The organism is Gordonia aquimaris (genome assembly GCF_026262595.1).
Taxonomy (GTDB): domain Bacteria; phylum Actinomycetota; class Actinomycetes; order Mycobacteriales; family Mycobacteriaceae; genus Gordonia; species Gordonia tangerina.
On sequence record NZ_JAPKFM010000021.1, the window covers coordinates 1 to 57,671 of the forward strand.

The window sequence follows — 57,671 nt, forward strand, 5'->3', positions numbered from 1 at the left end:
ACGCGAGGCTCATGCTTGATGGCCTGGTGCAATTACTTTCGGTTACAACTCGATGACCTGCGGGGTTGGTGTCGATGATGCATCGCATGAATCATTGATGCATCAGATGAGACGCTCAAGACGCGTTTCGCGTTGCCCGTAGCGCGCACCGGCGACCTGAGAGACTCGGTCACGTGGACGAGATCAGCGATGTTGGTGAGAAAGCGGCGGTCATCCTTCGGACTGCGGGAGTCAAACTCGCCCCTGGCCTCACCGACGCCGAGTTCGATGCAGTCACAGAGCAGCATGGGTTCAGATTCAACCCCGACCACCGAAGTCTGCTTGCGACCGCTTTGCCCGTCGGAGACCGTTGGCCCGACTGGCGGAATGGCAATGAAGCACATCTGCGTCCAGATGCTCGACTGGCCTGCCCGCGGGATGGTCTTCGACGCACTTCGCCAGGACCCGCCATTCTGGGGCGCTTCATGGGGCCGTCGGCCGGCAGCAGAAAGTGACGTCGAGGCGGTTACGCGGCGTGAGTTGGCAAAGTGGCCACAGCTCATACCGATCTACGGCCATCGGATGACACCTGCAGCTCCCTCGCCGTCTGGGTCGCCGGTGTTCTCTGTCTGGCAGACCGATGTCATCTTTTACGGGGCCAATCTCCTCGAGTATCTCGCGAACGAGATGGCTAGGGACGGAAGTCTTCGCCTCTCCCCCAGAAGCGTCGACGTTCCTTACTGGACCAAGTTCGTCGAGGCAGCTAACAGCGCCGACGTGATTTGATCCCTCCGAGATGGGAGGACGGCCGCGAGTGCGTCGTCCCGGCCGCCCACCTCGCCTGAGGTGTTAGCGCGCTCTTCGGCCTTGATCTCGACGGCGTTCTGCCTAAGGACACGCAGTGAACGAATATGCAGTGTTACTAGTAATCCTGACAATACCGAAACATTGTCTGGTTACCCTGACGTCATACGCACACGACCGCCAGCGGCTCGTGGTGGGGCCATGGGACCATCTCAACTTCAGCGGAATCTATCCCGACCGCGATTTCGGACCTCTTGGAAACGCTGACGCGCTTGACCTCACCAGCAATTACGTACGCTTCTTCGATCGGTGGCTGCGCAACGACACCCAGGCGCTGGTGCAAACTGCCCCCGTGCGAATCTTCGTGATGGGGATCGATCAATGGCGTGATGAAGAAGACTGGCCACTTCCAGACACGGATTACACGGACTACTACCTCGACAGCGATGGACAGCGGGCAGAGCGCGCCGGGCGGCTCGCGCCCGAGCACACCACTGCACGCAGCATCCTCGACCGGACGCTCTGTCTTGCCCTGGTGGCAAAGGAGATTAGGCCCGGCATGAGGGGGGTGGAGTGCAAGGGACCGAGCGTGCGAGTTTCGCAGCGAGCAGCAGACGAGCACTTTCGGCGAAAAGTCGTACGAGCCCGCAGGGCCAAGCGCAGCGCAGTCGCGCCCTTGCACGCAGCGCTGGTTCCGCGCTCTCACGGCACGTCTTCCTCGACCCGTATCCTCATGTCCTCCACAATCGTGGCCGCCGCTTCCTGCAGCAGCGCAGCTCCGTGGGTCATGCAGCGGGCGAGGTCCGGCTCGATGTCGGTCAGGGCGTACACGCGATCGAATCCCGCAGCGCGAGTCTGCTGCCTGGTCAGCGTGCAACGACCAGCGACCGCGACAACCGGAACACCGCGTGCGGCAGCTGCCTTCGTGACCCCGGTCGGCGCCTTTCCGAAGAGCGTCTGGTTATCGAGATTGCCTTCTCCGGTCACGATGAGATCTGCCTGCTCGACGTGATCGTCGAAGGCGATGATGTCGAGAAGCCAGTCGACGCCTCGGCATGTCTCGGCTCCGAGTGCGGCGATCGCCGCGTATCCCACTCCCCCGCCGGCGCCGGCGCCGGGGGCGTTCGCTGCCTCTGCGGCACTCGGTCTGCGCTCTTCGAGGACGCGACTCCATTGCTGCAGGCCCGCCTCCAGTACCTGCTGTTGCGCCAGATCGGCGCCCTTCTGATGGGCGAATACCCGCACGGCGCCATCCGGACCGAGCAGAGGGTTGTCGACGTCACGTGCGACGAGAAACCTTGTGTCGCCGATCAATTGGTCCATGGGTTCGAGATCGATGCGATGAAGCGTCGCGAGTGCGGCACCGCCCTGCGTCAGCTCGTAGCCATGGCGATCCAATACCCTGGCTCCGAGGGCTTGCAGGAGGCCCGCTCCGCCGTCGGTGGAGGCACTTCCCCCCAGGGCCAGGATCACTGTGGATACCCGGGCCGTCGACAAGGCGTGTGCGATCAACTCGCCCATACCGAATGACGACGCACCCATGGGGTCTCGGCCAGTCGCCGGGAGTTGCTCCAAGCCGACTGTGGCGGCCTGCTCGATCACCACGGTGTCGTCCAGACGCGCATAGCCCACCGCCCGGGGACGTCCAAGGGCATCTTGGGCGGTGGCGCGGACCTGCTGCCAGCCATGGGCGACGAGCGTAGCGACGGTGCCGTCTCCGCCGTCGGCAATCGGGCAGATCGATGTTGTCCAGTCGGGGGCCTGACTTGCGATTCCGGATCGAAGCGCGTGGGCCACTTGCTCTGCGGTCAGCGATCCTTTGAACTTGTCAGGGGCAATGAGTACGCGTGTCACGCGGTTGTCCCGGAGACCCACACTGTGCGGGTATTGGTGAACTCCCGCATCCCGAGGTCGCCGAGCTCCCGACCGAAGCCGCTGCGTTTGACGCCGCCGAACGGGACACGCGGGTCTGATGCCACAAGTGAGTTCACATAGAAAGCACCGCAGTCGATTCGGCGACCGACCCTGACAGCTCTGTCGATGTCACGGCTCCAGATACTGGCCGCGAGGCCGTACTCGGTGTCATTCGCCGTCTTGACTGCCGAATCATCGTCGGACGCCGAGACTAGCGCGGCGACAGGACCAAAGGTCTCCTCGTTGTACACCGGCATCTCAGGGGTCACGTCTGCGAGGACGGTAGGTGCGTAGAAGTTGCCCGTCCGAGCAAGTCGATGTCCACCGGCAAGCACGGTCGCACCCATCGCTACCGACGTGTCGACCTGGCGTTCGATCTGGTCGACGAGATCGGGGCGAGCTAGCGGGCCCATGTCGGTCGCCGGCTCGGTCGGATCTCCCACGGTGATCCGATCCACTCGGTTAAGGAACTCGTGGGTGAAGTCGGCGATGACGCTCTCGGCGACAATGAGCCGTTTGGCCGCGATGCACGTCTGGCCTGCGCACATGAATCGCGACCGCACGGCGTGGATTGCCGCGGTGCCGAGGTCAGCGTCGTCGAGAACGATGAAGGGATCGGATCCGCCGAGTTCGAGCACTGACTTCTTCAGCGCACTTCCGGCCGAACTCGCGACCGCGGCCCCGGCTCTGGTCGAGCCGGTCACCGTCACCGCAGCTACGCGGGCGTCGGCGATGACGCGATCGGATACGGCACCCACGATCGACTCCTCGACCAGAATGGTGCTCAAGAGCCGGAGGTCACCGAAGCCTTCGGCGAAGATGGATTCGATCGCAAGTGCGCAGCCGGTGACATTCGGGGAGTGCTTGAGGATGACGGTATTCCCGGCCATGATCGCGGGCGCGGCGAATCGGAAGAGCTGCCAGAGCGGAAAATTCCACGGCATGATCGCCAGAATCACTCCGAGTGGTTCGTACTCGATTCGCACATTGGCATCGTCGGGACCGGACAGAGGCGTCGCGGCAAGTGCGATCGGACCGTGGTCGGCCACATAGCGGCAGTTCCATGCGCACTTCGCCACCTCCGCGGCCGCCTCCGCCAGGGGCTTACCCATCTCGGCGGTAATCAGTGCGGCCAGTTCGGCGCTGCGGTCATCAATGAGATCGGCAATACGATGTAGAACCGCGGTCCGAGCGGCGAACGGCTCATACCTCCATGTCGCAGCGGCATCTGCGGCCTGTTCCAGAATCTCGTCGATCTGCGCAGCCGTGTGCGTGGGATAGCTACCGATCGGTTCGAGGGTCGTGGGGTCGACCGTGGTGAAAGTTGAAGTGGTCACGAGTATCCTTGTGTCATTACGGTTTCCATGTTAGGTGCCACTACGGTTCGATGTCCGACGGTCACGCATCTCGGTATATCGGACCGCGCTCGACGACTCGCATCAACATGTCTTCGTCGATTCCCTCGGCGATGGTGATCGTGCGTGGTTGTTGCCCGGTGTAACCGAGCAGGTGCCGTACGTCGGGATGCATGTAGTAGCCTCCGGCGACTGCGAGCGTGATGGCGTCGAGAGCATCAGGGTCCGACTCCGCCAGGAGATCGACGGTGTCAGCGGCGGCCATGGTCATGGTCGCCCCGAATGCCCGCAGGAGGTGGGACGCCAGATCGGGACGAACGTTCAGCACTCGACCCAGCTGATCGGCGGTCACTGCGACGTCGGAGGCCGCTGGCATACCATCTCCGGCGGGAATTAAATGGTCGGCGATCGAGGTTAGCCAGGCTCGGAGCTCTGCAGACCGGAGCAGGTCTGTTTCGCTCAGGTCGGTGGATGCCGTCGTCGACTGTGATGCTGCCGGTGCCGATTGCGTCAGGAATTCACTCATACCGGCACCTTCTCATCCATCCGCTTGCTGATCATGTGTTCCACTGAACGCAGCGCGAGCGCGACGATCGTGCTGGTGGGGTTAACGCCGCCGGAGGTGACGAACACGCTGCCATCGATGATGTGGAGATTCGGCACGTCATGGCAACGGCCGTACTCATCGACCACCGAGGTCGCGGGGTCGTTTCCCATACGCGCAGTTCCGAGTAGGTGCCATCCTGAGTAGCGCATCAGCGACTCCGTGGCGATATCCGTGGCGCCGGCCGCTCGCAGGGACTCGCTCGCCCGTGCGATGTGGAAATCGAGTAGGCGTCGCGAGTTCTCGCTCACCGCATACGTCAGCTTCGGGGCGGGGATACCCGACGAGTCGCAGAGCCGGGAATCGATGGTGACGCGGTTGGTCTCGTCGGGTAGGTCCTCACCGAAGATCCCCCAACTGATGGACCGTCCCAGATGGCGACGGACATGCTGGTGATGTCCTGGGCCCCAGCTGTTCTCACCGGCACGTGTGGGCATGGCGGCGTTGAGCGGTCCTCCAGTAGGTGCCAGACTCCATTTGGCCCCCCGTACGAAGTCCCGATCACTCGAGGTCTCGTAGAACTGATAGCTGGTGATTTTGGCTCCGACGTGGCCTTGCCACGATTCGAGATCGGTGGCGAAATAGCCGGTGACGTTGGCAAAGGGATGAACCATCAACCGCTTCCCGACGAGCCCGCTCGAGTTGGCCAGTCCGTCGGGATGGTGCGCCGAACTCGAGTTGAGCAGAATTCGCGCGGTGCCGATGGCATTGGCGGCCAGGATCACGGCGTCGGCTCCGATGCAGTGCCACCTACCATCGGGATCGACGTATTCCACTCCGGTCGCAAGCCCCGACGGGTTGGTCAGGATGCGGGAGACCCGGGCACCTGTCACGAGGCGCACGCCGCGGGCGATGGCGTTCGGCCAGTGAGTCAGGTCGGTGGATGCTTTGGCCCCTTCTGGGCAACCTTGCATACAAGTGCCGAACTGAACGCAAGGGGTTCGCCCTTTGTAGGGTGCGGACAGCACGGCCTGCGTCGCCGGCCACCAGTGCCAACCGAGTTCGTCATGAGCCCGGGCCATCTTGTGCCCGATTTTGCTTATCGGCAGTGGCGGCAATGGGGGTTCGGCACCGCCGGGGTATGCAGGATCCCCGCCGACACCGGATGCCCCGAAGGCGATATCAGTGCGCTCGTAGAAGGGAAGCAGGTCGCGATAGCTGATCGGCCAGTCATCGGCCACGCCGTCGAGACTCCTTACGCGAAAGTCCGATGGCACCAGACGAGGCCAGTCGCCGGCGTAGAGCACTGTGCTGCCTCCCACGCCAGCGAACATCAACGGCGCGATCGCGGACTCTGTGTCATCGATCGGGTAATCCTCTACGCGATCACGCACATTCGGGCTCGCCGACCATTGCTTACGCGCCTCGAGTTCGTAGGTGATGCGCTGCCCCGGATAGTCGGCACGGTCAGGCCAGTGGCCCTGCTCCAGACACACCACACCGAATCCTCGAGACGCCAGCGCGGCTGCTGCGACACCGCCCGACGCACCGGCGCCGACGATGACGACATCCACGTGTTCCATTTGGCTCCTCTCCGCACCTGCGCCCCGATCGTGAGCTCGACTGTCAGATCAGCGACGGTAAGCGCTTGCCGCTAGCGTACGGGTAGTGCCGTTCTGTGGCAAGGGCCACTCTGTCGCTGTCCTATGACCGGGCCGCCACGTCTGCGGGCACCGGTGACGAGTTCGGGCGACCGGTCAGGAAGACATCGGCGCCGGGCCAGTACTCGCGCGCACGATGAGATCGGCGGGCATCCGCGACTGTTGCGGACCGACCGTGGCGTCGGCACCGACCAGCATCTCCATGGCTCGAGTGCCCATGGCCTCCAACGGCAGCCGCACCGTGGTCAGCGGAACCCGGAGATCCACCGTCATCCACAGATCGTCGAAGCCCACCACGGACACATCGCCGGGAACGTCGCGACCGAGGTCATCATGCAGCGCGGCCAGCGCTCCGACGGCCATCAGGTCGTTGAGCGCAAACACCGCCGACGCCTCCGGAGCCCGCTCGGCCAGCTGGATCATCGCGGAGTACCCGCCATCACGACTGAAGTCGGCGTCGACCACCGCGATGTCGCCGGGCGTGCCGCCGAGTTCGGCCCATGCGTCTGCGAAGCCGGTCAACCGTTCATGCACCGTGGTCAGGTGTGGCGGACCGGAGATGATGCCGACACGGCGGTGCCGGAGGTCGAAGAGGTGGCGCGCCACCTGCGCGGCACCCCGTCGGTTGGCGGGCAGTACAGCGGAATACGGCCCACGATGATCGCCAACGGTAGCGACTCGCCCCCCGCCACGGATGAAACGCTCGAGAGCACTGTTCAAGCGTTCCTGCTGGTCGTCAGCTTGTCGTGGGCTACCGGCCAGTAGCAGCGCGCGCACCCGCTGGGCCTGTAGGCGCTGCACGTAGTCGATCTCGAGGTCATGATCGCCGAAAGTGTTTGCCAGCGTGGTCAGGAGGCCGTGTGTCGACGCAACTCGCATCGCTCCCTTGGCGATCGTCGCGAAGTAGGGGTCATCGACCTCGTGAACGATCAATCCCACCACCGCCGTGGTCGACCGGGCCAGCGCTTGCGCGGGTCCGTTCGACACATAGCCCAACTCTTCGGCCGCTTGCAGGATCCGGGCGGTGCTTGCCGCTGCAACGACACGTTTGCCGCCGTTGAGAACCCGCGAGGCTGTGGCAAGCGACAGCCCAGCTCGCTCGGCAACGTCCTGCAGGGTGATCTCGGATGATCCCATCCTGGCGCTCCTCTCGTCCACGGCCACGATAGCCGCTCACCTGCGTCTCCCGTCTCATCCGGACATCCGCCTGTATGCGATGGAGTCTCCCCTATCGGGGTCGGGGGATGAGTCTTTCATCGCGTGAGTGATCCTTGCCCCAAACGGTTCAGCATGCTTCTATGGAAAGCGCTTGCCATTAGGTTGGAGATACCACAGAGGAGATCGAGCATGACCCTTCCCACCACCATCGGAATCATCATGAACGGCGTATCCGGACGAATGGGATACCGCCAGCACCTGACGCGTTCAATACTGCCGATCCGCGAGCAGGGCGGCGTCCTGCTGTCCGACGGATCCACCAGGGTTCAGGTCGACCCCATTCTGGTCGGCCGGGATGAACGCAAGCTCGCCGACATCGCCGAGCGACATGGACTCACGGAGTACTCGACGGATCTCGATGCCTGCCTTGCCGACTCGCGCTGGGACATCTATTCCGACTTCCTGGTGACCCGGGCGCGCGTATCGGGACTCCGCAAGGCCATCGACGCCGGAAAGGCGATCTACACCGAGAAGCCCACCGCCGAGAGCTTCGACGACGCGCTCGATCTGGCACGACGCGCTGCACGGGCCGGTGTCAAGAACGGTGTGGTCCACGACAAGCTCTACCTCCCTGGACTGGTCAAGCTCAAGCGCTTGATCGACTCGGGATTCTTCGGCGAGATTCTGTCTGTACGTGGAGAATTCGGTTATTGGGTGTTCGAGGGAGATTGGCAGGAAGCCCAGCGGCCGAGTTGGAACTACCGCAGCGAGGACGGCGGGGGCATCGTCAGCGACATGTTCCCCCATTGGAGCTACGTACTGGAGTATCTGTTCGGCAGTGTCACATCCGTCTACACGACGACCGCCACCCACGTTCCCACCAGAATCGATGAGAACGGCATCCCGTACACGGCCACCGCCGATGACGCCGCATACGCCATCTTCGAACTCGACAACAACATCGTCGCCCAACTCAACTCCAGCTGGACCGTACGCGTCGATCGCAACGAACTGGTCGAGTTCCAGGTCGACGGCCGGCTTGGTAGTGCCGTCGCCGGGTTGTTCGACTGCCGCGTCCAGCATCGCTCGGTCACCCCACGTCCGACGTGGAATCCCGATCTGCGCGAGACGCGCGACTACCGCGCCGACTGGACCCTTGTTCCCGACAACGCAACAATCGACAACGGCTTCAAAGCACAGTGGGAACAGTTCATCCGCCATGTTGTCGAAGGAGCACCCCATCCGTTCGACTTCGCGTCCGGCGCCCGCGGCGTGCAGCTCGCAGAAGCAGCACTCCGCAGCGCCGAATCCGGTCGGCGTCTTCCCGTTCCGGACATCTCGGTCGATGCGCCGCAGCGTGAGACGGTGGCCCTCTGATGCCGGCGATCCACCTCATCGACGAAGCCGGTACCACACGTCCGCATGAATTGTCGGAGCCCGAGATCGGTGTCACGACCGTGCTTCGGCGGCCCACCTCACGTCGGGTGTATGCCGCGGCACACGTCGTGCCACGGGTCGCCGGGAACAACGTCCCCGACTCCGCCGCCGACATCGACTGGGATTCCACTCTCGCCTTTCGCCACCACCTGTGGTCGTGCGGGTTGGGGGTCGCCGACGCCATGGATACGGCCCAGCGCAACATGGGACTTGATCCGACCGCCATCCGTGCACTGATCACACGCTCGACAGTCGAGGCGAAAGCCGTAGGCGGATCGATCGTGGTGGGAGTCAACACCGATCACCTCACGGATAACGTCGTGTCCCTGCAGGGTGTGGTCGATGCCTACATCGAGCAGCTGGAGTTCGCCGAGGAACAGGGCGCGGAAGTGGTGCTGATGGCGAGCCGGCATCTGGCCCGGATCGCCGAGGGCCCAGACCACTACCGCCAGGTGTATGGGCAGGTGCTGTCGCGGTGTTCCACCCCGGTGATCCTGCACTGGCTCGGACCGATGTTCGACCCTGCGCTGGCCGGGTACTTCGGTTCGGCCGACACCTCTGTGGCGCGCGACACCGTCGAGCAGATCATCATCGAGAATCAGGAATCGGTGGCCGGGATCAAGGTCAGCCTGCTCGACGGGGCCACCGAAATCGCCCTACGCCGAACGTTGCCCGCAGATGTGTCGGTCTTCACCGGTGACGACTTCAACTATGTGGACATGATCGCCGGCGATGGGGAGTCGCACTCGGATGCACTCCTTGGTGCCTTCGCCACGTGCGCACCGGTTGCTGTCGCCGCCCTCCACGCGCTCGACCGAGGTGACGAGGTGACCTTCCGCCAACTGCTCGAGCCGACCCAGGATCTGGCTCGTGAGGTCTTTGCTCCTCCGACGGCCTTCTACAAGACCGGAGTGGCGTTCCTCGCCTGGCTCAACGGCCATCAACCCGCATTCGTTATGGTCGGCGGCCTGCAGTCGGCACGCAGCCTCCCCCACCTGTCCCGACTGATTCGGTTGGCAGACAACGCAGGTGCCCTGGAGAATCCCGATCTGGCGGCGTCGCGGTGGAACTCTCTGTTGGCTCTTCACGGCGTCGACGTCGCTGCACGGCCTGACGGTATCGGAATGGCGGTCGCGCATGACCATGCATGATCGACTCTCGCTCAACCAGGCGACCATCAAACGCGCCGATCTCTCGCAGGCGCTGACCGCGACCGCGGCCGCAGGTATTCCCTCCATCGGACTGTGGCGCGAACCCGTTCACGACGTCGGCCTGTCGACCGCATGCGCGATGGTCGCCGATTCGGGCCTTCGGGTCTCGAGCCTGTGTCGCGGTGGCTTCTTCACCTCCGACGATCGTGAGGAACAGCAGCGGGCCCGCGACGACAATCTTCGTGCGATCGACGAGATCGCCCAGCTGGCAGCCGCAGGTGCCGCAGGATCGGCGCCAGTTCTGGTCCTCGTTGCCGGAGGCCTCCCGGAGGCGTCTACGGACCTTCAGGGAGCACGAGAACGTGCCACCACTGCTATCGCCGACCTCGTCGACGCCGCCGCAGCCGCTCAGGTCACCCTCGCCGTCGAGCCAATGCATCCGATGTATGCAGCCGACCGGGGCGTCATCTCCTCGCTGCGATCCGCGCTGGACATCGCCGAGCACTTCGATCCGACCACGGTAGGCGTGGTCGTCGACGCCTTCCACATCTGGTGGGACCCCGACGTCTACACGCAGATAGCCAGAGCCGGTGCACAGCAAAGGATCTCCTCCTATCAGATCAACGACTGGATCACTCCGCTCCCAGCCGATGCCCTCCTCTCCCGAGGACTACCCGGCCAGGGACACATCGACCTCCGGGCTCTGACACGTGCAGTGGTCGACGCGGGCTACGGCGGCGACATCGAGGTCGAGATCTTCAACGCCGACATCTGGGCTCGCCCGTTCGACGACGTCCTCCGAGACATACTCGAGGCCACCTCGCCGATGACCGTCTGAGGTCAGGCGAGAACACGACTTCCTGTATGTGTGGCAGGAGCCGGGCCGCCTCTGCACCTCCCACTGACGAGGAAGCGACTCGTCCATGGCTTTCACCATGATTGGGGCCGAGTTCTGTCCTGGACGGAACTCGGCCTCTCGCATTCCGAAGCAGCGGATCGTTGGTGCGAACTCGCCGATTCGGCCCGCGCCATGATCAAAGATGGCCGTCTGTAGTCTGCCCCACTTTGTTTCGGGCCATTGACGTATATCACACACACGGCTATCGTTGCGGCAAGCGCTTACCAACGCGCTTTCCCTCAGGAGTATCAATGAAACCTGCACCCAAGTATCAGGCAGCCATGGTGCTGTATCACCTCGACGAACAGGGGATCTGGGAACACCAGTTGTTCGGCCTTCTCCGTCAGCACTACCCGGCTCGCGATCTCAGTGGGCTTCGTGAGGATCTGGTCGGATTGAGCACGGTGGGGTGGCTGACCACCGAAGCGCTTGCCGAGCACAGCGGTCAGATCATCCGGCGATACCGGCTCGCCGTGAGCGCCCGGCCGCTGATCGAGTACCAGCTCAACCTGAATCGCTATCTTCCCACTGATCTGAGCACGATCCTCGCGACCGGAGGAAACTCATGACCTACCCCAGATCGGCGGTCGATCTCGCCGAACAATCCCGTCTCGGAGACGGCAAGAAGACGCGTATGGGCATGATCTACGCAATTCTTGCCGCACCGTCCCTGGGCCTCGCATTCGGGCTCCTTGGCAGTATCGTGGGCGCACCGCCGTTCAACGCACAGGCACCCACCGGCGCCTTCACCCTCGTTGCCGTGCTGCAGGTACCGTTCGGCGTCCTCGCCATCGCACTGTTCCTCACCGTCACCGGCACGTGGCGGGATACCGGTCGTGTCCTGGGGCACCGCGTCAGCTGGTGGAACCTCTTCGTTGCGGTCGGCGGCTTTGTCGGCGACATCTGTTTCGCCGCCGCGTCGGGATTGATCGGAGGCGCGCTCGCCGGTGCCATCGGCGGCCTCGCCGGCGTGGTCGGTGCGATCGTGGCCGCAACTCTGTATCGCGAACGAATCCTGCGGCCTACCACGCTGATCGGTCTCGTGGCCCTTGCCGTGGGGGTCTGGCTCGCGGTCTCGGGAGGAGAGGTCAGCGCTCCCACACACGGCATCTACTTCACGGTCGGCCTACTCATCATCTTCGGTGGCGTACTCACATGGGGTTTCGAGAGCTTTGCCATCTCCGCAGGCACCGACCTCATGCCGGCGGAGGGCTTTCTCTGGTGGCGCGCCTTCTTCGGCTTGATCATCGCCAACATCCTTCTCTTCGTCCTCTTCCCCGAAGGACGCACCATCGCGGCACAAGCCTGGAGCGACCCGCGACTCATCGCATTCGGAGCAGTCATCGGATTCGGATGGGCCATCTGGATCATCATGGGCTACTACATCGGCATCTCTTATGCTGGCGCGGTCCGAGGAGGGGTACTCACCAATACTCTTGCATTCTTCTTCATATCGTTCTTCTCGCTCACGGTGTACGGCGCACCTTTCAGCGCCATCATCATCATCGGCTCGATCTGCACGGTCATTGGCGCACTCGTGATCGTGACCGAGCCCAAGTCCTACATCGCGCGCATCCGCGGGTGATCTCACCGACAACACAGAAAGTAATGACCAGAACCATGCAGCCCACTCGGTCGGACACAACACACTTGCCCAGCATCGATCTGGTCGATGAGTACCTGGCCACAGCACGGCGGGCCAAGTACCGTCGCCTACTCGGACTCGTCGCGATCTGCTCGATGCTCCTCACCGTACTGATCGTCATCTTCACCCGAGGCTGGTACGCGGAATCCGGGGGGGGAGTCGGATGGGTGATCTGCGGAATCATCGTCACCATCTGCGCGATCGGCGGAGTCCTTGTCGACATCACTTACCGGAAGGACATCTAGGCTCATGAATAAAACCCATTCCAGGGATTCAGCAACTGTCGATGATTCCGCATCCCCACTTCCGCTCTTGAATGCGAAGCTGTGGGCACTCGGATTTCTCGGTGTTGCGCTGGTCGTGGCGATCACGTTCTCCACCGTGCTCATCGAGTTCATGGCCAATGCGCACTGAGGGGGACCGGTGAGAGGCACACGGTCACATGCCGCACGGTCGAGCAACGAACGTCACCCCACTACCCCCACACACGCAGGAGAGGTGGTTCAGTTCCTTGCCCGCTGGGCACCATACGATGGCGGCGACGACGAGATATTCGTCGAGTTCGGCATGCCTCCCGCATCGTTCTACCGACATGCCCTCGAGCTCTTATGTGAACACCCGACCGCTGCAGGCGATCTCAATATCGAGAGACTCATCGGGTACTGCAGGAGGAAAGCTGCGATCGCAAGTCCGCGTGTCCGGGGGTGATCGGACGATACTCTACCGCACGGTGCGACCGATGCGGCAGAGTACCACGGTGTCCCGGTCAGAGTCACTGAGCGATAGCGACGCGAGAGCGTCGGTAGCGAGTTTGATCCGCCATCGTCGTGTCAGTGGGGCGAATCACGCACAATCTGCTCAACGGGGCACTACCCCGATGGGCCTCGCCGATAATGTCGCGTTACGTCAATCCAGCCACGCCTCGCGCAGCGGATGTGTGACTGCCAGGGATGCCCCAGCGGCAGATTTACTCGTTCGATGAGGCGCCCAGGCAAGCAGATACCCGGGCAGCAGGAGGGGCGCATCGCCGGTTGGTTCGTTGAGCAGATCCCGTCGGTCTCGGCATCGGGCGGACACGTGCTCAGACGTCCGCGCGCTCGGTTTCACTGATGCCGCAGTCACCCCAGGCAGCCCTGACCTGCACCGAGTGCCAACACCCGGCCAACTGAAGAGTTAGGGTCCCCAAACTTATTGTTTTGAGCCTCCTACCTGCATAAATACGGGTCCGCGATCTGTTGCGAGGCCGGGTGTGGGCACCCTAACGTGGCTTCCGTGATCGCTGCCCTGTTGTTGAGTTTCGGCGTGATCTTCGTCGCCGAACTCGGCGACAAGTCACAGCTGATGGCCATGACCTACGCCCTCCGGTACCGGTGGTGGGTGGTGCTGCTCGCCATCACCGTGGCCACCACCGCGGTGCACGCGGTGTCAGTGTTCTTCGGACATTTCCTCGGCCTGTCCATCCCCACCGACGTGATGTCGATCCTCGCGGGCCTGGCCATGTTGGTGTTCGGCTTGTGGACGATCCGGGGCGATCACCTCGACGACGACGAGTCCACCAAGGCCGAGCGGGTCGGCGCATCGGTGTTCTTCGCGGTCATGTCGTCGTTCTTCCTCGCCGAACTCGGCGACAAGACGATGCTGGCCACCATTACCCTGTCGACCAACAACGACTGGCTCGGCGTGTGGATCGGTTCGACCATCGGCATGGTCGCGGCCGATGCGCTGGCCATCGCGGTCGGCTCCCTGCTGGGCCGGCATCTGCCCGAGCGCATCATCGCCCGAGGCGCGGCTGCACTGTTCTTCGGTTTCGGCGCCTGGCTGTTGTGGGAAGGACTGTCCGACGCATCGGCGGTCACCATCATCGCCACCCTGTCCGCGGTGGTCGTGCTGCTCGGCGTCGGCACCCTCTACCTCCGGCACCTGCGCCGCACCGCAGCAACCGATCCCGCCGACGACGCGGCCGTGCACAGCTCGCGCTGATCGGCGGCCGGCTTCAGCCCACCGGCTGGGCGGCGACCGCCTCCGACAGGCGCAGCAACGGGGCCGCATCACTCTCGATGTCCGCGCCGCCGGGCACGACGTCGCGGACCGGAGCACGCGGCGGTCCCGCCACCGCATACTCCTCGACGGCAGCCCAGATCATGTCCGCGCGGGCGGCGTCGTCGACGACCTCGAAATCATCGGTCAGATACGGGCTCAGCTGGGTGAGCGCGTCGCGGATCTCCACGACGCGTCGGTGCAGGAGCAGAGCCGGTGCCGGCGCCCCACCAACCGGAAGCACCACTTCGGGAACCGCTTCGGTCACCAGCTCCCAGAGTGGTCCAAGCGCGTCGATCTCCCGTCGATACCGGCGCCGAGACGTGATCGCATGCCACCGCGCGCGCAGCATCGGGTAGCTGATCCCGACGAGGAAGGCGACGACGCCGACGGCCGAACAGACCCCGCTCACGTCGAGCAGCCGGCCCTGGCCGAAGGTGCGTGTCGCCGAACCGATCACGAACACGATCTGCGTCACCGCTCCGGCGGTCAGGGACATCAACCCGATCAGCAACAGGACCAGGGATGTCCGCAGGTATCCCTCGGCCAGTTGGAGAAACCGCCGGATGCTGCGGACACACGCGACGAATCCGTAGGTGAGGTAGCCGCTGGCGATCAGTACGAACACCGCGTACGCGATGTTGCGGGCGGTCCACACCGACAGCCCTTCAGTGCGCAGATCGATCGGGATGACCAGCATCGTGATCTGCAGTCCGATCAGCGCGACGACCAGCGGCACCGCTTCGATCCCGGCCCGGCGTTCGCGTGACGTCGAGCGCCCGGGGAAGAAGAAGACGATGATCAGCGCGGCCACTCCGACGGCGAGCAACCCGTAGAACAGCACCCGCGCCGCCCCGGTGAAGGTCACCGTGTCGATCGCCTCGGTGACGTCGGCGCCGGAGACCACGAAGGCCAGAGTGAGTGCGGCGATGGCGATGGTCATCGCGATCGACTGCAACCCGCCGCCTTCACGCCGAATCTGTTCCAGGCGCCAGCACAAGGCGGCCGTGAACACGACGGCCGCGACTGTGTTGAGGATTCCGACGGCGATCATGGCTACAACCAGCCCTTGTGGCCGCCGAGAAGACGCTGGATGCCCCGCAGGTCGTCGTTACGCGGGGTCGTGCCGACCACCTCGGTGGCCTCGGCCGCCCAGCTCAGGATCATCGACGCGAGCATCTCGGCCTCCCACTCGCGGTCATCGGCGTAGCAGGTCCGACTCAGTGCATCGGCAGAGTCGTCGTCGGCAGGCGCGGTCAGCGCCGACGCCGACACCGCACCCAGGATCTGATGTCCGGCGATGAGATGACCGAACTCGTGGATGATGATCTGCTGCTGGTGCAGCGGCGACGTATTGGCCTGGTAGAAGAAGTAGTCCGCATCGTCGGCGGCCAGCCACACACCGTTGGGCATACCCACCGGCAGCGGGTGGGCGATCAACCGGATCGGGCGTCCACGCCGAGCCCCGTGCCGGTCACACAGCTGGGTGACGTCCAGCGGCAGGTCGAGGTCGAGGCCCTTCAGCGTGTCGCGACAGAGCAACCTCAGCGCACGATGACTTCGCATGGCTCCCGGAGCGGTGTACGACCCCTGCGGTCAGTTATTGTGCGGCCCGCCGACGACGCGCAGACGGGCGTCCTCCGGGGTCTCGCCCAGGCCCGCCGCGATGACGTCGGGCGGATCCTTCGGCAGTCCTTGCTGCTCGCGCAGCACCTTGATGAGCTCGTTGACGATGGTGACCGAGTCGCTCGACAGACCGGCGAGGCGGAAGGCCGCCAATTGCACGTTGGTGTCGGCCTGCAGACGCATGAGATCGATCTCGTCGCGGGTGCGCTGCGCGGCGCGGTCTTCCAGGAAGTAGTGGACGTCCACGCCGAATGCAGCCGCGATTCCCTCGACCGTGCGGAACGACGGCGACTTGGCCTTACCGGAACGCAGCTGACTCAGATACGACTCCCCGAGCCGGAAACCGCGCTCAGTCGATCGGGCGGCGATCGCCTTGGCGCTGTATGCGCGGCCGTTGGGGCCGGGCACTGTACGGAACAGTTCCTCGAGACGTCGCGCGAACAGTCCCGGATCCACTACTGCAGTGTGTTCGGTGTCGACCGCCCCGGTCCGACGTCCGCCGTCAACAGGCATTTCCGCACCTCGTATAGTCATTGTTCTCCCCGGCAAATTCAAAGTCGTTTGAACTTGCAAACATTAAAGACCCGCGTGCATCGTGGATGCAACGCCCGTTGCGATCTGAACGTACCCGACTACCATCGCCCATGCGTATCACCTGTGGCAACGATGTAACGAATCCTCCCTGTGGCATTATTCACACTCGATCGTGAACAAGATGTGGCGTCGCGAACCGGAAGTTGCCGAGAGGTGAACGGCGGGGTTCAACTCACACCATACGTTCGTGCTTACGTAACCGGATCGGGGGTCGGATGACACATCGTGTTCCAGCAGGTACGCAGCGTCATCGACGTTCGGTTCCGGTGCTGGCGATGCTCGCGACGTTGGTGGTACTCGGGTCGGCTCTCGGCGCCGGGCTGGCCCTGTCCACTCCGGCATCAGACCGCCCCGACCGCGGCTCGGGGTGGGGCGGCGGCAATCACCACGGGCATGGCCACGGGCACGGGCACGGGCATGGGCACGGTGATGACGATGACGACGAGGATTCGACGACGTCGGCGACCGCGTCGGGGAGCCAGAGCAGCGCAACCACGAGTCCTGCCACGAGCGAATCCACCAGCACCAGCACCAGCCAATCAACCAGCACTACGACCAGCGAATCCACGGGGTCGTCGAGCACCAGCGAATCCAGCAGCGTTACCACCAGCGAATCCACGGAACCGTCGACCACCACCGAGACCACCGACGACGGATCGGTCGTACCGCCGCGCTACACCCCGCGCCCGCCCAGCCGAGACGCGTCACCCGACGTCGATCCGGATGCGGCCGGCACCGGTGGTTCCGGTGGTTCCGGTGGTTCCGGTGGATCGGGGCCGCCTGGCACCGGGAACCCGGCACCGGAGGACACCGCTGCGCCGGCGCCGGCTGCGGTACCGACGGTGCCCACAGCAGGCACGGGAGCGGGCGCCGGCGCGAACTCGGCGACCGGTCCGGGCGGGCCGTCGTCGACCGGCGGTTCGGCCGGTGCCGTACCGAACGAGACGACGTCATCTGAGGATGCGGGTCCGGGCGATTCCGCGCCCATCCCCGACCCGGTCTCGGAGATGGCACCGGCGGCACTCGCCGATCCGGTGGTTCCGGACTCCGACGTGGCGGCCTCGCCCCGACGCATCATGATCGGGCTGGCGCCCGGTGGGCTACTTCTGCTCGGCGCGATGGCGTTGTTGGGCAGCGGGTCGTTCCTGGAGGCGCTGCGGTCGTCGCGGCCGTAATCGGTCAGGCGTCGCGGCCGGCGAGCAGCGTGTCCCGATGCGGGACCGCCGCACGCGCGCCGTCGGTGATCCATTCCCGCAGCACCTTGGTCGCGCGCACGTCGTCCTCGTTGTATTCGAGCAATCGTTCGCGTTGCGTGGGGTCCGGCACCCCGCCGCCGAGGCCCACCGCGTCGCGATACCAGTCCATCGACGCCTCGCCGCTGGCGTCGGCGTCGCGCCAGGTGAATCCGGCGACGGGCGCGACGCGCTTGAGACCTTTCCCGTTCGGGCAGATGAAGTTGCGGCCGACAGCCTCGTAGATGTCGACCCACTCGGCCGACCCGATGAAGGCCTCCACCTCGGCGCGCGACGGCACGCCCGGGGCCCCGGCGAACCGGTCTGCGGAGCCGAGTAACCAGCGGTTCTCAGCCTGCTGCGAATAGCAGTACGCCGCAAAGGACTTCCCGGCCTCGTGGGCGGCGTCGCGCTGCGCGGTCAGCCACGTCCAGAACTCCCCGAACGAGCGGCCCTCGTCGGTGGTGGGCAGCGGTTGCCAGGTGACGAACGGCCGGTAGCGGACCTCGCAGGTCGGGTCGGTGGTGTCGGTCAGCAGCGTGCCCCACATGTAGGCGCCGTGTTCGCCGTAGCTCTCCATGTCGACATCCACCTCGACGTCGGCACGCCGCACCACCGGGGTGTCGAGGCGCCGGATCAACGGGATGCCCTGCAACCAGGCGATGGCGGTGAGTATCGCGTCGTCGAAGCGCGCGTTGCCCGGCCATTCGTCGGGAGGCCCGCCACGGTGCGCGGCCAATTGATCGATCGTGGTGATCCCGGCATCGGCGAGAATTCGGCTCTGGTTGGCGCCCACCACCAGGCTCACGTCGCGGCGCTGTTCCAGTTCGGGTCCGCATCGCTCCCACCACGAGCAGCTGCGGCATTCGCCGATCCGGCGGGGTGTGGTCGACACCTGCTGTTCGGCAATCGCCATGCGGCGGGCGAACACCTCGGCGTAGTCGGTGAGTGCCGAGGCCATCTCGTAGACGACGATGCAGTCGGCGTCGAGACCGATCACCCCGGCACGCAGCCGGGCCGGATCCGATGAGGTGGCAAGCCCGAGCTCGGTCAACATCGCAGTCAGCTGAGCAAGTCGGAGCAGGTCACGTCGCTGATTGCGCCCGTTGCGGGTGGGGTCCGCCGACGGGGACCAGGCCCACACCGGACTGGTCACCGTCACCTTGGGGCCCCCGTTGCCCTGCGCAGCACCGTTGCCGTTCGTGGACTCGTTGCCGTTCGCGGCCCCGCCGCTGTTCGTATCCCCGTCCGCGACGGGGACAGTGCCATCGGTGCCGTTCTTCGCGCCGGCGGTGCCGGTCGGTCGCCGCGGATTCTTCGCCGGATAGCTGGCCCGATGGTTCACGACGATCACCGGTAGGTACCCGTCACCGTCGCGGATCAGCAACTCGGCGTGACCGCGTCGCCCGGCCTCGCGATCGGTCGGCAGCGTCGCGTTCCAGATCCAGGCGGCCCCGGCGGCACACGCCGACAAGGTCTGCTCGGCGCGCGCGGCGTGGGTGGCGTCGGGGTCGATCAGCACCACGGTGCCCGGCGCTTGATCGCTGTGTAGGCCACGGATCATCTCTCGGACGGCGGCACGGTGATCGGCCGCCGCAGCCTTGCGTCGCTGCGCCTCCGGCGTGTCGGGTCGCGATCGCGCCAGGTCGGGGTATGCGTGGTCGAGGTACAGCCGGTGCTCGCATCCCGCGAGATCGCGGGGGTGTAACACCACCCTCACCACTGGTCCGTCCTCTCCCGACATCGCCGATCCGGGTCGTCCGCCACGCGCACCCGTCTGGTTCACGTCGGTTCGCCCCTGTCGAGCCTATGTAATGCTTGTACCGATGCAGTCGACGCCCGCTCGGTGTTTCCCCGACCTCGCCGGTCGGCCGGGCCCCGGGGCACCACACAGGAGGTAGGTCCTAGAAATGGGATTGTTCTCGTCCGACGGCAAGACCCGCGCGCAGCGCAAGGCCGAGGCCAAGGCGATGAAGACCAAGGCGAAACTCGAGGCCAAACTGGAGGCGAAGAGCGCGCGCAAGTCGCAGAAGGCGCTCCGCAAGGCCGAACACAAGTTCCGTAGCAAGGAACTCAAACTCGAACGCAAGAACGCCAAGGCCGCCGGCAAGGCGGAAGCCAAGGCCGCCAAGGCCCAGGCGAAGACGGCCGCCGTCGAAGCCAAGGCCGCGGTAGATGCCCAGCGATTCTCTCCGGCGAGCGTTCGGCGGTATCTCCTCGTCGCCCGACTGGTGTCCCCGATCGTGGTGCCGATCGCCTATCGCGCTGCCGTGGCCGCGCGTGGTCAGCTGACCGCTCTGCAGGCCGGTCGCGCCGGAGTGGCCCCCGACGTGCTGCGCCAGTTCTCCGGACACGGCGCGACGCTACACGCCCGTATCGCCACCACGCGGTCGGCGCTGGAGAAGGTCGCCACCACCGACACCTCCGACGACGCTTCGGCCTTCGTCACCGCGATGGTCACTCGCCTCGACAATCTCGCGATCGCCGTCGACGCCGCCGAGGCGATGCCGGCCTCGCAGCGGCGCACCGCGCACCACTCGATCGAATCCGAACTCGAGGGCATCGAGGCCGACATCCTCGCCCGACTGGGCGTGCACGATTCGACCCCCAAGGGAGCGTGAGGGAGATGACCGAGCCGGGACCGGCGGACCGTCGAGACGATGACGGTTCCGACGGGGCTCAACCACAGCAGGCTCCGGCAGACGGCACCGTGCCGGATCCGGCAGCAGCCGGGAGCACGCCCGGCGAGCCTGGTCCCGCCGAGCCTGGTCCCGCCGAGCCTGGTCCCGCCGAGAAGGCGGCGAAGAAGACACCGGCAAAGAGGGCCGCCGCAAAGAAAGCTCCGGCGAAAAAGGCCGCGGCGAAGAAGACTCCGGCTAAGAAAGCTCCCGTGAAGAAGGCCGCGGCGAAGGAGGCCGCCACCCGGGACGCGGCGAAGAAGTCGTCCGCCAAGACGGCTGGGGCCAAGAAGGCGCCTGCCACCACGGACGCCGCGAAGAAGGCCGCAGCGAAGAAGGCCCCGCCGGAGACCACGCCCGTCGATCCTCCCGTCGAGGAACCCACACCGGGGAAGTCGCAGGCCGATGAATCGGTGACCGTATCTTCCGAACAGCAGTCGAGCCCCGAGCAGTCGAGTCCCGAGCAGAAGTCGAGCCCCGAGCAGAAGTCGAACGCAGGCCAGGCCAGGCATGTGGCATCGCGACCGGCGTCGTCGAAGCCGGGAGCCACCAAGCCACCGACGAAAAAGGCGTCGACCGGTCCCGCCGGCCGCGCGTCGACGGCACCGGGCGCCCCGCCGTCGCGGCCGTCACCGGCGGTGGTCGACGTAGTGGCCGAATCCGATGCTCAGCGCGCCACTTTCGCCCAGCTGCGCGCGGGAGCACCCACCGAGTTGCCCACCAGAAACCGTGCCGTGCCGATCATCGCGGCCGGCGTGTTCGGGGCGGTGCTGCTGTTCGTGATCGAGATTCTGCGCCGTCGGCGTTGATCGTCGACCGGGTCAGGCGCCGACCCGGTCGACGATCGCGGCGGCCACCTCGGCCGGGCGGGCCTCTAGTAACCAGTGGTCGACATCGTGGATGATCCGGAACTCGTAGGGCGCATCCACATAGCTCGACGTCATCTCCGCGGCGACCCGGCCGAGCGCGAAGTCGCCGTCACTCCAGACGTAGGTGGTGGGCACCCGCACGCGCCCGATGCGGCGGTCCGCGCGGCCCCAGAACGGTATCCCCCGGTACCAGTTCAACGCACCGGGTAACGCGCCCGAGGCGACGATGTCGGAGTAGAGCTGGCTCGCGAACGGCTCCGGCAGCCCCATCCGGGCGCCGCCACCTGGAGAGCGAAACAGCTTGGACAGGAACCATTCCGGGAGTTTCGGAAGATTGAAGGCGGCCATGTACCAGGACCGCAGCACCTGCCCTCGCGGCATGGCCCGGACGAACGCGGCGGGGTGTGGCATGGACGCCACGGTCAGCGTCGCGATGCGCTGGGGGTGGCCAGCCGCCACCGCCCAGGCCGCCGCGCCGCCCCAGTCGTGGCCCACCAGATCGACGGTGTCGGCCCCCAAGGTGTCGATCAGTGCGACGACATCAGCGACGATCTCGCCCATGCGGTAATCGCGTCGCGCGGGCGGCCTGGCGCGCGGTGAGTATCCGCGCAGATCGGGAGCAAGGGTGCGTAACCCGTTGTCGTGCAATCGTGATGCCACGCCTTCCCACACTGTCGCGCGCTGCGGGAAACCATGCAGCAGGATCACCGGCGGCCCGTCGATCGGCCCGTCGTCGATCACGTCGAAGACGTAGGGGCCGTTGGCGAACTCGGTGATGCGGTCGGTCATCGTCGGCGTCCTTCCCCGGGAATGGCACCGACCCTACCTGCCGAGCGGTGGGCAGCAGATCGCCCGCGGCGCGGTTGCGTCGCGGGCGATCGACTTCCGGTGGGTCAGGTCAGCTGGTACACCGTGGTGCCGCCGACCGTGGTGGCCGTGTAGTTCTGCGCCACCCACTCGGCGATCTCGGAGTTGCCGCCGGGGCCACCCTGACCGCCGCCGATGTAGTAGGCGATCTTGCCGTCGTGCACGTACTCGATGAACTGCTCCAGTGTGGGCGCCGGGTCACCGCTCCACCCACCGATGGCCATCACCGCTGTGCCGGTGGCGATCTCGATGCCCGCCGCCGACTGGGAGCCGTTGGTCGCGGCCGACCAGGTGGTGTCGGTGGAGGTCAGCAGTTCCACGAGTTCGGTGTTCGAGGAGATGTCACCCATTCCGCCGGGTCCACCGGCCCCGCCGCGGCCGCCGTCCTGAGTGGTGCCGTCCTGCGCAGCGCTCTGCCTTGCGCCGTCTTGAGTCGTGCCGTCTTGGGCTGCGCCGTTCTGGGTCGCGCCGTTCTGGGTCGCGCCGTTCTGGGTCGCGCCGTCGGGAGTCGTCTGTCCATCCGCCGCGCCGGTCGGCGGGTTGCCACCACCCGAGCCGCCCATTCCGCCGCCCGGTCCACCCATGCCACCTGATTCCATCGAGGTCTGCACCGCGTTCGGGATGGACCCGCTGTGCGGGGTCGCGGCCGTGGCGATCGAGAAGGTCGCGGTGCCACCGAATCCGGCGAGCGCACCGGCGATCACCGCGCCGGCGACCACTTTTCGCCACGCCATCACGCTGCCGACCAGCAGGGCGACGATGCTGATGGCGGCGACCGCGCCGATCAGCCACCGGCACCACACGGGCCCGAAGTCGTTGCGGTTCAGCAAGACGATGGACCAGGCCGCGGCGAGTCCGATCATCCCGGCGAGAGCGAGGCGACCGTCCCACTTGCTACGGCGTCGCCAGGCGAGTACCCCACCCATGCCGACGAGCGCGGCGATGGCGGGCGCCAACGCCACCGTGTAGTACGGGTGGATGGTGCCGCTCATGAAACTGAAGATGAGTCCGGTGACCAGGAGCCAACCACCCCAGGCGACGATTGCTCCGCCTTCGACGCGGCTGATACCGCCGGTCGATCGGAAGATCGGGAAGCTACGGACCATCAAGTAGGCCGCGAACACCAAGGCCAGCAACGCAACCGGGAGCAGCCAGGAGATCTCGTTGCCCATCTCCGAACTGAACAGTCGGTTGAGTCCGGTCGAGCCGCCGAACGAACCGCCCGCCTGGCCGCCGCCCATGCCGCCTCCGCCACCGGAGCCACCGCTGATGCGACCGACGCCGTTGTATCCCCATACGAGGTCCATGAAGGTGTTGTCGGTGGAGCCGCCGATGTACGGGCGAGCCGATGCCGGCACCAGGATCGTTGCGAGCACGAACCAGCCCGCCGAGACGATCAACGCCACGGTCGCACCGATCAGGTGGCCGATGCGCCTGATCCAGCCGGTGTTCGCGAACATCAGGTAGGCCAGTCCGAAGGCGGGGAGTACGAGCAGGCCCTGCAGCATCTTGGTGAGGAAAGCGAAGCCGAGCGCGACACCGACCAGCGCCAACCATCGGCCCGAGTTGGTGGCGATCGCGCGGATCAGGGCGTAGCCGGCCGCGACCATCAGCAGCACCAGCAGCGCGTCCGGATTGTTGAACCGGAACATCAGCGCCGCTGCCGGGGTGAAGGCGAGCACGCCACCGGCGATCAGGCCCGCGGCCGTGCCGTGACGCGGGTCGGCGAAGGTGCGGCGCATCGCGCAGTACAGCAGCGCCACAGCGGCCACCCCCATCAGCGCTTGCGGTACCAGCACGGCCCAGCTGTTCATCCCGAACAACCGCACTGACAGCCCGGTCACCCACAGCGAGGCCGGGGGCTTGTCGACGGTGATGAAGTTGGCGGAGTCGAGAGATCCGAAGAACCACGCGGTCCAGCTCTGCGAGCCCGCCTGTGCCGCCGCCGCATAGAACGTGTTGGCGTATCCGCTGGCGGAGAGGTTCCACAGATAGAGCACGGCGGTGGAGACGAGCAGCGCGGTCAGTGCGTACGGGCTCCACCGGACGGCGCGTGTGGGTCGAGGTCGGTCGGCGACGCGGCGGCGACGGCCGCCGGCCGGGGGTGGTGGCTCACCGGGCGTCGATGCCCCCGGTCGTTCCAGCCCGCGTCGCTCCAAGGCTGTGGTCATTCGGGTCCTCCTGTGTCGGATGTGTTGATCCCACACTGGGCCCCGGCCCTCCCGCGCCCCTGGAAGCCGGCTGGGAGAACCCTGTGAACGCCCGATCCGAGGTTCCTCCCCCGGGTATCGCTACTTCCCCCAGCTGCCACCGGCGGAAGTAGCGATACCCGGGGGAAGGACCTACCGGCTCAGCGGATCAGACGAGCGCAAGCACGCGGGAGGGACCACCAGTGCCACCGGCGAAGCGGGGGGCACCCACGACGACTGTCGCGCCGACAGCCGGTACCGACGACAAGTTGGCCATCGCCTCCACGGCGTATTGGCCTGCACCCAGGATGGCGGTGTGTGCCCCGACTGCGTCCATCACATCGATGCTTAGTGTGTCGGTGCCGATCGCGACGACGCCGCGTTCCTCGACCAACATTGACACAGCGTCGGCGTCGAAGCCTGGTGCATCCACGCCGCCGGTTCGCGGCTGCCACCCGCTGTACAAGGCGACCAGGGCACGACGGGGGATTCGTCCGTGTTTCGATTCGTAGGACGCGACGTCCTTCGCTGTCAGCGTGGTACGCCGATCCGTTCGCGCCCGTGCCGAAATGTCGATCACCGCCAACGGCGCCACCAGATCGCGCGCGTCGATCTGATCAACGGTGATGCCGTCGCCGATTTTGTGCGCGGGTGCATCGACGTGAGTTCCGGAATGTTCGGAGAACGACATCCATCTCGTGGCATACCCGCGGTTCCCCGGTCCCACGTGCGACGTCGGTAGTGATACGACGGGCGCGCTCCCGGGCCACAGTGGGAAACCGGCCGACAACACGTGTGTCAGGTCGACGACGCGGCCGGTCGGAGCTGCCGCGGCCGGTCCCGCCGCCGCACCGATGGCGGCGACACCGGCGCTTCCGGCCGCGGCGCCCGCAGTCATACGCAGCGCCGTACGACGTGAGAAGCGACGGGCCTCGTCATGCGCGGAGCGAACCACCTCGTCGTCACACATTGCGTCTCCCCGTCAGTCCGCGAGCCGCACTCGGAGGATGCGGTCGTCCCCACCGTTGTCGGTGCTCACCAACAGTGAACCGTCAGCGTCGACGGCCAGCCCTCGAAGACGCCCATAGGTGTCTTGGATTGCCTTGCTGCTGCGGACCACTCGGTTGCCTGCTTCGTCGAGTGTGACGAACAGTAGGTGCTTTCCTTTCTGCGCGGAGATGACGACTGCGCCGTCGAGGGAGCCCCACCCGTCGTCGGGCAGAAAAGCCAAGGCAGGAGTAGCTATTGTCGGGTAGCCGGAACTCCACACCGGCCCCACTGCACCAGGGACCCGAGTGGGGTCTGTCATGGGCACCGACTCGTCGTAGATGAACGGGGCCCGGTCCGGCTTGTACCCGTAATTGGCGCCGGCGCGCAGGAGATTGAGTTCGTCGTCGGCGTCGGTGCCCTGTTCGATCGCATAGACGCGGCCGGTTCCTGGCTGGACGGCAACGCCCTGCACGTTCCGGTGCCCCAGCGTGAACACCGGACTGGCCGGATCGGGGTTACCCGCGGCCGGTTTGCCGTCCGGCAGGATGTGCAGAACCTTGCCGCCCAACGAGTTCGGATCCTGCGGATTGGTCGGGATCGCATTGTCACCGGTGCCGATCCACAGCGACCCGTCGGCCGCTGCGGTGAGACCGCAACCTGCGTGGCGACCGGAGGCGTTGACCGGAATGCCCGTGAGCACGGTTCGTTCGCGCACCATCGTCGTCCAGTCGGCGCTGACCCGCCACGAGACGATGTTGACGACCTGTCCGGTGTTCGGCCAGGGGAGAGGCAGATTGGCCGCCGATCCGGGGATGCTGACGGCGGCACCGGCGGTGGTTTCGGCCTGACAGGAGTAGACGCGCCGGGTGTCGGAGAATTGCGGGTCGAGTGCCAACCCCATCAGCCCGGCTTCTTTGACCGCGAACAGCTGGGAAAGGTCCGCGCGAACATCTTGTCGCCGACCGTCGGTCATCACCGCCACGAACTGTCCCGTGCGCTCGCCAGTGAGGATGACACCGTCGGGTGCGACCGCAAGATCCCACGGATGGTCGAGGCCAGATGCGACCTGCGACACCGTCAACGGCGGAGCGGCGTCGGCCTGCCCGGCCGTGCACATCCCGGCGACGAGAGTTCCGACGGTCCCGGCGATGATCGCAACGCGGGTCAGGAGGGGGCGTGCTCGTCGGCCGGTCACCGGATCACCGTAACCCGGGAGCTCGCCGCCGCGCCGCATAACGCACGCCCGATCCGAGGTTCCTCCCCCGGGTATCGCTTCTTCCCCCAGCTGCCACCGGCGGAAGTAGCGATACCCGGGGGAAGGACTGCGACGCGCGGGCTAACCTACCGGCCCGGCAGGTATTTCAGCGCGCGCACGGCGTACGGCGTGACGGCGCGGTAGATGCCCTTCGGGATGCCGGGCGCGCGGTCGATGCCGACGAAGCGCTGCTCGGCGACGGTCTGCGGCTCGGTGTACTTGAGGATGCCCTCCTCGCCGTGGCGTCGGCCGACACCCGAGATGCCCATGCCGCCCATTGGTGCGGCGGTGGAACCCCACGCCGCGGCGTAGCCCTCGTTGATGTTGACCGTGCCGGCCCGCAACTGGTCGGCAATCGCGTTGGCTTCGGCGCTGCTACCGGCGAAGACGCACGCGTTGAGTCCGTACTGCGTCGCATTGGCGAGTTTGACGGCTTCGTCCGCGGAGTCGACCGGATAGATCGAGACGACCGGACCGAAGGTCTCCTCAGCGAAGCAGGTCATCTCGTCGGAGACACCGGTGAGCACCGTGGGCTCGAAGAAGAACGGGCCGAGGTCGGCGCGACGTCGCCCGCCGGCGACCACCGTGGCGCCCTTCTCAACCGCATCGCGCACGTGGGCCTCGGCGGTGTCGACCTGCGCCGCCGACGCGAGTGATCCCATGTCGGCGGAGAAGTCATAGGTGGCGTCGAGCTTCATCGCCGACACATACGCCGCGAACTTGGTGGTGAATTCGTCGGCGATCTCTTTGTCGACGTACAGGCGTTCGATGGAGATGCACAGCTGACCCGAGTTCGAGTAGCAGGCGCGCGCCGCCCCTTCGACGGCCTTGTCGATGTCGGCGTCGGCGGTCACGATCATCGGGTTCTTGCCGCCGAGCTCGGCAGAGAAGCCGATCAGTCGGCGCCCGGCCTGCTCGGCCAGCGAGGCGCCCGTCGCCGACGATCCGGTGAACATGACGTAGTCGGTGGTGGCCACGATCGCCTGCCCCACCACGCTGCCCGGCCCGGGTACCACGGCAAACAGCTCACGCGGTAGACCTGCCTGATACAGCAGGTCGGCGACGGCCAACGCACAGTACGGCGTCTGGCTGTCCGGTTTGATGACCACACCGTTGCCCGCGATCAACGCGGCGACCGCATCGGAGACCGCCAGGGTGAGCGGGTAGTTCCACGGGCTGATGACGCCGACGATGCCCTTGGGCTGATAGCGCACCCGCACACTGGTTGCACCTGGCAGCATCCCCTTGACCTTGCGCTCGGCCAGCGTCTTGGGTCCGGTGGTGGCGTAATGCCGCGCGGTCAGCGCGACGTCCATCACCTCTTCCTGCGCGTAGATGCGCGCCTTGCCGGTTTCGGCTTGCGCGATGTCCATCAGCTCGGCGGCGTTGCGGTACACCAGATCGGAGAAGCGGTTGAGTACCTCGGCACGCTGCTGCGGCGTCTGGGTGGCCCACCCCTGCTGCGCACTGCGCGCACGGGCGACCGCGGTCTCCAGGTCGTCGGCAGTACCGACGGGGATGGTCGCCATCTCGGCGCCACTGAACGCCTCCAGCACCGGTCGGGTAGGGCGGGCGCCGGCGTCGTCGATCGCGACGAGCTCGGCCAATCGCCGGAAGTAGTCGGGGGTGGGCTTCGGCATGGCGGGTCCCTCAGCTCTCGGTGGTCTCGGACTCGGCGGTCTCGGCAGGCTCGGCGCTCTCGACGATGACGATCCCGTCGTCGTCGGAGTAGACGATGTCGCCGGGGTGGAAGGTCTCGCCACCGATGGACAGCGCGATGTCGCGCTCACCAACTCCGGTTTTGGTGGACTTGCGCGGGTTGGTGCCCAGCGCTTTGACCCCGATCTCCATCTCGCCGATCGCCTTGGCGTCGCGGATCGCTCCATTGACGATGATCCCGACCCAACCGTTGGAGCGGCCGAGTTCGGCGATGATGTCGCCGACGAGCGCGGTGTGCACGGATTCGGCGCCGTCGATGACGAGCACGCCGCCCGGGTTCGACTCACCCAGGATCGACTTGAGCAGCGCGTTGTCCTGGAAGCACTTGACCGTGGTCACCCGGCCGACGAACTCACGGTTGCCGCCGTACTGGGTGAACTGGGTGTCGCAGCTGCGCACGAGGTCGCCGATCTCGTCCACGAGGTCGGCGGTCGGCGTGAAGGTCAGTTCGGTCATGGCCACCAGTTTAGGCAGCCATGCAATTAGGTGTGACGGACAGCCACAGTTACCGCAACCCGGCCGCGGTGCGCGCGCTCGCGCGGTAGCGTCGGCGCACGTGTGCACTGGCGGCGATTCCGCTGCTACCCACCCGCCATCCGACCGATGATCGCGGCGACCTCGTCGGGACGTTGGGAGACGACGAAATGCCGGGCAGGGCTGATGACGTCGACGTGCGCCTCGACGCCCGCGGCGGTGATCAGCGTCTGGGCATAGCGCCGTTGTTTCCACTCCCAGAAGTGCCGCCACCCGGGCATCCGAGGCGACGCGACCACCACGTCGATCGGTACGTCCGGCAACTGATGAGTGCGGCGCAGGTCGCGGAGATCACGATCCATCGTGGCGAAGACGGCATTCTCCGCCAGCAACGCCGTCATGAACCGCGGCTGCCCGAAAACCCGGCCGGCCCACCGCCGCTGGTCGTCGGTGAATCCCTCCGGCGGAGGTGGCACGACCAGGGTCCAGACACCTGCGCTGGGCCACCGATGGACACCCATCGCCGCGGTCACCGATTGCGCCACCCGTACGGCTCGGTGGGCAGCCCGCACGCCCCACCTCGCTGGCACCACCCGCCACGGCGCCAGGACGAACGACCCGTCCACCATCACGAGTCCGGCCGAACGCTCCGGATACACCCGCCCGAACGCTTCGACGTACAGCGATGCCAGCGAGTGACCGACGATCAGGACCGGCCCGCCGACGCCTACCGCGTCGAGCACCATCCGCATCCGGTCGACCTCGTCGAGCAGACCCGGCATCTCGTCCGGCGGCCGCGGACTCGACAGGCCGTAGCCCGGGCGGTCGTATCGGATCACTCGAAAGCCCTGTCGGAGCAACCGCACCGTCAACGCATCGAGGTCGAACCAATTGCTGCCCAATGCGGCCATCAGCAGAACCGACAGGCCCTCGCCCTCGTCGATCACATGAAGTCGATGGCCTCCGACGGGGATGACGATCCCCGCGCGGTCGCCACCATCCGGGCCGTCGGGCATCGGTGTCAGTAGCCCTGCGGCTTGGCCAACGGGAACGCCAACGATTCCCGAATCGACTGGCCGGTGATGAGCATGACCACACGATCCACGCCGACACCGAGGCCACCGGTCGGCGGCATCGCGTACTCGAGGGCCTGCAGAAAGTCCTCGTCGAGTTCCATCGCCTCCGGATCGCCACCCGCGGCGAGCACCGACTGCGCGGTCAACCGACTGCGTTGCTCGACGGGATCGGTGAGCTCGGTGTAGGCGGTACCCAATTCGACACCCCACGCCACCAGGTCCCAGCGTTCGGCGACACCCGGGATCGTCCGGTGGGCTCGCGTCAGCGGCGACGTCGATGTCGGGAAGTCGGTGTAGAAGGTCGGGAAGGTGGTCCGATCTTCGCCGAGATGCTCGTAGAGCTCCAGCACCACCTGGCCAGCGTCCCAGTCGGGCCGATAGGCGATGTCGAGGCGATCGCAGATCGCCCGCAGCGTCTCCACCGTTGTCTCGGGTGTCACCTCCTCACCCGCACCGTCGGAGACCACCTCGTGCACGGTGCGCACCGGCCACTGCCCGGAGATGTCGACGCGTTCTTCGTTACCGTCGTCGTCGCGGCGCACGATCACCGGTTCACCGTAGGCGGCGGTCGCGGCGTGCTGGATCATCTCGCGGGTGAGGTCGAGCATCTTGCGGTAATCGCTGTGTGCCTCATAGGCTTCCAGGCTGGTGAACTCCGGATTGTGACTGAAGTCGACACCCTCGTTGCGGAAGTTGCGGCCGATCTCGAACACCTTCTCCACCCCACCCACACAGAGCCGCTTCAGGTACAGCTCCGGTGCGATCCGCAGGTACAGGTCGAGGTCATAGGCATTGATGTGCGTCTGGAACGGTGTCGCGTTGGCCCCGCCGTGGATCTGCTGCAGGATCGGTGTCTCCACCTCGAGATAGCCACGCGCCGCGAGGAAGTCGCGCATCGACTTCACCACCACGCTGCGGGTGTTCAACAACTCGCGGCTGCGCGAATTGATGGCGAGATCCACGTAGCGTTGCCGCACGCGCGCCTCTGGATCGGTGAGGCCGCTCCACTTGTCGGGCAACGGCCGCAGGCACTTGCCGTTGAACCGCCACGCGTCGATGAGGATCGACAGTTCACCGGACCGGCTCCGGCCCACCACACCGCGGGCCTCGATCAGATCACCGAGGTCGACGTCGGAGCCGAAGTCCGGCGTGCCCGGAATCACCGCGTTCGCCTCGACCAGCAGCTGCACCTGCCCGGACCAGTCGTGCACGTCGGCGAAGGCCACCTTGCCGAAGTCACGCAGTCGGGTGACACGTCCGGCGATGGTCACCGTGGTGCCTTCCGGTGCCGCGACGGCCTGCGCGATGGTGTGCGTCGGTGCATCGGCGGGTGGGTACGGATCAAACCCCCGCTCGGTCAACCGATCCAACTTGGCCAGGCGCACCCGCACCTGTTCGGGCCGATGTACCTCGATCGCACCCACGACGGACTCATCGGCCAATTCGGCGATCAGCTCGTCGAGGTCGACACCGGCGGGAATGGCCGAGCGGCCCTCGGTGTAGTGCCGCGCACGACCGAATCGCGGCAGCCGGACGAAACCCTCGGTGACGATCGCGGCGAGCGCAACCCGCGGCATCATTCGGTTGTCCTCGTAGCACAGAAAGCGTGGCCGCCATTCCGGCCGGTACTTCGCATTGGACTTGTACAGCGACTCCATCTGGAAGAACTTCGAGCCGAACATAAGCACCGAGTAGGTCGCGCGCATCACCGGGCCGGCCCCGATGTCGGCGCCGTGTTCGAAGAACGCGCGGAAGGCCGCGAAGTTGAGGGAGATCTCGGTGACGCCGTACTGCTCGGACTCGCGGGCGAGTTCGGTCACCATCGTCTCGACGAGACCGTTGACCGCACCACGGTCGCGGCGCATCACATCCAGCGAGACGCCGGTGCGGCCCCACGGCACGAAGGACAACATGCCGACCACCTTCTCGTGGTCGGTGCCGGCGTTCTCCACGGCTTCGACGAGCAGACAGTCCCCGTCGAGCGGATCGCCGAGTCGGCCCAACGCCATCGCGAATCCGCGTTCCTCGTCGGTGTCGCGCCAGGCATCGGCCCGCGCGATCATCTGCGCCATCTCCGACGGCTTCCCGTCGTTCGAGTCTGTGGAGATCTCGGCGTGCCGGCGGATGCGAATGGTGATTCCGGCCCGTTTGGTACGTGTGACCGCTTGGCGGACCGCTTTCATCGCCGGCCCGTTGATGCTGAAGCCACGGGTCGGGATGATCGCCTCGTCGCCGATGTTCAGCGACCCGAATCCGGCGGCGTCGTAGGCGGCAGCCCCGCGGCTGCTGGTTCCCATCGCGGCCGGATGCCACCCGTAGCGCTCACACAGCGCGAGGAACTCGGCGATGGCCTCGCCCCACGAATCGGGGTCGCCGATGGGGTCTCCACCGGCCAACCCCACGCCCACCTCCACCCGGTAGGTGACCGCCGCGCGGCCGTTCGGCGCGAACACCACCGCCTTGTCGCGGCGGGTGGAGAAGTAGGCGAGCGAGTCATCGTCATTGAAGGCGGCGATCTGGGCGCGGATCAGTCGCTCGTCGTCGGCGGTGATCAGTGATTTCAGCCTGACCGAGCGGAACAAAACCATCGCCGCGGCGATCAGCGCGAGCGCACCGAACAGGCCCAGCAGTCCGTTCACCGGCGCCAGCGCGTGCCGGCCTTCGAATGCGGGTTCCTGATCAACCGAGCCGAAGGCGACCACCCGATTGATCGCGTACGGCAGCCGGTCAGCGCGGGTCAGGGTGTGCGGGAAGATCCACACCAGCGCCCAGCCGAGCAGACTGCCGATGACGAGTCCGGCCACCAGCACACCGAGCGCCCGCAGCAACGCGCCCCGACGCACGCGGGTGTAGAACTGCCGATAGGTGAGGATCAGATAGGCCAGTGCGGCCAGATCCACGATGATGCCGATCCAGAGGTTGATCCGGTCGGTACCGGTCACCGACAGATCGTCGGCGAGAGCGGGCACCAGATAGATCGCGTTGCCCACCGCGTACAGCGTCAGATACACCACGCAGATCCACCAGGCGATCCGCTTGCGCATGGACAGGGCGAACGCCATCAGCCCCAGCACGAATGCCCACGCGAAACTGGTGTCCGGCAGGGTGATGACGAAGGTGTCGAGATAGTCGCGCGGCACGTGGATGAGCCGGCGGAACCACGGGAACAGGCTCGACAGCAAGGAGACGGCGGCCATGATGCCCAGCACCGTCCCGGCGATGCGTGGCGCAGCTTGGCCGAAGCCCCGCGGTGAACGGATGCGCTCGAGCAGATCTCGCGACCGCCGCTCGGCGGCCGATGGCTCGTGTACGGGTTCGGCGACGACCTCGTCCGGCGCCGGAGTCCGCGGGATGTCCAACGTCATGGCTAAACGTTACGGGGCGGGCTCGCCCATCTGGCCGAGGTTGGGCAATATGTGGACCGTGGACGGATCCGATATCGACGAGGTGCCCATCCGCGACGAGTCGATCCGGTTGGGCCAGTTTCTGAAGTTGGCCAACCTCATCGACTCGGGCGCCGAGGCGAAAGAAGTGATCGCCGACGGCGACGTGTCGGTCAACGGCGAGGTAGAGACGCGGCGTGGGCGTCAGCTCACGCGCGGTGACGTGGTGGAACTCGGTGGCCAGATCTGCCGGGTGACCCGCGTCTGACAGAGGTGTCCGTCAGGCCTGCAGACGGCGCAGTTCGGCCGGGGTGATCAGGCGTTCCGCCTCGGCGGGAAACGAACGAGCGGATCGCGCACGGCCGAATCGACCGGTGATCGAACTCAGCCTGGCATGGCGGCGTGGACCGGAGGATGTATTGGACAACCTCATGACCAATCACTTCCCTGCTTTACTACCGTGGACTCGCTCTTCATGGTGTCGAACTCGGCTTACTTTAGTCGGTCGACGGGCTCGGCCCAAGCGATATAGCGCGTTCAACAGACGTTGTCTTCGCCACACTCAGACCCTGCCGCCGGGCCGTCAAAGTAAAGCCGTTGCTGTCTGTACGTCGATCATCGCATCGGAATCGTTACGAATTCGGTAGCGACAGGCGAAAATCTGTGAGCAGAAACACAGCTGGGTATGACCGGCGGACGAGCCAGACCATCTCATACCCGGATCACGCCAGTCGGGCGAGATGGTTGTGTGCCCACTGGACTGCCGTCACACCCGGCCGGACCTGAAATGTGGCGTAGTTGCTGTGCGCACCCGACTGCAGGAAGCGATTGAACGAGGTGATCTGCTCGCGGGCCCGCGCATTGCTGAGTTCCTCGACGATCTTTCCGGGCCCGCCCAGGGTGAGGAGTTCGGTGATGATCGCCCCGGCTTCTGCCTGGTACTGCCCGATCTGGCTCGGCGTGGGGTCGCTGGTCTCCGCGAGGTAGCCGACGATGCGGGTGAGGAAGTAATCCTGCGGCACGTTGCAGTAGAGGTCGCCGGGCTCGCAGATGGTGAATGCACGCGGCGACACCCACCCCATGCCGTCCAGCCGCGGTCCCCCGCTGCCCTCCCCGCGCAGGGGCGGGCCGACGAGGTTGTCGCGTGCAGATCTGCGCGGATCGGAGATCAGCACCACACCCGCGACTGCGCTGGGGCGGATCGCCGCGCGCCCGGTGCCGACCTCGGAGGCGAAGTCGCCGGCAGCGTCGGCGCCCTGGCTGTAGCCGACAACCGCAATGCGGGTGCGCGGGCAGCGGTTGAGCATGGTCCGCGCCAAGCCGGTGGTGTTGGCGACGGCCTGTGCCTTCGACTTGCCGTACACCGCCTTCTCCCAGGGGAATGCCGTGGCGTCGTAGCCGACGAACTGCACGGCGATCTCGGCACCGAGGCCCGCGGTGACATCCCCCAGAATCCCGGGGTTCGTGCCGTCGGCCCAGGTACCCGGTATCGCCAGCACGTAGAGCTTCGGGCAGCCTTGCGGTGCGCCGGCCGCCGGAGCCGTGATGGCCACGGTGGCGCCGATCGCCGACACGGCTGTGGTCAACCAGATCATCAACGCGCGCAACCGCATCGTCGTCCCTCCCTCACCCGCCCGGTGCCGCCGGAACCGGGGCCCTGCAACCCGAATCTCGCGGGCCCGAGTCTACTGACCCATCCGCGGTCTCGGGTCGCGCCGAATACTCCTACGACAACCCCCACCGACGCCGCGCGTCGATCGCGCAACAAGGAGTGACCATGGTCGATGTCTCCCGCACCTTCACCGTGCCGCGTCCCCGCGACGAGGTCGTCGCCTACCTGCGCGACTTCGCCAACGCCGTCGAATGGGACCCGGGCACCCAGACGTGTGAGCAGATCGGCACGGACCCGGTCAGCGAGGGCACCCGCTGGCACAACGAGAGCAAGTTGTTCGGTATGTCGACGACGCTGACCTACGAATTGACCGCGGATGCACCCGATCACCTCGTGTTCACCGGCCGCAACAAGACCGCGACATCGGTCGACGACCTGAGCTTCCGCGCCGAGAACGCCACCTCGACGGTCATCACCTATCGGGCGCATGTGGAGTTCAACGGCCTGGCCCGCCTCGCCGACCCGATCGCGCAACTCGCCTTCCAGCGACTCGCCGACACCGTGCCGACTCAGATGACCAGAGTGCTGGCCTCGCGCTGATCCCGCGTCGCGACCGGAAGTTCTCAGACGGGCAGCGGTGCGTTCAGCACCGCCTTGGCCAGTAGTTGTGCATGGCCAGGCAGGGCCGGTCCACGTAGGTTGTCCACGCGTACCACACCGTTGATCACTGCCAACGCCAGTTCCACCAGGGCGTGGGCTTCGTCGGACCGCAGTTCGGGCCGGCACGCCTGCACCAGCCGGCGCCACTCGCCGACGTAGTCCTGGTAGGCCCGCGCCAATGCCAGTAGGGCCTCGTCGTCGAGGGCTACGGAGTGCGAAAGGCTGACCGCGATGAGATCCCAGTGTGCCTGCGCGAAACGCGCGTAACAGGCCAGCAGGTCGTCGAGCGCCTGGGCGGCGTCCACGCTGCGCGACAACACCTGTCCCAGCTCCAGCCACATCGCCGCGACGGCGCGGTCGAGGCCGCATGCCAGGAGTTCACGCTTGCTGCTGAAGTGATTGTAGACACTCGGGCCGGCGATGCCGACGACGTCGCCGATGTCATCGAGGCTGACGTTGCTGTACCCGTGCACCGCGAACATGGTGATGGCCGCGTTCAACACGGCCTCGCGGCGTGCGACGGGCAGCAGTCCGGAGCCCGGATCCATCGGCACCGGCAGGTCGGTGACCCGAGGCGCCATGTCGGGTGACGAGTCAGGCCGACGCGCGCATTCCACCGCGGCGCGCACTGCCGCAGACAACACGCGGTCCCGGTCGCCGGGCGGCACCGGTAGCGGCCGATGTCCCGGCCAATTCACCATGGCCAGGATCGACCATGCGGCGGCGTCGGCAGGGACCGCATCCGGCGGCGCGTCCTTCGCGATGGCGGCGGCAATCGTCTCGGACACCTCAACGATGCGCACCCGCAGCTCGCTTCGTGCCACGGGGCCGACGTGGCCCTTGTCGCGGCTCCAGAGCGCGTCGAGGGTTTGGGATTGAGCCGCGATACCGACCACGTTGCGCGCGACCTCGAACGGGTCATCGACGCCACGTACCGCCTCCTCGTAACGACTCAAGGCCTGGTCGAACGCGGCGAGCAGGAGTTCCTGTTTGTTGCGATAGTGCCGGTACAGCGCGCTGGGCCCGATACCGACTCCCGCAGCGATGTCGCTCATCGCGACCGCGGCGTACCCCGAGGCGCGGAAGAGTTCTGCCGCCTTGATGAGGATTCGTTGCTTGCGGTCCTTGGGCCTGGTGCGTCGATCCACCACCGCATCCGCGGGCAGAGTGGTCATGGCAATCCTGTCGGTCGTGCAGGTGCCCCCAGCGGTGGGGACATCTAACCACCTTGCCATCAGTTCACCACATCAGGAGCGGCCCAGGGCGCGGTGTCGTCAAATTGTCGACTGCGGCGTCGGATGGCGCTTCAGTGTAAAGCCGCACAATCGAGAAGTGCCGCGGATGGATACCCATCCGCGGCACTTCTCATGCGTCTGAGCTCAGCGCTGCGCCACCTGGGTGGGCACGATCGGCGCCGGCAGGTCCGAGCGGCCGGCCAGGTAGGCGTCGGCTGCCGCGGCCGCCGAGCGCCCTTCGGCGATCGCCCACACGATCAGCGACTGGCCACGCCCGGCGTCACCGGCCACGAAGACTCCGTCCTGCCCGATGGCCGCGAAATCGTCGTCGCGCTTGATGTTGCCGCGCTGGTCGTATTCGACGCCCATCTTGTCGAGCAGGTCGCCGCGTTCGGGCCCGACAAAGCCCATCGCGAACAGCACCAGGTCGCATTCCAGCTCGAACTCGCTGCCCTCGACCTTCTCGAAGCGACCGTCGCGCATGACGACCTCGTGGGCCTTGAGGGCGGTGACCTTGCCGTCGCTGCCGATGAACTCCTCGGTGTTGACCGAGTAGACGCGCTCGCCGCCCTCCTCGTGCGCCGACGACACGCGGTACATCAGCGGGTAGGTCGGCCACGGCGTGGACTCGGCACGCTCGATCGGCGGCTTGGGCATGATCTCGAACTGGTGCACGATCTCGGCGCCTTGGCGCAGCGAGGTACCCAGGCAGTCGGCGCCGGTGTCGCCGCCGCCGATGATGACGACCTTCTTGCCCTTGGCGGAGATCTGGCCCTCGACGGTGTCGCCGAGCTGCACCCGGTTGGCCTGCGGGAGGAACTCCATCGCCTGATGGATGCCGTCGAGTTCGCGGCCCGGGATCGGCAGATCACGGCCGATGGTGGAGCCGTTGGCCAGGATCACCGCGTCGAAGTCGGCGCGCAACTGCTCGACGGTGACGTCGACGCCCACGTTCACACCGGTTTTGAAGACGGTGCCCTCTGCCTCCATCTGCGCCAGCCGGCGATCGATGTGGCGCTTTTCCATCTTGAACTCGGGGATGCCGTAGCGCAGCAGCCCGCCGATGCGATCGGCCCGCTCGAACAGTGTGACGTCGTGTCCGGCGCGGGTCATCTGCTGGGCGGCGGCGAGTCCGGCCGGGCCGGAGCCGATGACGGCAACCGACTTGCCGGTCTTCTCCGTCGGCAGCACCGGGGCGACCCAACCGTTCTCGAAGGCGTTGTCGATGAGCTCGACCTCCACCTGCTTGATGGTCACGGCGGGCTGGTTGATACCCAGCACGCACGACGCCTCACACGGCGCCGGGCACAGCCGCCCGGTGAACTCCGGGAAGTTGTTGGTCGCGTGCAGCCGCTCGATTCCGTCGCGCCACCGGTCGTTGTAGACCAGGTCGTTCCACTCGGGAATCAGGTTCCCCAGCGGGCAGCCGTTGTGGCAGAAGGGTATACCGCAGTCCATGCAGCGGCTTGCCTGCGTCTGCAGTTCCTTCTTGTCGAAGTCGGTGTATACCTCTTTCCAGTCCAGCAGTCGCAGCTCGACCGGCCGCCGGTCGGGCAACTCCCGCTCGGTGTGCTTGAGAAATCCTCTGGGGTCAGCCACGTGCGGCCTCCATGATCGCTTCGTTCACGTCTCGTCCGGATCGCTCGGCGTTCTCGATCGCGAGCAACACCTTCTTGTAATCGCGCGGCATCACCTTGGAGAACTTGTCCTTGTTGTTCTCCCAATCGGCGAGTACCGCGGCTGCGACGGGTGAATCGGTCTCGGCGCGGTGCTCTTCGACGATGCCGTACAGGAAAGCGATGTCCTCGTCGTCGAGCTCCTCGAGGTCGACGAGTTCGGTGTTCAGGTTGTCGCCGAGCTTGCCGTACGGGTCGTATACGTAGGCGATGCCGCCCGACATGCCGGCGGCGAAGTTGCGGCCGGTGTCACCGAGGACCACCACGCGCCCGCCGGTCATGTACTCGCAGCCGTGGTCGCCGACACCCTCGACGATCGCGGTCGCACCGGAGTTACGAACGCAGAAGCGTTCGCCGACTACACCGCGCAAGAAGATCTTGCCGCCGGTGGCGCCGAATCCGATGACGTTGCCGGCGATGATGTTGTTCTCGGCGACAAATCCTTCCGGTGCATTGCGGGCCGGACGGACCACCAGTCGCCCACCGGACAGGCCCTTGCCGACGAAGTCGTTGGCGTCACCCTCGAGTCGCAGCGTGATGCCCTTGGGCACGAACGCACCGAAGCTGTTGCCGGCCGATCCGGTGAAGTCGATCATGATGGTGCCGTCCGGAAGACCATGCGCGCCATAGGCCTTGGTGACCTCGTGGCCGAGCATGGTGCCGACGGTCCGGTTGACGTTGGTGATCTTGGAGCTGAACGAGACCCGGGTGCCGCTGTCGATGGCTTCCCGGCTCTGTGCGATCAGTTGCTGGTCGAGTGCCTTGTCCAGCGAATGATCCTGCACACCCGAGCAGTAGAGGTCCTGGTTCATGAACGGGGACTCGGGCATCGCGAGCACCGACGACAGATCGAGCTTGCCGGCCTTCGCCGAGCCCCAGTGCGACAGCGCCTTGGTGGTGTCGAGCGCCTCGACGTGTCCGACCGCTTCCTGCAGGGTGCGGAAGCCCAGACGTGCCAGCAGTTCCCGCACCTCCTCGGCGATGAACATGAAGAAGTTCTCCACGAACTCCGGTTTGCCGGTGAACCGTTCACGCAGCAACGGATTCTGCGTCGCCACACCCACCGGGCAGGTGTCGAGGTGGCACACGCGCATCATGATGCAGCCCGACACCACCAGCGGTGCGGTGGCGAAGCCGTACTCCTCGGCACCGAGCAGTGCGGCCACCACCACGTCGCGGCCGGTCTTGAGCTGACCGTCCACCTGGACGACGATGCGGTCACGAAGTCCGTTGAGCAGCAACGTCTGCTGGGTCTCGGCCAGACCGATCTCCCAGGGGGCGCCGGCATGCTTCATCGACGTCAGCGGGGTCGCGCCGGTGCCGCCGTCGTGGCCCGAGATGAGCACCACGTCGGCGTGCGCCTTGGACACGCCCGCGGCGACGGTGCCCACACCCACCTCGGAGACCAGTTTCACGTGAATCCGGGCCTGCGGGTTGGCGTTCTTCAAGTCGTGGATCAGCTGTGCGAGATCCTCGATCGAGTAGATGTCGTGATGCGGCGGCGGCGAGATGAGGCCGACGCCCGGCGTGGAGCCGCGCACCTCGGCGACCCACGGGTACACCTTGTGCGGCGGGAGCTGTCCGCCCTCGCCGGGCTTGGCGCCCTGGGCCATCTTGATCTGGATGTCGGTGCAGTTGGTCAGATAGTGCGAGGTGACCCCGAATCGGCCCGACGCGACCTGCTTGATCGCGCTGCGTCGCCAGTCGCCGTTCTCATCGTGGTGGAAGCGGCGCGGATCCTCGCCGCCCTCGCCCGAGTTGGACCGCCCCCGCAGGCGGTTCATCGCGATGGCGAGGGTCTCGTGCGCCTCGGCCGAGATGGAGCCGAAGCTCATCGCGCCGGTGGAGAAGCGCTTGACTATCTCGCTGGCCGGTTCGACCTTGTCGATCGGGATCGGGTCGCGGTCACCGAAGTTGAAGTCGAACAGGCCGCGCAGCGAGGCCATCTTCGACGACTGGTCGTCGACGAGCTTGGTGTACTCCTTGAACACCTTGTACTGACCGGTGCGGGTGGAGTGCTGCAACTTGAACACCGTGTCCGGGTTGAACAGGTGATACTCGCCTTCGCGGCGCCACTGGTATTCGCCGCCGACCTCGAGTTCGCGGTGAGCTCGCTCGCTGGGCCGGTCGGTGAAGGCCAGCCGGTGGCGGGTGGCCACATCGTCGGCGATCTCGTCGAGGCCGATGCCGCCGAGTTGGCTGTTGAGTCCGGTGAAGAACTCGTCGACGGTCTCCTGCGAGAGGCCGATGACCTGGAACAGCTGGGCACCGGTGTAGGAGGCCAGGGTGGAGATGCCCATCTTGGACATCACCTTGAGAACACCCTTGCCGCCGGCCTTGATGTAGTTCTTCTTGGCGGTGGCGAAGTCGATGTCGCCGAGTACGCCCCGCTCGACCATGTCCTCGATGGACTCGAAGGCCATGTACGGGTTGACCGCGGCGGCACCGAAGCCGACCAGCGCGGCGATGTGGTGGACCTCGCGGCAGTCACCGGACTCGACCACCAGCCCGACCTGGGTGCGCTTGCGCTCGCGCACCAGGTGATGGTGCACGGCCGAGGTCAGCAGCAGCGACGGGATCGGGGCGAGCTTCTCGTCGGACTCCCGATCCGACAGCACGATGATCGACACGCCGTCTTCGATGGCGGCGCTGACTTTGGTGCGGATCTCGTCGAGGGCACGGCGCAGGCCTGCACCACCCTCGGAGACCTCGTAGAGGCCGTGGATGTGTGCGCTGCGGAAGTCCGGCAGGTCGCCGTTGTCGCCGACGTTGACCAGTTTGGCCAGGGTGTCGTTGTCGAGCACCGGTTCGGGCAGCACGATCTGCCGGCAGGACTCCGGTCCCGGGTGCAACAGGTCGGCCTCACGGCCGATGGTGCCGCCGACGCTGGTGACGACCTCCTCGCGGATGGCGTCCAGCGGCGGGTTGGTGACCTGGGCGAACATCTGCTGGAAGTAGTCGAACAGCATGCGCGGACGGGCCGAGAGCACCGCGATCGGGGTGTCGGTACCCATCGAGCCGATCGCCTCGGCACCGGTCTTGGCCATCGGCGCCACCAGCAGGTTGAGTTCCTCGGTGGTGTAGCCGAAGACCTGCTGGCGCAGGGCGACGCGCTCGTGCGCCATGTGCACGTGCGGGAGTGCCGCGACGTCGTCGATGTGCACGAGGCCCTGGTCGAGCCACTCCTGGTAGGGGTGCTCGGCGGCGAGTTCGTCCTTGATCTCCTCGTCGTCGACGATGCGGCCGGCGGCAGTGTCCACCAGGAACATGCGGCCCGGCTGCAGGCGCATCTTCTGCACCACGTCGGCGTGATCGATGTCGAGGACGCCGACCTCCGACGCCATCACCACGAGGCCGTCCTTGGTGACCCAGATGCGGCTCGGCCGCAGACCGTTGCGGTCGAGCACGGCGCCGACGACAGTGCCGTCGGTGAAGCACACCGACGCCGGTCCGTCCCAGGGCTCCATGAGCGCCGAGTGGTACTCGTAGAACGCACGGTGCGCCGGCTTCATCGACTCGTGCCGCTCCCAGGCCTCCGGGATCATCATCAGCACGGCATGCGGCAGGCTGCGGCCACCGAGGTGCAGCAGTTCGAGCACCTCGTCGAACCGCGCGGTATCCGAGGCACCCGGGGTGCAGGTCGGGAAGATCTTGTCGGCCACATCCGAATCGCCGAATGCACCCGCGTCGATCAGCGCCTCGCGCGCCCGCATCCAGTTCTCGTTGCCGGTGACGGTGTTGATCTCGCCGTTGTGGGCGACGCGCCGGAACGGATGCGCCAGCGGCCAGGACGGGAAGGTGTTGGTGGAGAATCGCGAGTGCACGAGTCCGAGCGCGCTCTCGACACGCGAGTCCTGCAGGTCCAGGTAGAACTCACGCAGCTGCGGCGTGGTCAGCATGCCCTTGTAGACGAAGGTCTGACCCGACAGGCTGGGGAAGTAGACGGTCTCACGGCCCGGGCCGTCCGCGCCGGCACCCTTGGTGCCCAGCTCGGCTTGCACCCGCTTGCGCACGACGAACGCGCGGCGCTCCAGGTCCATACCCTCGGCGCCGGCGATGAACACCTGCCGGAACGTCGGCATCGCGTCGCGCGCGAGCGCACCCAGCGAGTTCTCGTTGGTGGGCACCTCGCGCCAGCCGAGCAGGGTCAGCCCCTCGGCCTCGACGATCTTCTCGACGCCCTCGGTGGCGACGCGGGCGTCCTCGGAGCCCTGCGGCAGGAAGGCGATGCCGGTGGCATACGAGCCCTCTGCGGGCAGTTCGAAGTCGACGGTTTCCCGCAGGAAGCGGTCGGGAACCTGGATCATGATGCCGGCGCCGTCGCCGGTGTTCGGCTCGGCACCCGCCGCACCGCGATGTTCCAGGTTCACCAATGCGGTGATGGCCTTGTCGACGATGTCGCGGCTGCGACGGCCGTGCATGTCGACGACGAATGCGACACCGCAGGAGTCGTGCTCGTTGACCGGGTCATAGAGCCCGATGGGGCCCGGAGCATGCTTCATAAGTTCGCCTCACTGTGTGCGCGACGCTGCGCACGCATTCACCCTCGTGTCCATTGACGGACACTGTGACGTCTGTCCATGTCGACGCCGCCACCGGCCTGGCGATGCCTCCCGAATCGTTGGGCTGACCTGGGAGGTCCGTGGGCCACGTGGCGGTGTCCGTGTCAGCCCCATTGCTGACGGCGCACCCGGGTCGAGTCGTTCTCCCCGGCACCACCCTGCTTACGCGAAAGCATTGTCAGCCATTTTCTCACGGCGGGTACCCAGTATCGAAATCCGGATAGCACAATCGTGATGATTGCGCAGCGTATGAGCCTGAAATGGCCCTCGGAAACTGCTCACAGGGTTAGCGTCGAGTTGTGAGTGTACGGACAACCGATCAGCAATGGCGCCCGAGAGGTGCGGGCTCGCTCCGCTCCCGGGCCGTCAACGGCTATCTGGCCCGCGTGGCCCACCCTCTGATGGTGGCCGGGATGGGGCGCTCCGGCCCATCCCCGCGACTGATCTCGGCGATGCGCCCCGGTGTCAACCGGACCCTGGTGGCGATGTCTCCGGTCCCGGCCGGCACCCGGGCCGAGCGTGTGCACCAGTTCGTCTCCAGCGGCCAGGTGCGCGGCGAGTGGGTCGGCGCCCACGGCGGCCCGGCGCGACCGGACCGACCCGCCGAGACACGGATTCTCTACTACCTGCACGGCAGCGGGTACGTCGTCTGTTCGGCGCGCACTCACCGTGGGTTGGTCGCCCGACTCTCGCGGCAGACCGGGTTGTCGGCGTTCAGCCTGGACTACCGCCTCGGTCCCGAGTATCGGTTCCCGAGTGCCGGCGACGACGCGATCCGCGGGTACCACTGGCTGCTCGCCCAGGGCTACCGGCCAGAGCAGATCGTCGTCGGCGGCGACTCGGCGGGAGGTCATTTGGCGCTCGACCTGCTCGCCGACAACCATCGGCGGGGTGTCGGCCAACCTCGCGGGCTGGTGTTGTTCTCCCCTCTCTACGACCCCACCTTCGACCTGGCGGTTGCCAACCAATTGCGGGGCACCCGCGATCCCGTCATCGATGCCGTTTCGGCCCAACGTATCCTGCAGCTGTACACAGGTTCGGCCACGCCGGATCATCCACGGATGCGCATCAGTCTCGATGAGGCGATGACGTTGCCGCCCACGCTGATCCAGGTCGGTGGGCTCGAGGTGATGGGCGACGATGCGCGCGCCATCGCACGGGTCATGCGAGCGGCGGGCGCCGATGTGCGACTGCAGGAATGGCCCGGGCAAGGGCACGTGTTCCAGATGTTCCCTCGCCTGGCTCCCGAATCCCGCATGGCATTGCGCGAGGCGGGCGATTTTCTGCGTGACGCGTTCGGTTCGTCGGTACCGTTCAGCACTCCACCACGCTGAGCGGCACGTGAATCGCCAGCCCGCCGGTCGCCGTCTCCTTGTACTTGGCGTTCATGTCATGACCCGTCGAACGCATCGTGGCGATCACCTGATCGAGGCTTACATGATGACTTCCGTTCCCCCGCAGTGCCATCCGTGCGGCATTGATGGCTTTGCCGGCTGATATCGCGTTCCGTTCGATGCACGGGATCTGCACCAGTCCGCCGATCGGATCGCAGGTCAAACCGAGACTGTGCTCCATCGCGATCTCGGCGGCATTCTCCACCTGTGCCGGTGTGCCACCGAGGATCTCGGCCAGTCCGCCGGCAGCCATCGCAGCCGCCGAACCCACTTCGCCCTGACACCCGACGTCGGCACCGGAAATGGAGGCACCGGACTTGATCAGACCGCCGATCACCCCCGCGGTCAGCAGGAAACGCACCGTCACGTCGTCGGGATCGGCACGACCCGCCGGCGTGTAGCGCCGGGCGTAATGCATGACCGCCGGCACGATCCCGGCGGCGCCGTTGGTGGGTGCGGTCACCACCCGCCCGCCGGCGGCGTTCTCCTCGTTGACGGCCAGCGCCACCAGGTTGACCCAGTCCTCGGCGTAGGTCATCGATCGCAGCGGGTCCTCGAGCATCAACTCGTCGCGCCACTGTTTCGCGCGCCGACGGACCCGGAGACCACCAGGTAGTTCGCCGTCGGTGGTGACCCCGCGCCGCACGCACTGGTCCATCACCGTCCAGATGTGCAGCAGTCCGTCGCGGACGTCGTCGGTCGACCGGGTGACGGTCTCATTGCGCTGGGCGACCTCGGCGATCGACCATCCGCGCTCGGCGCAGACCGCGAGCAGTTCGCCCGCCGAACCGTACGGGTGCGGCACGTCGCCCGTCGCAGTGGCATCGTCCGGTTCGCCGTCGACGACCACGAATCCGCCACCGACGGAGTAGTAGCACTCGTCGGCCAGACATCTCCCGTCGCGCCCCAGCGCTCGGAACTCCACCGCATTGGGATGTCGGGGCAGTACCCGACCGGGATGCAGCCGGATGTCGCGTTCGGTGTAGGCGAAGTCGACGAACCCGCCGAGACGGATTCGGCCGGTGCGATCTATCGCCTCGAGCCGCTCCGACTTGGTGTCGGCGGTGATGGTCTCCGGCCGGTGTGCTTCGAGACCGAGCAGGATCGCGCTCAACGTGCCGTGACCGGCGCCGGTGGCCGCCAGCGAGCCGAACAGCTCCACCTCGAGTCGGTCCACCTCGAGCAGATCCCCGGCTGCGGCGAGGCCGCCGACGAACCGCTGCGCCGCCCGCATCGGGCCGACGGTGTGTGAACTCGACGGTCCGACACCGATCGAGAAGAGATCGAACACGCTGACGGTCATCGTGCCGCCCCCGCTGTCACGTAGCTGGTCACTGCCGCGTAGCTGGTCGCCGCCTCGGATGTCCCGGGCATCTCGAGGCGTCCCGGCACCATCTCCACGTAGAGGGGATGTGCCTCGGCCAGGGCTCGGACCCGGTCAGTCAGGCCCGACACGTCGGCGTCGGCGGCGTCGATCAGCACGCGCGCGATGATCTCGGCGGCGGCCGCGAAGGCGTCCCGGTCGAACCCCCGGGCGGCGAGCGCCGGAGTGCCGATACGAAGCCCCGAGGTGACCATGGGCGGACGTGGGTCGCGCGGTACCGCGTTGCGGTTCACCGTGATCCCCACCTGCGCCAGGAGATCTTCGGCCTGCCGGCCGTCGAGGGGCGAGTCGCGCAGATCGACGAGCACCAGATGGACGTCGGTGCCGCCGGTCACCACGGAGATCCCGGCGGCGGCCGCGTCGGCGCGTCCGAGTCGCTCGGCGATGAGCTGCGCACCGACCAGACACCGCTGCTGGCGCTCGGCGAACTCCGCGGTCGCGGCCATCCGGAATGCGGTGGCCTTGGCGGCGATGACGTGCTCGAGCGGACCGCCCTGCTGGCCGGGGAACACCGCGCTGTCGATCTTCTTCGCCAGTGCCGCATCGTTGGTCAGAATGACCCCGCCACGCGGTCCGCCGAGCGTCTTGTGGGTCGTGGAGGTGACCACGTGTGCATGCGGTATCGGCGACGGATGCAGACCCGCCGCAACCAGACCCGCGACATGGGCCATGTCGACCATCAGGTAGGCGCCCACCTCGTCGGCGATCTGCCGGAAGCGCGCGAAATCGAGGTGGCGGGGGTGAGCCGACCAGCCCGCGACGATCACCGCCGGCCGATGCTCACGCGCGAGTTCGGCCACCTCGGCCATGTCGATCCGATGTGTGTCCTGCGACACCCCATAGGACGCGACGTCGTAGAGCCGGCCGGAGAAGTTGATCCGCATGCCGTGGGTGAGATGTCCGCCGTCGGCGAGCGACAAGCCCAGGAGTTTGTCGCCCGGATTCATCAGGGCGTGCATCACCGCGGCGTTCGCCTGCGCCCCGGAATGGGGTTGCACATTGACGAAGGCCGCGCCGAACAGGGCCTTGAGCCGCTCCATGGCGAGGTGTTCGATCCGATCGACGTGCTCGCAGCCGCCGTAATAGCGGCGTCCGGGGTAGCCCTCCGCGTACTTGTTGGTCAGCACGCTGCCCTGCGCCTGCATGACGGCCAGTGGGGCGTGATTTTCCGAGGCGATCATCTCCAGCCCGGCGCGCTGCCGGCCGAGCTCGGCCGCGATGAGGGCATCGATCTCGGGATCGAAGTCGGCGAGCGGTTCGGACAGCAGCGCCGAGGACAGGTCGGTGGGGCGCGGATTCGAGTGGAAAGCAGACATATGCGTGCTCCGATTGTCGCCGGACGGGCGAGTGCCGGTCCGATCCTCCCTGCTCTGTCCGTTCACCTGAGAGTTTGCGCCACCAGCGGTGGCCACCTTCGGTCAATCCGGCATCGTCGTCGGATTCGTCTCCAGAGTTGCCTCGGCGTGCGGTACCTGGGCCTGAGAGATTCCCGGGAGGTGGTTGCTCCTTCGGCGTCGCGGTGTCCCGCGATGATCTCCCGCACACGTCTGCGGCTGAAGAAAACAGTGGCATGTACGGCTTGACAGCGCAAGAGCTGGAACGCACACTTGTTGCATAGGATGCGCATCGTTGCGTATCACGCAACATTTGAACATTCTCCTCGATCACCACCCCGATCAGAGCCCACTGTCGGCCGGAACCCATTCCTGCCCTCAGTGATCTTGTGCTGCAACCCATCTCCGATCCTCCACCTCAGGACCTGTGCAGAGAGGCATCCACCGCTGATGACCGCACCATTCGTTGCGCGTACCGCCACCAGCGCCCCGGCACCCGGCACCCACGCCCTGCTCACCGAACGCGTGCACGGCGAGAGCCTCGCCGCGCCCTTCTATGTGAGCGACGACTTCTTCGATCTCGATCTCGACGAGATCTTCTCCAAGTCTTGGCTTTTCGTCGCAACAGAGGCCGAGATCAGCGAGCCCGGCGACTACGTGACCATCGCCTTCGGCTCACGGTCGGTGATCGTCGCGCGCGATGACCACGGCCGAGTCCGAGCCCATCACAATGTGTGCCGTCACCGCGGCGCGCGTCTGCTCACCGAACCGAACGGCTCCACCGGCACCATCGTGTGCAGCTATCACTCCTGGACCTATGGCATGGACGGCCGCCTCGAGTTCGCCGACGCGCAGGCGCCCGGCTTCGACAAGTCCTGCTACTCGCTGCGTTCGGTCCACGTCCGCACGATCGCCGGACTCGTGTTCATCTGCCTCGCCGACGAACCTCCCAACGACATCGACGAGGTGGCCGGCATCGTCGAGCCGTACCTGGCACCGCACCGCCTCGCCGAAGCGAAGGTGGCCAAACAAACCGACCTCGTCGAGAACGGCAACTGGAAACTCGCCATGGAGAACAACCGCGAGTGCTACCACTGCGGCGGACATCCCGAACTGCTCAACGTGTTCTTCCCCACCTGGGGCTACAGCAGCACCGACGCCATCCCCAGCCGGCTCGCACCGGTCTTCGATCGCTACCGGCGGGCCACCGCGGCGCAGATCGAGATCTGGGATCGGCGGGGTCTCCCCTACCCCCGCATCGAGCAACTCGACACCCGCCCAACGGGTTTCCACATCGAGCGAGAAGCTCTCGATCTCGCCGGCGAGTCCTTCACCCTGGACGGCACCGCCGCCTGCGGCCGGCTGTTGACCGACATCCCCGAAGCGCAGCTCGGCCGGCTCTCCATGCACCTGCAACCCAACATGTGGCTGCACGTGACGAGCGATCACGCACTGCTGTTCTCGGTGATCCCCGTCGCCGCGGACAAGACACTGGTCCGCACCACCTGGCTGGTCCATCGCGACGCCGAGGAGGGCGTCGACTATGACCTCGACCATCTCACCGGCATGTGGGAGACCACCAACCGGCAGGACGCCGACCTCGTCGCACTCGCACATCAGGGCATCAGCAGTCCCGCCTACGTTCCCGGTCCCTACGGCCCGTCGGAGTTCCAGGTGGAGGCATTCATCAACTGGTACGTCACCACCCTGCGCGATCGTCTGGGCGTGCCGAGCTCCCACGTCACCGACGCCGCGAGTGCGTGACCGATCATCATGGCCGACGACATCTTCCTGCAGTGCGTGTCCCGGGCGGAGACCACCCGCGACATGACCACGTTCAGCTTCCGCATCGCCGGCGGTGCACCGGAGTTCTCCACCGGGCCCGAAGCCTCCGACGACTCACACACCTTCGCATTCGCACCCGGCCAGTTCCTGTCGTTGTCGGTGGAGATCGACGGACGCCCCATCCAGCGGTGCTACAGCATCTCCTCGCCTCCGACCCGTCCGGGCACTCTGTCCATCACCGTCAAGCGGGTCAACGGCGGCTACGTCTCCAACTGGCTGCACGACAACATGGTGGAGGGCATGATGATCGCCGCCACCGGTCCCCTCGGTCGCTTCACCTACACCGCGCGCCCGGCCGAGAAATATCTGTTCATCTCTGCCGGTAGCGGGATCACGCCGGTGATGTCGATGTTGCGCTCGGTGACCGACAGCGAGTCGCCACTCGACATCACATTCGTGCACAGCGCGCGCAGCGTCGACGACATCCCGTTCCAAGAGGAGCTGGAGGATCTCGCACGCTCCCACACCAACGTGACGCTGGCGTTCGCCGCGACCCGAATGGTCGCCGACGAGCTGCCCGACTGGACCGGCCATCGGGGCCGTATCGACCGCGCCATGCTCGAACGTGTCTGCCCGGACCTCGCCGACCGAGAGGTCTTCCTCTGCGGGCCGGGCCGATTCCGCAGTGAGGTACGCACCTCGTTGATGGCGGCCGGGGCAAGTCTGGCCCGCATCCACGAAGAGAGCTTCGGCTTCAGTCTGCCTGCCGCCGAGGACGACTCCGACAACGGCGTGGTCGTGGACTTCTCCCGTCGCGCACGACGGGTGAGGGTCGCGCCGGGGACCACAATCCTGGCCGCCGCCGCGGCAGCCGGGGTCACCCTGCCATCGTCATGCGGGGTGGGCCTGTGTGGGTCCTGCAAGGTCCGCAAACTCTCCGGCGACGTCGTGATGAACCACCAGGGCGGAATCCGCCCCCGCGAGATCGACCAGGGCAAGATCCTGCTCTGCTGCTCCGAACCCCTGTCCCCCGTTGTGATCGACTACTGAGGAACACCCGACGATGCCCACAGACCCCCGGATCGCCGCACCCGACGCCGCGCTCCCACCCGGCGCGCACCTCCCCCACCACCCCGACTTCCTTTGGCGGGCAGCCGAACCCAAGTCGACCTACGATGTGGTGATCGTGGGCGGGGGCGGTCACGGACTGGCCACCGCCCACTACCTCGCCCGAAACCATGGCATCACGAATGTCGCCGTGCTGGAGCGCGGCTGGCTGGCCGGCGGCAACATGGCCCGCAACACCACCCTCATCCGCTCCAACTACCTGTGGGACGAGAGCGCCGGCATCTATGAGCACTCCCTGAAACTGTGGGAGGGCCTCGAAGACGAACTCGGGTACCCGATCCTGTTCAGCCAGCGAGGGGTGCTCAACCTCGCCCACACCGAGCAGGACGTACGCGACAGCATCCGGCGCGTGGAGGCCAACCGACTCAACGGGATCGATGCAGAATGGCTCGACCCGAAGCAGGTCGCACAGGTGTGCCCGATCGTCAACACCTCGGCCGACATCCGCTACCCGGTGCTCGGCGCCACCTTCCAGCCGCGCGGCGGGATCGCCAAACACGACTACGTGGCGTGGGGCTTCGCCCGCAGCGCCAGTGACGCCGGGGTCGACATCATCCAGAACTGTGAGGTCACCGGTTTCGTCACCGACGGTGACCGCGTGGTCGGGGTCGACACCAACCTCGGCCGGATCGGTGCCGGGACCGTCGCCCTGTGCGCGGCCGGCCACACCTCCACCCTCACCGACCAGCTCGGCTTCCGGGTACCGGTACAGAGCCACCCCCTGCAGGCGCTGGTCTCCGAGCTGCTCGAACCCATCCATCCGACGGTGGTGATGTCGAATGCGGTGCACGTGTACGTCTCCCAGGCACACAAGGGCGAACTCGTGATGGGCGCAGGCGTCGACTCCTACAACGGCTACGGTCAGCGCGGCGCCTTCCACATCATCGAACGTCAGATGGCCGCAGCCGTGGAACTGTTCCCCGTGTTCGGTCGGGCCCGGCTGCTGCGCACCTGGGGCGGCATCGTCGACGTCACCCCGGACGCCTCACCCATCGTCGGCGCCACCCCGTACGAGAACCTGTACCTCAACTGCGGCTGGGGCACAGGAGGTTTCAAAGCGACACCCGGGGTCGGCTGGTGTCTGGCCCACACGGTGGCCACCGGCAGCCCACACGCCATCAACGCACCGTTCGCCCTCGACCGGTTCGTCACCGGTCGACTCATCGACGAGCACGGCGCCGCCGCCGTCGCCCACTGATCCCCGCCACCGCCTCGAGTACAGAGACACCACCATGCAGATGATCCCGTGCCCGCACTGCGGGCCCCGCGAAGAGACCGAGTTCCACTACGGCGCCGCCGCCGGCATCTCCTACCCCGAGCAGCCCGCTGAGCTCGACGACACCGACTGGGCGCACTACCTGTTCTTCCGCCCGAATCCCAAGGGCGCGATGGTCGAACGCTGGTGTCACACCGCCGGTTGCCGCCAGTGGTTCACCCTCGAGCGCGACACGGTGACGTACGAGTTCGTGGATGGCGAGACCCGCCGGCCCAACCGCTGGTCGATCTCGATACACGACTCACTCCGTTCGCCGCTACTCGATCCAAGGAGTAGTTCCGAGCCGCTAGGCGAGGAACGTATCGAGACCAGTCCCACCGCAAGCACTCTCGATACGCCCGACGGTGGGCTGATTTCGATACACCCCTCGCCTAGCGGCTCGGGGCTACTCAATCAGCAGAACGGGACCACGACCAGCGAAGAAGGTACCGACCTCACGTCGACCCCCACCCACGCCGAATCCCAACCCTTCCGCACCGGGACCGGCGGACGCATCGACCGATCGCGTCCCATCGACTTCGTCTTCGACGGGGTGACCTACCACGGCTACGCGGGCGACACCCTCGCCTCGGCGCTGCTCGCCAACGGCGTACGGGTCGTCACCAGCAGTGTCAACCTCGGCCGACCGCGCGGCATCACCGGCGCATGGGCCGAGGACGCGACCGCACAGGTCGGTGTCGACGCACCCTTCGTGGAGCCGATGATCCCCGCCACCACCGTCGCCCTGTGTCCCGGACTCGTCGCGCACGGCGTCCCCGGCTGGGGCAAGCTGAGCACCACCGTCGACGACGCACGCTACGACGCCCTGCACCACCATCCCGATGTCCTCGTGGTGGGGGCGGGTGCCGCCGGTCTCATGTCGGCCCTGATCTCCGCGCGGTCAGGTGCGCGGGTGTTGCTCGTCGATGAGCGAGGCGAGGCGGGCGGCGCGACACCCGGCGCCGGATGGGTGAGCGACGCCGTCGCCGAACTGGATTCCTATGATCGCGTCACGCGCCTGACCCGCACCACCGCGTTCGGCGCTTACGACGACGGTTTCCTGCTCGCCGTCGAGCACCGCACCGACCACCTCGGTACTGCCGCGCCGACACACATCTCGCGGCAACGTGTGCACCGCATCCGGGCCCGCCGAATCGTCATCGCCACCGGCGCCCACGAACGCCCGATCGTGTTCGGCGGCAACGATCTGCCCGGCGTCATGCTCGCCGGTGCCGGCGCCGAGTACCTGAAGCGGTACGGGGTGCGGGTGGGGCGTTCGGCGGTGGTGTTCACCGCCTGCGACGCAGCCTATGCGGCCGCCTTCGCTCTGATCGACGCCGGCATGTCGGTGCCCGCCATCGTCGACGTCCGGGAGACGGTGAGCACAGACCTACGCGAGAAGGCGCAGCGCCGCGGCGTCCCGATCCTGGCCGACACCACCGTGACCCGCGCGCACGGCACCGATGCGGTCACCGCGGTCGACCTGAGCGACGGCACTTCTATCGCCTGTGACACCGTCCTGGTCAGCGGCGGCTGGAACCCGGCGGTGCACCTGTGGAGCCAGCTGCGGGGAACGATCGCTTTCGACGACCACGCCGCGGCCTTCCTGCCCACCGCCACCGTGGCGAACACCGAGATCGTTGGCGCTGCAGCCGGTCTCACGACCTTGACGGCATGTCTGGCGAGCGGCCGACGCGGTGCGGTCGCGAGCCTGAACGGGCTCGGCCGACCACTGCCGGAGTTCCGCGCAGTCCCGCGGGTCACCGAACGAACACCGGCGGCGCCCGCAGTCTGCTGGTATGTGCCCGATCCCGACACGGCGGACTCGACCTCGTTCGTCGACCTGCAGCGCGACGCGACCGTCGCCGACATCGCCCGGGCGCTGGGAGCGGGCATGCGGTCGGTGGAACATGTCAAGCGCTACACCACCATCGGCACCGGTCACGACCAGGGCAAGACCTCGGGCATCGTGACGTCGGGGATCGTCGCGCAGATGCTCGGCATCCCTGTGAACGACGCCGGCACCACCACGTTCCGTCCGCCCTACACTCCGGTCACCTTCGCCGCCCTCGCCGGCCGCGACCGCGGAGACGGCTACGACCCGGTGCGACGAACGCCGATCCACGACTGGCATGTCGAGCGCGGCGCCGTCTTCGAAGATGTCGGACAGTGGAAGCGACCGCGGTACTATCCACGCGGCGGCGAGGACATGCACGATGCCGTGCTGCGCGAGTGTGCCGCGGTCCGAACGGGTGTCGGCGTCCTCGATGGCTCAACCCTCGGCGTCATCGACGTCGCCGGGCCCGATGCCCCGGCCTTCCTCGACCTGCTCTACACCAACATGATGAGCACGCTGCCGGTCGGCAAGGTGCGCTACGGCGTCATGTGCGGCGCGGACGGGATGGTCAAGGACGACGGTACGGTGATGCGGACCGCCGCCGACCGCTACACCGTCTACACCACCACCGGAAACGCCGCAGCCATCCTCGACTGGATGGAGGAGTGGCACCAGACCGAGTGGCCGGATTTGCGCGTGTGGATGACCTCGCTGACCGACCAGGTGGCCACCTTCCCGGTGGTGGGACCCCGTTCGCGCGACGTCGTCGGGGCGGTGTTCGCCGACCTCGACGTCTCGACCGAGGCCTTCGAATTCATGGGCTGGCGCGACACCACCTACCGCGGGGTGCCCGTCCGCATCGGCCGCATCAGTTTCTCGGGTGAACTCGCCTACGAGGTCAACATCGGCGCGAACTATGCTGATGCCCTGTGGCGGCAGCTGATCGCGGCAGGTGAACCGTACGGCATCACCCCCTATGGCACCGAGACGATGCATGTACTGCGTGCCGAGAAGGGCTACCCCATCATCGGTCAGGACACCGACGGCACCGTCACCCCGCACGACCTGGGGATGAGTTGGGCGGTGTCGAAGAAGAAGCCCGACTTCGTCGGCAAGCGGTCCTTCGCACGCGCCTCGGCGACGGCGCCCGACCGCAAACATCTGGTGGGCCTGTTGCCGACCGACGGCACCACCTGGCTGCCGGAGGGATCGCAGATCATCTCCCACCGGACCGACCGCACGTTGCCGCCTCCGCCGGTGCCGATGCTCGGTCATGTGACGTCGAGCTACCGCAGCGCGGAACTGGGCCGGACGTTCGCGCTGGCGCTGGTGAAGGGTGGACGCGACCTGATCGGCACCCGACTCGACGTCCCGGTCGGCGACACACTGTGCGAAGTGGAGATCACCTCAACTGTTTTCGTCGATGCAGAAGGAGCGCGACGCGATGGCTGACACCACCATTCCCGATCTGGAGCCGACCCCGCCGCTACGCGACTGGTCGGAGCGGTTCGCCGCCCTCGCCCCGGCGATCCTGCTGGCCGAGACCCCGGTTGCCCAGGCCGTGGTGCGTCCCACCGGGCCCGCGGCGAGCACGCGACTCGAGCTGCCCGGGGTCTGCCGGATGCGGTCCACCGGCCCGGAGACGACACTCTGGCTGGGGCCCGACGAGTTCTTGGTCTACACGGCCGGCGTCGCACCTCACGCGTTGACCGCAACGTTGGGCGATCGCGCCGGCGACAGCGCGTACGTGGCCGACATGTCGGGTCAGCGCACCCGACTGGTACTCGGCGGGCCCCACGCCGAGACCATCCTCGCCCACGGATGCGCGGTCGACCTGTCCCCGAACGCGTTCGGCGACGACGACGTGGTGCAGACACAACTCGCGCAGGCCGGCGTGATCATGCACCGCGTCCCGGGCGGATTCGCGATCTTCGTCCGCAGCTCCTTCGCCGACTATCTCGCGGGGTGGCTCGTCGACGCCGCCACCGAGTACGTCGCCACAACCCTCTGATCCACCTTCCATCCCCACCCCCGTAGAGGAACCCATGTCCGACCGATTCACCCTCACCCTGCGGTGTCCGTCCCGCGGCGGCGTCATGCACGCGATCAGCTCGTTCCTCTACAGCCACGGCTGCGAGGTGCTCGACCACCAGCAGTTCGACGACCCGATCACCCACACCCTGTTCGTGCGGACCGAGTTCGCGTCGGCCCGCCAGTCCGGCTCGGAGCAACTGTCAGCCGCCTTCGACCATCTCGCCAGTGGGTTGGACGCGGAGTACTCGATCGACGACCAGACGCCGCAGCGGATCCTGGTGATGGTGTCGCGGCTGGGGCACTGCCTCAACGACCTGATCTTCCGGTGGCGATCGGGCACCCTCGGCGGCGACCTCGTCGCGGTCGCCTCCAACCACACCGAGCTCGCGCCGATGGCCGAATCCGCGGGGCTGCCGTTCCATCACATCCCGGTGACACCGGACACCAAGGCGCAGGCCGAGACCGCGATGCTCGATCTGGTGTCGACCTACGACGTGGACCTGGTGGTGCTGGCGCGCTACATGCAGATCCTCTCCGACGAGACCTGTTCGGCCCTGCGTGGCCGCGCCATCAACATCCACCACTCCTTCTTGCCGGGTTTCAAGGGCGCCAAGCCGTATCACCAGGCGCATCAGCGGGGGGTGAAGTACGTCGGCGCCACCGCCCACTACGTGACCCCCGACCTCGATGAGGGACCCATCATCGAGCAGGAGGTCATCCGTATCGACCACACCCACGACCCCCGGCGACTGGCCTTTGCCGGTAGCGACGCCGAGGCGTTGGCGCTGTCGCGTGCCGTGCGCTGGCACAGCGAGAACCGGGTGCTGATGAACGGCACCAGCACCGTCGTCTTCACCTGACCCGCACCCGTGCTACCGACCCAGAACCCCACCCGAGAAAGACAGATTCCCATGGCTGCACCGAAAGTCGTGATCGTCGGCGCCGGCATCGTCGGCACCTCCCTGGCCGACGAGCTCACCGCGCGCGGTTGGACCGATGTCACGGTCCTCGACCGCGGCCCGCTGTTCGCCACCGGCGGCTCCACCTCGCACGCACCCGGTCTCGTCTTCGCGACGAACCCGTCCAAGACGATGACCGAACTCGCCTCGTACACCATCGAGAAGTTCTCCTCGCTCGAACACCCCGACGGCTGGTGCTTCAACCCGCTGGGCGGGCTCGAACTCGCCACCACCCCGGAGCGCTGGGAAGACTTGCACCGCAAGGCCGGCTGGGCGGCCGCGCGCGGTGTCGAGCATCGGCTCGTCGACGCCGCGGAGTGCGCCGCCATGTACCCGCTGATCGACCGCGATCTCGTCCTCGGCGGACTGCACACCCCCAACGACGGTCTCGCCAAGGCGATGCGCGCAGTAGAGGCCCAGGCAGCTCGTGCCATGTCGCGGGGTGCGGTGTTCCGCGGCGAGCAGGAGGTGATCGACGTCGTCGAGGCCAACGGTGAGGTCCGCGGCGTGCGGACCACGACCGGAGTTGTCGACGCTGACATCGTGGTGTGCTGCACCGGTTTCTGGGGTCGCGAGTTCGGCCGCCGGGTGGGGCTCACCATCCCGCTGGTGCCGATGGCCCACCAGTACGCGATCACCACCGCCATCGACTCCCGCCGCGGGGTCAACTCCGCTCTGGCCGAGGCGTCGCTGCCGATCCTGCGACATCAGGATCACGACCTGTACTACCGCGAGCACGGCGACCGCGTCGGTATCGGCTACTACGGCCATCGCCCGATGCCGTCGGATGTGGGCAACCTCGACTACGAGACGAAGATCTCGCTCGACGAGATGCCCTCGAAACTCATGTTCACCCCTGACGACTTCGACGACGCCTGGCAGCACACCGTCGCGCTGCTGCCCGAACTCGGCAACGGGAAGGTGGAGGAGGGCTTCAACGGCATCTTCTCCTTCACCCCGGACGGCCATTCGATCATGGGCGAACACCGCGACCTTGCCGGATTCTGGGTGGCCGAGGCGGTCTGGGTCACCCATTCGGCCGGCGTGGCGAAGACCATGGCCGAGTGGATGATCGACGGAACCCCCGGGATCGACGTGCACGAGACCGACCTGTACCGCTTCGAGGACGAGGCGCTGCGCGACGACGTCATCCTGGCCACCAGTTCGCAGTCCTTCGTGGAGGTCTACGACATCGTCCACCCGCACGATCAGCGGAAGGCGCCGCGCAACGTCCGCACCAGCCCCTTCCACGACCGCGAGGTGAATCTCGGCGCCGAGTTC

Annotated in this window: 45 protein-coding genes, 1 pseudogene and 2 riboswitches (1 of these 48 running past the window's edge); of the genes and pseudogenes, 22 read left to right on the forward strand and 24 right to left on the reverse strand. The window is 66.6% G+C overall.

Going from position 1 to position 57,671, the window contains the following annotated elements; all coding sequences use genetic code 11:
• The first annotated feature begins 366 nt into the window (after positions 1-366).
• Together OSB52_RS17760 and OSB52_RS17765 are read left to right on the forward strand one after the other, a co-directional pair.
• Positions 367-765: a hypothetical protein gene (locus OSB52_RS17760; protein ID WP_266062921.1), complete on the forward strand. Its 399-nt coding sequence runs from the start codon at positions 367-369 to the stop codon at positions 763-765.
• Positions 766-973: 208 nt separating this feature from the next.
• Positions 974-1,282: pseudogene (locus OSB52_RS17765) on the forward strand (CocE/NonD family hydrolase); the annotation flags it as partial.
• A gap of 203 nt (positions 1,283-1,485) precedes the next feature.
• Here OSB52_RS17765 and OSB52_RS17770 read toward each other — a convergent pair.
• The 5 genes from OSB52_RS17770 to OSB52_RS17790 all read right to left on the reverse strand — a co-directional run bounded on the left by OSB52_RS17770 (position 1,486) and on the right by OSB52_RS17790 (position 7,394).
• Positions 1,486-2,637 carry a glycerate kinase gene (locus tag OSB52_RS17770; protein WP_266062922.1) on the reverse strand — a complete coding sequence of 384 codons (1,152 nt, stop codon included), beginning with the start codon at positions 2,635-2,637 and terminating at the stop codon, positions 1,486-1,488.
• Positions 2,634-4,034: an NAD-dependent succinate-semialdehyde dehydrogenase gene (locus OSB52_RS17775; protein WP_266062923.1), complete on the reverse strand. Its 1,401-nt coding sequence runs from the start codon at positions 4,032-4,034 to the stop codon at positions 2,634-2,636. Before OSB52_RS17775 ends, OSB52_RS17770 begins: the two co-directional genes overlap by 4 nt.
• Positions 4,035-4,095: 61 nt before the next feature.
• Positions 4,096-4,428: a hypothetical protein gene (locus tag OSB52_RS17780; protein ID WP_266062924.1), complete on the reverse strand. Its 333-nt coding sequence runs from the start codon at positions 4,426-4,428 to the stop codon at positions 4,096-4,098.
• A 146-nt stretch (positions 4,429-4,574) separates the two neighbouring features.
• A complete protein-coding gene (locus tag OSB52_RS17785) occupies positions 4,575-6,179 on the reverse strand; it encodes a GMC family oxidoreductase (protein WP_266062925.1) in 1,605 nt (534 codons plus the stop codon).
• A 174-nt stretch (positions 6,180-6,353) separates the two neighbouring features.
• Positions 6,354-7,394 (reverse strand): LacI family DNA-binding transcriptional regulator, encoded by a 1,041-nt coding sequence (locus OSB52_RS17790; protein ID WP_266062926.1) that lies wholly within the window; start codon positions 7,392-7,394, stop codon positions 6,354-6,356.
• Positions 7,395-7,604: 210 nt separating this feature from the next.
• Here OSB52_RS17790 and OSB52_RS17795 point away from each other — a divergent pair, with 210 nt between their 5' ends.
• From OSB52_RS17795 to OSB52_RS17825, 7 genes are all read left to right on the forward strand, one after another.
• Positions 7,605-8,792 (forward strand): Gfo/Idh/MocA family protein, encoded by a 1,188-nt coding sequence (locus OSB52_RS17795; protein WP_266062927.1) that lies wholly within the window; start codon positions 7,605-7,607, stop codon positions 8,790-8,792.
• Positions 8,792-10,003: a dihydrodipicolinate synthase family protein gene (locus OSB52_RS17800; RefSeq protein ID WP_266062928.1), complete on the forward strand. Its 1,212-nt coding sequence runs from the start codon at positions 8,792-8,794 to the stop codon at positions 10,001-10,003. The genes OSB52_RS17795 and OSB52_RS17800 overlap by 1 nt, the downstream gene beginning before the upstream one ends.
• Positions 9,990-10,841: a sugar phosphate isomerase/epimerase family protein gene (locus OSB52_RS17805; RefSeq protein ID WP_266062929.1), complete on the forward strand. Its 852-nt coding sequence runs from the start codon at positions 9,990-9,992 to the stop codon at positions 10,839-10,841. The genes OSB52_RS17800 and OSB52_RS17805 overlap by 14 nt, the downstream gene beginning before the upstream one ends.
• A gap of 311 nt (positions 10,842-11,152) precedes the next feature.
• Positions 11,153-11,470 (forward strand): hypothetical protein, encoded by a 318-nt coding sequence (locus tag OSB52_RS17810; RefSeq protein ID WP_266062930.1) that lies wholly within the window; start codon positions 11,153-11,155, stop codon positions 11,468-11,470.
• On the forward strand, positions 11,467-12,486 hold the full coding sequence (locus OSB52_RS17815) for a DMT family transporter (protein WP_266062931.1): 1,020 nt from the start codon (positions 11,467-11,469) through the stop codon (positions 12,484-12,486). Before OSB52_RS17810 ends, OSB52_RS17815 begins: the two co-directional genes overlap by 4 nt.
• 65 nt (positions 12,487-12,551) lie before the next feature.
• Positions 12,552-12,791 (forward strand): hypothetical protein, encoded by a 240-nt coding sequence (locus tag OSB52_RS17820; RefSeq protein WP_266062932.1) that lies wholly within the window; start codon positions 12,552-12,554, stop codon positions 12,789-12,791.
• A 1,027-nt stretch (positions 12,792-13,818) separates the two neighbouring features.
• Positions 13,819-14,526: a TMEM165/GDT1 family protein gene (locus OSB52_RS17825; protein WP_235725683.1), complete on the forward strand. Its 708-nt coding sequence runs from the start codon at positions 13,819-13,821 to the stop codon at positions 14,524-14,526.
• Between the two features lie 13 nt (positions 14,527-14,539).
• Here the strand turns inward: OSB52_RS17825 and OSB52_RS17830 are convergent, their stop codons facing one another.
• From OSB52_RS17830 to OSB52_RS17840, 3 genes are read right to left on the reverse strand one after another with little or no spacing between them, the layout of a single operon-like run.
• Positions 14,540-15,637 (reverse strand): MAB_1171c family putative transporter, encoded by a 1,098-nt coding sequence (locus tag OSB52_RS17830; protein ID WP_266062933.1) that lies wholly within the window; start codon positions 15,635-15,637, stop codon positions 14,540-14,542.
• Between the two features lie 2 nt (positions 15,638-15,639).
• Entirely contained in the window at positions 15,640-16,149 is a 510-nt protein-coding gene (locus tag OSB52_RS17835; RefSeq protein ID WP_266062934.1) for a M78 family metallopeptidase domain-containing protein, read from the reverse strand.
• A gap of 30 nt (positions 16,150-16,179) precedes the next feature.
• Positions 16,180-16,743 (reverse strand): XRE family transcriptional regulator, encoded by a 564-nt coding sequence (locus OSB52_RS17840; RefSeq protein WP_372475356.1) that lies wholly within the window; start codon positions 16,741-16,743, stop codon positions 16,180-16,182.
• 335 nt (positions 16,744-17,078) lie between these two features.
• Between OSB52_RS17840 and OSB52_RS17845 the strand changes: the two genes are divergently transcribed.
• Complete coding sequence (locus tag OSB52_RS17845) at positions 17,079-17,978, forward strand: hypothetical protein (protein WP_266062935.1); 900 nt, start codon at positions 17,079-17,081, stop codon at positions 17,976-17,978.
• A 4-nt stretch (positions 17,979-17,982) separates the two neighbouring features.
• Here the strand turns inward: OSB52_RS17845 and OSB52_RS17850 are convergent, their stop codons facing one another.
• Entirely contained in the window at positions 17,983-19,779 is a 1,797-nt protein-coding gene (locus tag OSB52_RS17850; RefSeq protein ID WP_277615246.1) for a TM0106 family RecB-like putative nuclease, read from the reverse strand.
• Between the two features lie 166 nt (positions 19,780-19,945).
• Here OSB52_RS17850 and OSB52_RS17855 point away from each other — a divergent pair, with 166 nt between their 5' ends.
• Entirely contained in the window at positions 19,946-20,656 is a 711-nt protein-coding gene (locus OSB52_RS17855) for a DUF6474 family protein (RefSeq protein WP_235725675.1), read from the forward strand.
• A 5-nt stretch (positions 20,657-20,661) separates the two neighbouring features.
• Positions 20,662-21,522, forward strand: a complete 861-nt coding sequence (locus OSB52_RS17860) for a hypothetical protein (protein ID WP_266062936.1) — start codon at positions 20,662-20,664, stop codon at positions 21,520-21,522.
• A 12-nt stretch (positions 21,523-21,534) separates the two neighbouring features.
• Here the strand turns inward: OSB52_RS17860 and OSB52_RS17865 are convergent, their stop codons facing one another.
• From OSB52_RS17865 to lysX, 8 genes are all read right to left on the reverse strand, one after another.
• The gene (locus tag OSB52_RS17865; protein WP_266062937.1) at positions 21,535-22,371 is read right to left on the reverse strand and encodes an alpha/beta fold hydrolase; all 837 of its coding nucleotides are present in this window, start codon (positions 22,369-22,371) and stop codon (positions 21,535-21,537) included.
• Between the two features lie 104 nt (positions 22,372-22,475).
• Positions 22,476-24,620: an ArnT family glycosyltransferase gene (locus OSB52_RS17870; protein ID WP_266062938.1), complete on the reverse strand. Its 2,145-nt coding sequence runs from the start codon at positions 24,618-24,620 to the stop codon at positions 22,476-22,478.
• Positions 24,621-24,807: 187 nt separating this feature from the next.
• Entirely contained in the window at positions 24,808-25,608 is an 801-nt protein-coding gene (locus OSB52_RS17875) for a cyclase family protein (RefSeq protein WP_266062939.1), read from the reverse strand.
• A 12-nt stretch (positions 25,609-25,620) separates the two neighbouring features.
• Positions 25,621-26,823: a PQQ-dependent sugar dehydrogenase gene (locus OSB52_RS17880; protein WP_372512448.1), complete on the reverse strand. Its 1,203-nt coding sequence runs from the start codon at positions 26,821-26,823 to the stop codon at positions 25,621-25,623.
• 146 nt (positions 26,824-26,969) lie between these two features.
• Positions 26,970-28,523, reverse strand: coding sequence for a succinic semialdehyde dehydrogenase (locus OSB52_RS17885; protein ID WP_266062940.1), 1,554 nt, complete (start codon positions 28,521-28,523; stop codon positions 26,970-26,972).
• Between the two features lie 10 nt (positions 28,524-28,533).
• Entirely contained in the window at positions 28,534-29,058 is a 525-nt protein-coding gene (gene rraA, locus OSB52_RS17890) for a ribonuclease E activity regulator RraA (RefSeq protein WP_266062941.1), read from the reverse strand.
• Positions 29,059-29,183: 125 nt separating this feature from the next.
• On the reverse strand, positions 29,184-30,092 hold the full coding sequence (locus tag OSB52_RS17895) for an alpha/beta fold hydrolase (RefSeq protein WP_235725664.1): 909 nt from the start codon (positions 30,090-30,092) through the stop codon (positions 29,184-29,186).
• A 5-nt stretch (positions 30,093-30,097) separates the two neighbouring features.
• Positions 30,098-33,517: a bifunctional lysylphosphatidylglycerol synthetase/lysine--tRNA ligase LysX gene (lysX, locus tag OSB52_RS17900; RefSeq protein WP_266062942.1), complete on the reverse strand. Its 3,420-nt coding sequence runs from the start codon at positions 33,515-33,517 to the stop codon at positions 30,098-30,100.
• Positions 33,518-33,575: 58 nt separating this feature from the next.
• Between lysX and OSB52_RS17905 the strand changes: the two genes are divergently transcribed.
• Positions 33,576-33,803, forward strand: coding sequence for an RNA-binding S4 domain-containing protein (locus OSB52_RS17905; RefSeq protein WP_266062943.1), 228 nt, complete (start codon positions 33,576-33,578; stop codon positions 33,801-33,803).
• Between the two features lie 12 nt (positions 33,804-33,815).
• On the opposite strand, the gene OSB52_RS17910 is transcribed toward OSB52_RS17905, so the two are convergent.
• Together OSB52_RS17910 and OSB52_RS17915 are read right to left on the reverse strand one after the other, a co-directional pair.
• Complete coding sequence (locus OSB52_RS17910) at positions 33,816-33,968, reverse strand: hypothetical protein (protein WP_266062944.1); 153 nt, start codon at positions 33,966-33,968, stop codon at positions 33,816-33,818.
• A gap of 289 nt (positions 33,969-34,257) precedes the next feature.
• Positions 34,258-35,148, reverse strand: a complete 891-nt coding sequence (locus OSB52_RS17915) for a cutinase family protein (protein WP_266062945.1) — start codon at positions 35,146-35,148, stop codon at positions 34,258-34,260.
• Positions 35,149-35,312: 164 nt separating this feature from the next.
• On the opposite strand from OSB52_RS17915, the gene OSB52_RS17920 reads away from it, so the two are divergent.
• Complete coding sequence (locus tag OSB52_RS17920) at positions 35,313-35,747, forward strand: SRPBCC family protein (protein WP_266062946.1); 435 nt, start codon at positions 35,313-35,315, stop codon at positions 35,745-35,747.
• A 23-nt stretch (positions 35,748-35,770) separates the two neighbouring features.
• Here the strand turns inward: OSB52_RS17920 and OSB52_RS17925 are convergent, their stop codons facing one another.
• The 3 genes from OSB52_RS17925 to gltB form a co-directional block, all read right to left on the reverse strand.
• Positions 35,771-36,982, reverse strand: a complete 1,212-nt coding sequence (locus tag OSB52_RS17925) for a TetR/AcrR family transcriptional regulator (RefSeq protein ID WP_266062947.1) — start codon at positions 36,980-36,982, stop codon at positions 35,771-35,773.
• A 204-nt stretch (positions 36,983-37,186) separates the two neighbouring features.
• The gene (locus OSB52_RS17930; RefSeq protein ID WP_235725650.1) at positions 37,187-38,641 is read right to left on the reverse strand and encodes a glutamate synthase subunit beta; all 1,455 of its coding nucleotides are present in this window, start codon (positions 38,639-38,641) and stop codon (positions 37,187-37,189) included.
• Entirely contained in the window at positions 38,634-43,220 is a 4,587-nt protein-coding gene (gene gltB / locus OSB52_RS17935) for a glutamate synthase large subunit (RefSeq protein ID WP_266062948.1), read from the reverse strand. The genes OSB52_RS17930 and gltB overlap by 8 nt, the downstream gene beginning before the upstream one ends.
• A gap of 359 nt (positions 43,221-43,579) precedes the next feature.
• Between gltB and OSB52_RS17940 the strand changes: the two genes are divergently transcribed.
• The gene (locus tag OSB52_RS17940; protein WP_266062949.1) at positions 43,580-44,614 is read left to right on the forward strand and encodes an alpha/beta hydrolase; all 1,035 of its coding nucleotides are present in this window, start codon (positions 43,580-43,582) and stop codon (positions 44,612-44,614) included.
• Here the strand turns inward: OSB52_RS17940 and OSB52_RS17945 are convergent.
• Positions 44,595-45,977, reverse strand: coding sequence for an L-serine ammonia-lyase (locus OSB52_RS17945; protein WP_266062950.1), 1,383 nt, complete (start codon positions 45,975-45,977; stop codon positions 44,595-44,597). The two genes, OSB52_RS17940 and OSB52_RS17945, sit on opposite strands and share 20 nt — an antisense overlap.
• Positions 45,974-47,374 carry a serine hydroxymethyltransferase gene (gene glyA, locus OSB52_RS17950; RefSeq protein ID WP_266062951.1) on the reverse strand — a complete coding sequence of 467 codons (1,401 nt, stop codon included), beginning with the start codon at positions 47,372-47,374 and terminating at the stop codon, positions 45,974-45,976. The genes OSB52_RS17945 and glyA overlap by 4 nt, the downstream gene beginning before the upstream one ends.
• A 44-nt stretch (positions 47,375-47,418) precedes the next feature.
• Positions 47,419-47,514: riboswitch (glycine riboswitch) on the reverse strand.
• Positions 47,515-47,608, reverse strand: a riboswitch (glycine riboswitch).
• A gap of 234 nt (positions 47,609-47,842) precedes the next feature.
• Between glyA and OSB52_RS17955 the strand changes: the two genes are divergently transcribed.
• The 7 genes in view from OSB52_RS17955 to OSB52_RS17985 are tightly spaced (at most 51 nt apart) and all read left to right on the forward strand, a layout consistent with a single transcriptional unit that may run on beyond the window.
• Positions 47,843-49,156: an aromatic ring-hydroxylating oxygenase subunit alpha gene (locus OSB52_RS17955; protein WP_266062953.1), complete on the forward strand. Its 1,314-nt coding sequence runs from the start codon at positions 47,843-47,845 to the stop codon at positions 49,154-49,156.
• 9 nt (positions 49,157-49,165) lie between these two features.
• The gene (locus OSB52_RS17960; protein WP_266062954.1) at positions 49,166-50,227 is read left to right on the forward strand and encodes an FAD-binding oxidoreductase; all 1,062 of its coding nucleotides are present in this window, start codon (positions 49,166-49,168) and stop codon (positions 50,225-50,227) included.
• A 13-nt stretch (positions 50,228-50,240) separates the two neighbouring features.
• The gene (locus OSB52_RS17965) at positions 50,241-51,503 is read left to right on the forward strand and encodes a sarcosine oxidase subunit beta family protein (protein WP_235725644.1); all 1,263 of its coding nucleotides are present in this window, start codon (positions 50,241-50,243) and stop codon (positions 51,501-51,503) included.
• A 34-nt stretch (positions 51,504-51,537) separates the two neighbouring features.
• Complete coding sequence (locus OSB52_RS17970) at positions 51,538-54,849, forward strand: sarcosine oxidase subunit delta (protein ID WP_266062955.1); 3,312 nt, start codon at positions 51,538-51,540, stop codon at positions 54,847-54,849.
• Positions 54,842-55,408 carry a sarcosine oxidase subunit gamma gene (locus OSB52_RS17975; protein WP_266062956.1) on the forward strand — a complete coding sequence of 189 codons (567 nt, stop codon included), beginning with the start codon at positions 54,842-54,844 and terminating at the stop codon, positions 55,406-55,408. Before OSB52_RS17970 ends, OSB52_RS17975 begins: the two co-directional genes overlap by 8 nt.
• Positions 55,409-55,442: 34 nt before the next feature.
• Positions 55,443-56,291, forward strand: a complete 849-nt coding sequence (gene purU / locus OSB52_RS17980) for a formyltetrahydrofolate deformylase (protein WP_266062957.1) — start codon at positions 55,443-55,445, stop codon at positions 56,289-56,291.
• A 51-nt stretch (positions 56,292-56,342) separates the two neighbouring features.
• A protein-coding gene (locus OSB52_RS17985; protein WP_266062959.1) for a GcvT family protein crosses the window boundary here: on the forward strand, positions 56,343-57,671 show its 5' portion. It continues 1,128 nt past the right edge of the window; 1,329 of the gene's 2,457 nt are visible here — the first part of the coding sequence; its start codon is at positions 56,343-56,345; the stop codon falls past the right edge of the window.

What these genes read in the sequence shown, in the direction of transcription:
- OSB52_RS17760 (WP_266062921.1), top strand. Translation starts at nt 367, where the DNA reads ATGGCAATGAAGCACATCTGCGTCCAGATGCTCGACTGGCCTGCCCGC.
- OSB52_RS17780 (WP_266062924.1), bottom strand. Translation starts at nt 4,428, where the DNA reads ATGCCAGCGGCCTCCGACGTCGCAGTGACCGCCGATCAGCTGGGTCGA.
- OSB52_RS17785 (WP_266062925.1), bottom strand. Translation starts at nt 6,179, where the DNA reads ATGGAACACGTGGATGTCGTCATCGTCGGCGCCGGTGCGTCGGGCGGT.
- OSB52_RS17790 (WP_266062926.1), bottom strand. Translation starts at nt 7,394, where the DNA reads ATGGGATCATCCGAGATCACCCTGCAGGACGTTGCCGAGCGAGCTGGG.
- OSB52_RS17795 (WP_266062927.1), top strand. Translation starts at nt 7,605, where the DNA reads ATGACCCTTCCCACCACCATCGGAATCATCATGAACGGCGTATCCGGA.
- OSB52_RS17800 (WP_266062928.1), top strand. Translation starts at nt 8,792, where the DNA reads ATGCCGGCGATCCACCTCATCGACGAAGCCGGTACCACACGTCCGCAT.
- OSB52_RS17805 (WP_266062929.1), top strand. Translation starts at nt 9,990, where the DNA reads ATGACCATGCATGATCGACTCTCGCTCAACCAGGCGACCATCAAACGC.
- OSB52_RS17810 (WP_266062930.1), top strand. Translation starts at nt 11,153, where the DNA reads ATGAAACCTGCACCCAAGTATCAGGCAGCCATGGTGCTGTATCACCTC.
- OSB52_RS17815 (WP_266062931.1), top strand. Translation starts at nt 11,467, where the DNA reads ATGACCTACCCCAGATCGGCGGTCGATCTCGCCGAACAATCCCGTCTC.
- OSB52_RS17830 (WP_266062933.1), bottom strand. Translation starts at nt 15,637, where the DNA reads ATGATCGCCGTCGGAATCCTCAACACAGTCGCGGCCGTCGTGTTCACG.
- OSB52_RS17835 (WP_266062934.1), bottom strand. Translation starts at nt 16,149, where the DNA reads ATGCGAAGTCATCGTGCGCTGAGGTTGCTCTGTCGCGACACGCTGAAG.
- OSB52_RS17840 (WP_372475356.1), bottom strand. Translation starts at nt 16,743, where the DNA reads ATGACTATACGAGGTGCGGAAATGCCTGTTGACGGCGGACGTCGGACC.
- OSB52_RS17845 (WP_266062935.1), top strand. Translation starts at nt 17,079, where the DNA reads ATGCTCGCGACGTTGGTGGTACTCGGGTCGGCTCTCGGCGCCGGGCTG.
- OSB52_RS17850 (WP_277615246.1), bottom strand. Translation starts at nt 19,779, where the DNA reads ATGTCGGGAGAGGACGGACCAGTGGTGAGGGTGGTGTTACACCCCCGC.
- OSB52_RS17855 (WP_235725675.1), top strand. Translation starts at nt 19,946, where the DNA reads ATGGGATTGTTCTCGTCCGACGGCAAGACCCGCGCGCAGCGCAAGGCC.
- OSB52_RS17860 (WP_266062936.1), top strand. Translation starts at nt 20,662, where the DNA reads ATGACCGAGCCGGGACCGGCGGACCGTCGAGACGATGACGGTTCCGAC.
- OSB52_RS17865 (WP_266062937.1), bottom strand. Translation starts at nt 22,371, where the DNA reads ATGACCGACCGCATCACCGAGTTCGCCAACGGCCCCTACGTCTTCGAC.
- OSB52_RS17870 (WP_266062938.1), bottom strand. Translation starts at nt 24,620, where the DNA reads ATGACCACAGCCTTGGAGCGACGCGGGCTGGAACGACCGGGGGCATCG.
- OSB52_RS17875 (WP_266062939.1), bottom strand. Translation starts at nt 25,608, where the DNA reads ATGTGTGACGACGAGGTGGTTCGCTCCGCGCATGACGAGGCCCGTCGC.
- OSB52_RS17885 (WP_266062940.1), bottom strand. Translation starts at nt 28,523, where the DNA reads ATGCCGAAGCCCACCCCCGACTACTTCCGGCGATTGGCCGAGCTCGTC.
- rraA (WP_266062941.1), bottom strand. Translation starts at nt 29,058, where the DNA reads ATGACCGAACTGACCTTCACGCCGACCGCCGACCTCGTGGACGAGATC.
- OSB52_RS17895 (WP_235725664.1), bottom strand. Translation starts at nt 30,092, where the DNA reads ATGCCCGACGGCCCGGATGGTGGCGACCGCGCGGGGATCGTCATCCCC.
- lysX (WP_266062942.1), bottom strand. Translation starts at nt 33,517, where the DNA reads ATGACGTTGGACATCCCGCGGACTCCGGCGCCGGACGAGGTCGTCGCC.
- OSB52_RS17910 (WP_266062944.1), bottom strand. Translation starts at nt 33,968, where the DNA reads ATGAGGTTGTCCAATACATCCTCCGGTCCACGCCGCCATGCCAGGCTG.
- OSB52_RS17915 (WP_266062945.1), bottom strand. Translation starts at nt 35,148, where the DNA reads ATGCGGTTGCGCGCGTTGATGATCTGGTTGACCACAGCCGTGTCGGCG.
- OSB52_RS17920 (WP_266062946.1), top strand. Translation starts at nt 35,313, where the DNA reads ATGGTCGATGTCTCCCGCACCTTCACCGTGCCGCGTCCCCGCGACGAG.
- OSB52_RS17925 (WP_266062947.1), bottom strand. Translation starts at nt 36,982, where the DNA reads ATGACCACTCTGCCCGCGGATGCGGTGGTGGATCGACGCACCAGGCCC.
- gltB (WP_266062948.1), bottom strand. Translation starts at nt 43,220, where the DNA reads ATGAAGCATGCTCCGGGCCCCATCGGGCTCTATGACCCGGTCAACGAG.
- OSB52_RS17945 (WP_266062950.1), bottom strand. Translation starts at nt 45,977, where the DNA reads ATGACCGTCAGCGTGTTCGATCTCTTCTCGATCGGTGTCGGACCGTCG.
- glyA (WP_266062951.1), bottom strand. Translation starts at nt 47,374, where the DNA reads ATGTCTGCTTTCCACTCGAATCCGCGCCCCACCGACCTGTCCTCGGCG.
- OSB52_RS17955 (WP_266062953.1), top strand. Translation starts at nt 47,843, where the DNA reads ATGACCGCACCATTCGTTGCGCGTACCGCCACCAGCGCCCCGGCACCC.
- OSB52_RS17960 (WP_266062954.1), top strand. Translation starts at nt 49,166, where the DNA reads ATGGCCGACGACATCTTCCTGCAGTGCGTGTCCCGGGCGGAGACCACC.
- OSB52_RS17965 (WP_235725644.1), top strand. Translation starts at nt 50,241, where the DNA reads ATGCCCACAGACCCCCGGATCGCCGCACCCGACGCCGCGCTCCCACCC.
- OSB52_RS17970 (WP_266062955.1), top strand. Translation starts at nt 51,538, where the DNA reads ATGCAGATGATCCCGTGCCCGCACTGCGGGCCCCGCGAAGAGACCGAG.
- OSB52_RS17975 (WP_266062956.1), top strand. Translation starts at nt 54,842, where the DNA reads ATGGCTGACACCACCATTCCCGATCTGGAGCCGACCCCGCCGCTACGC.
- purU (WP_266062957.1), top strand. Translation starts at nt 55,443, where the DNA reads ATGTCCGACCGATTCACCCTCACCCTGCGGTGTCCGTCCCGCGGCGGC.